The following is a 57322-nucleotide window of genomic DNA, read 5'->3' as shown; positions in this document are numbered from 1 at the left end:
TGAAGTTCTATTGGATAATAACAGTTTTAGTTTCCGTGAAATTATTGCTTTTTTAGAACGCAATAAAGCAGCAAAGTTCCGCTATAGAATCATCCCGGAAGGTAGTGTGTTCTGGATCGGAAGTGACAGTAGTAACGATCGGGGTGAGGTCGTAAAAATTAAATAATAATTGCGTTTTGTGAAATAATAAATCGAAATAAATACTAATTTTGCAAAGCAAATAAAGAAAAACAACTTTAGTTTAAAGATATGGCAAGGTTTGAATTAAAACTGCCCAAAATGGGAGAAAGTGTTGCTGAGGCAACGATAACCAACTGGTTGAAAAACGTAGGTGAGACTATCGAAGCAGATGAAGCGGTTTTGGAAATCGCTACGGATAAGGTAGATAGTGAAGTGCCATCGGAGGTTTCCGGGACATTAACGGAAATCCTTTTTAATGTAGACGATGTGGTAAAAGTTGGTCAGACAATAGCCATTATCGAAACAGAAGGTGGTGCGGTAGCAGCTCCAAAAGCGGAAGCAACTCCTGCTGTTGTGGCTGAAGTAGCGAAAACCGTGGAAGTAGCGGCTGCAGTTTCGGCTCCTGCTGATTTTTCCGGATCGGATAAGTTTTTCTCACCATTAGTGAAAAATATCGCTAAAGAAGAAGGCGTATCGGTTGCTGAATTGGAAGCAATCAACGGTACCGGAAAAGACGGACGCGTTACGAAAAACGATATCCTCGAGTATGTTAAAAACAGAGGTAGTCAACCAGTAGCGGCTCCTGTAGCGGTAGAAGCGCCTAAAGCAGCGGCTCCGCAACCGGTAGCAACGGCAACAAAAGCAGTTCCGGTTTCTGTAAATGGTGGCGACGAAATCGTTGAAATGGATAGAATGCGTAAACTGATCTCCGGTTATATGGTTCAGTCCAAACAAACTTCGGCTCACGTACAATCGTTTATCGAAGTGGATGTAACCAATATCGTAAAATGGAGAGATAAAGTTAAAAATGCTTTCGAAAAACGGGAAGGTGAAAAATTAACGTTTACACCAATCTTTATGGAAGCGGTAGCTAAAGCGTTACGTGACTTCCCCGGAATGAACATTTCGGTAGAAGGTGACTATATCATCAAAAAGAAAAATATTAACTTAGGTATGGCTGCAGCCTTGCCAAATGGAAATCTTATTGTTCCGGTGATCAAAAATGCCGATCAGTTAAATCTGGTTGGAATGGCGAAAGCGGTAAACGATTTAGGAAACCGTGCAAAAGCAGGTAAATTAAAACCAGACGATACACAAGGCGGAACCTATACGGTAACGAATGTGGGAACTTTTGGAAGTGTTTTCGGTACACCAATCATTAACCAGCCACAAGTAGGTATCTTGGCATTGGGTGCAATCCGAAAAGTACCGGCGGTTATTGAAACTCCGGCAGGTGATTTTATCGGAATCCGTCAGAAAATGTTCTTGTCACACAGTTATGACCACCGTGTAGTAGATGGTGCGTTAGGAGGTAGCTTCGTAAAACGCGTTGCCGATTACCTGGAAGCATGGGATATCAACAGAGATATTTAATAAAACCAATTATAGTAGAAGCCCCGAAATTTATTCGGGGCTTTTTTATTGTTTTTTGCTCGGATTTAGGGAATTGAGAACGATTCGGAGAGCAAAAAAGTGAGGTATAAAACAGGAATCGGTTTTGGTGTGAATTGGATAAAAAAAATGATATTAGAATGGTTTTAATATTATATTTGTGTCAGATATTTCAGTAGTTTTATCGGCCTAATTTTATTATTTATGAAAAAAATTTATTTGCTTTTTTTATTGAGTGTTACTACTGCCTTTTCTCAGAATGCTAAAAAGAACGAGTTGTTGGTGCCGTATCGGGATGGCAATCTTTGGGGGCTTTGCGATACGTTGGGTAAGGTGAAAGTAAAGCCCTTTACAACCGGTATGATGACGGATTTTGTAACAACACCACCGAGCTTTAAAGGGAGGTATGTTATTAAAAAAAACGGAAAAATTTCAATTATTGATCAGCATCAGAAAAAACTACTGGTTGAAACGAATTTGGATTCGGTACAAATGTATCTTTTTTCAAAGGTTGTTGTCATGTATAAAAATAATAAGAAAGGACTTCTCCGGAATTTTAAAATGCTAATACCTGTTCAATATGATGATGTGGAGTTTGCTGAAAATGAAAGTTTTACCGTTGAAAAGAAAGGTAAAAAAGGATTAGTTAACTCGAAGGGAAAGTTGATTATCCCTATTGCGTATACTACTATATATGAGTCCTGGTCAGAAAATAGCGATGAAAATAGCAGCAAATTTTACTGGATAGCTAAAAATGAAAATAGCGATGGCGAGGGTGAAGAGGTTAATTTTACCGACACTAAAGTTCTGGTTGAAGAGACACCGGAATGGTATAGTCCACCTGTTATTGGAATGAAAATACAGATAACAGAGGAAGAAGAAAACAGAAGTAAAAGAATAGGGGAAAAATACGGCGAAGTAGTTTCGTATTCGATCAATACTAATACGGCCGTTATCGATATGTATATTGTAAAAATGAGCACAGGGTATGGTGTATATAGTGTGGATCAGGATAAAATCATTTTGACCGGTGACGATATTATCGAAGCTTGCGGGTTGAACAATGGATATACGACCTTCCTGATGAAAAAGAATGGACAAATGGGGTTGGTAGACGAAACCGGCAAGGTGTTGCTGGATTACGAATATGATGCTATTGAAAGGGGATGGGGAAATGTTTGTATTCTTAAAAAGGGGGATAAAAAAGGACTATTTGTTTTGAATTCAATTTATAAACCCGTTAAACCAAAATATAAGGAAATCAAAATCTTAGAGGCCATTCCGGTGAGTGATAGTTGGCAGTTCGGTATGTTTGAAGTGACAACAATGAATGGTAAAAAAGGATTGCTGGGTGAAAATGGAGTAGAATATTTCAAAAATTAAGCGAAAAGTGACGTGACGAAGGTTAGTCAAAGCGTCCTGTTTCTATGGCGATAAAATATAAGATAAGAGCCCTGAAATTTAGTTTCGGGGCTTTTTTTATGGTTTTTAGCCCGGATTTGGGTAATTGGGAACTATTTGGATAGCAAAAATGGGTAATATGAAACAGGAATCGGTTCTTGAATGTATTGAATGAAAATTGCTGTTTGAGGGTTTTAAGAACATATTTGATATTTCAGTAATTTCGCGGACCTAATTTTATTATTTATGAAAATAATTTATCTGCTTTTTTTATTGAGTGTTACTGCTGTCTTTTCTCAGAATACGAAAAAGAACGAATTGTTGTTGCCGTATCGGGATGGCAATCTTTGGGGGCTTTGTGATACTTTGGGAGCGGTAAAGGTAAAACCCTTTACAGTCGGTATGGTGGATTTTGTGATAACGCCACCGGATTTTAAAGGTAAATATGTGATTAAAAAAAATGGAAAAATTTCAATTATTGATCAATGTAAAAAAAAGCTGCTTGCGGAAGCAAATCTGGATTCAGTAAGTATATCCCGGTTTTCAAATGATATTTTTGCGTATAAGAATAATAAGATGGGAGTTATCAGGGATTTTAATGTTTTTATTCCTGTTGAATATGATGAGGTCTCGTCTGTTTCCAATGAAAGTTATCAAGTGAGAAAAGGGACTAAAAAAGGATTGATCAACTCAAAAGGAAAATGGGTTATACCAATTGAATATAGCGTTATAGATTGGCCTTGGGAACAAAATAAAGATGAAAATAACGACAAATTTTACTGGATAGCCAAAGATGAAAAAAGTTATTGGGAGGGAAAAGGAGTCGATTTTACCGATGACAGGGTTGTTGCGAAGGAACTACCGGAGTGGTATAACGCACCTGTTATTCGTTCGATTCATACGACTGAAAGTGAGCGGGAGGCAAAGCAAAATAATTATAAAAGAATAGAAAATACTTATGGTGAAATAGTGAGTGTTTCAGATAATATGATCATTATAAAAATGAAGGAGGGATATGGGGTGTATGCTATGGATAAAGGTAAAATCATTTTTAAAAGTGACGATAAAATCGAAATGTTTCGATCGAATCATGGGTATGCTACATTTCTGATGAAAAAGAACGGTCAGATGGGGTAATAGATGAAACCGGCAAAGTGCTGTTGGACTATGAATATGATGCTATAAAAGAACGATGGGATGGTATTTGTATTCTTGAAAAGAATACTAAAAAGGGGCTATTCGTTTTAAATTCAATTTATAAGCCCATTAAACCAAAATATAAGGAAATCAAAATCTTAAATGCCATTCCGGTAAATAAGCATTGGCAATTTGGTTTGTTTGAAGTGACAACCGAAGCCGGTAAAAAAGGATTGCTGGGTGAAAATGGAGTGGAGTATTTTAAAAATTAATAAAGAAATAAGGCGATACAATTTATATCAAAACGACCAACTTGCGTAGGTTCGAAGCGTAAAATAAATGACCGGAAAAATTTATTTGGAGCCGGTCTTTTTTGTTATAATACTTTTGGTGTCATTCCAAAACCGTTATATTTGTAGCTATTCAAATCAATAAAATGGAACTTAAATTAAACAGACCTATTTGCTTTTTTGACCTTGAGACGACTGGAATTGATGTGGCAAAAGACCGAATAGTGGAAATATCGATATTTAAAGTATATCCGAACGGAAATAAAGAAAGTAAAACCTGGCTGGTAAATCCGGAAATGCCTATTCCGCCGCATTCGACTGCGATTCACGGAATTTCGGATGAAAAAGTAGCTAATGAACCTACGTTTAAACAGTTGTCGACACAGATTCACAATATGATCAAGGATTCTGATCTGGCCGGTTTTAATTCCGATCGTTTTGATATTCCATTGTTGGCAGAAGAATTGCTTCGCGCCGAAGTAGATTTTGATATGAAAAACAGAGTTTCAGTCGATGTACAAACGATTTTTCATAAAATGGAAGAGCGGACGTTAAGCGCAGCCTATAAATTCTATTGCGGTCAGACATTGGATAATGCGCATAGCGCAGAAGCCGATACGATGGCAACGTACGAGATTTTAAAAGCGCAATTGGATCGCTATCCGGAATTGGAAAACGATATGAAAACACTTTCGGAGTTTACAACCCGTAAAAAATCAGTTGATTTTGCCGGTTTTATCGCATTAAATGCAGAAGGACAGGAAATCTTTACCTTCGGAAAGCACAAAGGGGTGTTGGTCGATGAGGTATTCGATAAAGAACCGGGTTATTTTGGTTGGATTCAAAATGCCGATTTCCCGTTGTATACCAAAAAAGTACTGACCGGGATTAAGTTGAGAAAACTCAATAATAAATTAAGTTAAACCTACGCAGCGCTACTTATGAAGATTATCTGTATTGGCAGAAACTATACCGAGCATATCGCAGAATTGCAAAATGAACGCCCGGACGAACCGGTGATTTTCCTAAAACCGGATACCGCCATTTTACCAAAACAATTCCCGTTTGTAATCCCTGAATTTTCAAATGATGTACATCACGAAGTGGAGATTCTTGTAAAAATTAGTAAAGTCGGAAAGTATATCGAACCAAAATTCGCACATAAATATTATGACGAAATCGGACTTGGAATTGATTTTACGGCACGCGATGTGCAATCCCGGTTAAAAGAAAAGGGACTGCCGTGGGAAAAAGCAAAAGCATTCGATGGCTCGGCGGTTATCGGTGAATTTTTATCAAAAACTGAATTTAATTCACTGGAAAATATTACATTTGAATTAGCCAGTAACGGTCAGACGGTGCAAAAGGGAAATACAAGTCATATGCTTTGGAAAATCGATGAATTGATTGCGTATGTATCCCAATATTTTACACTTAAAACCGGGGATGTTATTTTTACAGGTACACCGGCCGGTGTGGCTAAGGTGAATCCGAATGATGTGCTGGAAGGATTTATAGAAGGAAAACAATTGTTTAGAATACAGGTAAAATAATGGCAATACATTATAACTTATCTAAAGTTTACGAGATTTCGGATAATGATGCCGAGTTTGCGCAACAAATTATCCAACTGTTTGTGTCGGAAATTCCTAATGAAATCCGACTCATAAAAGAAGGAATCGAAGAAAAAGACTTTGACAAAACCTACAGTGCTTCCCATAAGATAAAGCCAACGCTTGATCTGATGGGAATGGATCTGGCTTATGACGAAAACCTCCATATCATGGAGTGGACCAAATCACAAGGAAAAAAGAAAGAAATAAAAGAAGTATTCAAAAGTTTAAAAGAACATGTTGAGAATACTTTAAAAGAAATTAAAAAAGACTATAATCTATAGGCATCGTCCGGAAAAAGGCAAACCAGAACGAAATGGTTTGCCTTTGTTCTTTTACAGTTAAAAAAAATGAAAGCCAGTATTATTACCATCGGAGACGAAATCCTTATCGGTCAGATTGTGGATACCAATTCGTCCTTTATTGCCAAAACACTCGAAAAAATCGGAATTAAAGTGCATGAAATGCAATCCGTTTCTGACGATCGACAGCATATTCTGGATACGCTTTCGGAACAGGAAAGTAAAGTCGATGTGGTGATTATTACTGGTGGTTTAGGACCAACCAAAGACGATATTACCAAAAAGACACTTTGTGACTATTTCGAAGACGAATTGGTGGTCAATGAAGCAGTATTGGCTCATGTGGTGGAAATAATCGAAAAAGCGTTTAACCGACCGGCTTCACAGATCAATAAAGATCAGGCGTTGGTACCGTCCAAAAGTACTGTGCTTTTTAATAAAGTCGGAACCGCACCCGGAATGTGGATGGAACGTAACGGAACCGTTTTTATATCGCTACCGGGCGTTCCGTATGAAATGAAATACCTGATGGAAAACGAAGTGATTCCAAGGTTGATCACCCGTTTCGACAGGCCGTATATCGTTCATAAAACAATTCTTACCTACGGCGTTGGGGAGAGTCTTCTGGCGGAACGAATCGAAAGCTGGGAAAATGCACTTCCGGAATTTATTAAACTGGCCTATCTGCCAAGTCCGGGACGGGTTCGTCTGCGTCTTTCGGCTATGGGGATCGATGAGTTTGTATTGCATCGGGAAATTAAAATTCAGGTAGAAAAACTCGAATTGATCATCAAAAACGATATTGTCGGTTATGACGACGAGGAAACGTTGGAGGTTGTATTGGGACAATTGCTAACGGAAAAAGGACTAACTATCGGGACAGCCGAAAGTTGTACCGGGGGAAGTGTAGCGGCAACGATTACATCGGTTCCGGGTTCGTCGGCCTATTTTAAAGGCAGTATTGTAAGCTATGCAACCGAAACTAAAATAAACCTGCTGGGAATTCCACCGGAGATTATTGAAAAGCACTCGGTTGTAAGTACCGAAGTGGCCGAAGAAATGGCATCCCGTGTGCAAAAAATACTCGGTGTGGATTATGCGATTGCAACTACAGGAAATGCCGGTCCGGCCAAAGGAGATTCTGATGCCGGTGTCGGTACGGTTTTTATTGCGATTGCTACTCCTGAAGGGATTTGTAGTGAAGAATTTAACTTTGGTCAACCGCGCGAAAAGGTTATACACAGGGCGGTAAACAAAGCTCTGGAAAAAATTTATAAAGAAATTTTAAAAAACTAATCAAAATAGTTTGTGAAATAGGTTTCTTTTTTGTTACTTTGCACCCTGATTTTGAATAACGAATATAAAGATAAGTATAATGTCAAGAGTTTGTGAACTTACAGGTAAGAGAGCGATGGTAGGAAACAATGTTTCTCACGCTATGAATAAAACCAAAAGAAAATTTAGCGTTAACTTAGTTAAGAAACGTTTCTACATTCCTGAAGAAGACAGATGGGTTACTTTACGAGTATCTACTGCTGCTTTAAAAACAATTAATAAAAATGGTATTGCTGCGGTTTTGAAACAAGCCAAAGCTAACGGATTTGTAAAATAATCCCACCTAAATAATATAGATCAAGATGGCAAAGAAAGGTAATAGAATTCAGGTAATTTTAGAATGTACTGAGCATAAGACTTCTGGTGTTCCAGGAACTTCAAGATACATTACTACTAAAAACAAAAAAAATACTCCAGACAGATTAGAGATTAAAAAGTTCAATCCAATTTTGAAGAGAGTAACTGTTCATAAAGAAATTAAATAATCGTAAGTCATGGCAAAGAAAACCGTAGCAACTTTACAAACAGCTTCAAAAAGATTAACTAAGGCTATCAAGATGGTAAAATCACCTAAAACAGGTGCTTATACTTTCGTTGAGTCTGTAATGTCTCCTGAAGAAGTGGATGAATTCTTAAAAAAGAAATAATTCCAGTATACAATTTATAGAAAAGCTACTTTCGTATGGAAGTAGCTTTTTTATTTTTATATTTGTCGTAAGAATTGTAAGAAGGATCGTTTTTTCAGAACGATCTGATTTACGTTTCTGAATCGTAATTTAATTGTAAAATAACCGAATGAATTTCTTTAAAAAAATATTTTCATCAGAGAAAAAAGAAACCCTGGATAAAGGATTGGAAAAAACGAAAACATCGTTCTTTTCTAAACTGACCAAAGCCGTAGCCGGAAAATCAAAAGTAGATGATGAGGTTTTGGATAACCTGGAAGAAATCCTGGTTTCGTCTGATGTTGGGGTGAATACAACCCTGAAAATTATCGAAAGAATTGAAGCCCGTGTATCACGGGACAAATATCTTGGCACGGACGAATTAAATGGTATTCTACGCGAAGAAATCGCAGGACTGTTATCGGAAACCAATTCCGGTGAAGCCAGTGAATTTGAAATCCCGGTCAACAAAAAACCGTATGTCATCATGGTGGTGGGTGTGAATGGTGTTGGAAAAACAACAACTATCGGTAAACTGGCCTATCAGTTTAAAAAAGCCGGACATAAAGTGGTATTAGGTGCAGCGGATACATTTCGTGCAGCAGCTATTGACCAGCTTCAAATCTGGGCCGACCGTGTTGGGGTGCCTATCGTTAGACAACAAATGGGAAGCGATCCGGCATCGGTAGCTTTTGATACCTTACAATCGGCGGTTTCTCAAGGTGCTGACGTAGTGATCATCGATACAGCGGGCCGTTTACACAATAAAGTTGGTTTAATGAATGAGCTTACAAAAGTAAAACGCGTCATGCAAAAAGTACAGGAAGATGCGCCACACGACGTATTATTGGTGTTGGATGGTTCGACCGGACAAAATGCATTCGAGCAAGCCAAACAGTTTACAGCAGCTACAGAAGTTTCCTGTCTGGCAGTGACCAAACTTGACGGCACGGCTAAAGGTGGTGTGGTGATTGGAATTTCCGACCAGTTCCAGATTCCGGTAAAATATATCGGAGTAGGAGAAGGCATCGAAGATCTTCAGGTCTTCAATAAATTTGAATTTGTAGATTCCTTTTTTAAATAAAAGCTAATGAACTACCTAATCGCTTTTTTTAAAAACCTGTCACCGTTAAAAATGGTGATCATAAGTGTTGTTTTGGGAATTCTGGCTATCTTTTTAGAAAAACCGTTTCCCGGTATTTTTCTGGCATTGCGATTAACAAGTTTTGTATTGCTGATGGTAGCAATTATCAGGTACTTCAATAAAAATGAGTCGTCCTAAAATAGGTTGACATATTTTAGAATAAAAATATATTAACCAGTCAGGTTTTCTGGCTGGTTTTTTTGATGTATAAAGTTAGGTGTTTTCATTTTCAGACTCAAATGTGGTCTTTTATTATTATAGGTTTGTATTGCTGTTTTTATGAGTTTTTCTAATGTTTGTCCGTCTTTACATTTATAAATCAAAAATTCGTTTTTTAAAATTCCGTTTATTTTCTCAGCTAAGGCATTCTGATAACAATCATATCCGTCGGTCATAGAGGGCGTAATACCGTTTTTAGCTAATACTTCCTGATAAATTTTAGAACAATATTGTAATCCTCTATCGGAGTGATGTATCAGTGGTAATGTTGATTTTCTATTCTGTACAGCCATTTTTAATGCCTGTACCACATTTTCAGAACTCATATCATCACTGAGTTTGTATCCCATTATTTTTCTACTATAAGCATCAGTAACTAAAGATAGATAATGCGTTTTCTGATGTGATTTGATATAAGTAATATCACTAACGTATACCTGTTCGGGACGGTTAATTTCACATTCTTTCAAAAGATTTTCGTACTTGTGTAGCCAATGTTTAGAATAGGTGGTTTTAGTGTAACTCTTCATTGGTTTAACAAGTAACTTCTCCCTTCTTAGATAATCAAATAAAGCATCACGACCTATCTTTACACCCTGTTGATCAAATTGCTTCGAAAGTAGGTAATATAGTTTACGTGTTCCTATACGTGGCATTTCCAATCGCAAAGAAAGAACCAGATGCTTTACTTTGAGTAAGGTAGATTCCCGATGGAAGATTCTTTTTTGTTCCTGATATATAGCTTGTCTACTCATCCCAAACAATCGGCAACTTTTGGACAAACTTATTCCTGCTCCTTCCCGGAGTCGGAAGATGGTTTGGGAGAAAACTTTTTTCGGATCTGAGTCCCGTACTGACTATCAGAAATGTCGATCATCGTATTGAGAATCTTATTTCGAAGTTTCTCATCGGCCAGTTCTTTCTCTAATCGTTTAATAATTTGAGCCGGGGTTTCTTTAGATTTAGACATAAATAACAGATTTGGTTTACTCCAATCTAAGTTACCATATTTTCGAAGCCAAACCAAAACAGTACTTCTTCCCTGGATTCCATAAATAGATTGAGCCTGCCTATAAGTCATTTCACCTTGTTCAACTCGGGTAATTACAGCTAATTTAAAAGCCATGTTATAATCCTTTTGACTACGCTTAATAGCCTTGCTTTCTTTGTCTTTCATAATAAAGTCGATTTAGTGTCAACTTATTTCAGGACGAGACAAAAATAAAAATAAAGGCGTTATTCATATAACGCCTTTATTTTTTGCCAGAGTACTTCGTCAAAATCCGATAAAGCCATATTGCTGCTATCGGCGGCATCGCCCATACGAATGATCACCATTTTCTTACTCGGTATAATATAGATTTTCTGATCATTCTTACCCAATGCCATATACATATCCGATGGTGCCGAAGGGATTATACTACCGGAAAACTGATATTGACTTTGTGGTAAATGATAACTCGTTTTTCCGTTCAACCACCATAAATAACCATAGGCCAGATTGATATTCTGCGAGGTAGTTGTGGCTTCATTCCAGTAGCTTTCGTTTAGAATTTGCTGGTTATCCCATTTTCCTTTGTTTAGGATTAGCAACCCGAAACGCGCCATACTTCTGGAATTACTCGAATAAACGCTTAAACCGTCGGAGGTATTGGTCCATATACCATTCATTCCGATTTTATCCCGTAGCCGACTATTAAAATAATTAGAGAATGACGTTTGTGCTACAGTAGCGACTACATCCTGAAGTTTAACATAAACGTTATCGTATGCCCATCGGGAGCCGGCATCGGCCAGATAGGTCAAACAGGCTGGTGTGACACAATCGCCGTTACTGGCATCATCCAGCCCGGAAGTCATCGTCAATAGGTTTTTACACTTGATCAAATTTTCCTTCGCTAAAGGAGCGCTCGTCCATCCGTTACCAAGATAATCGGAAACTTTGTTGTTGATGTTGAGAAGGCCTTCCTGTTGCGCAATCCCGGTCATTGTCGAGGTTAAGGTTTTTCCGGCACTGGCCCAATACCAATAACTATTGGCGGTATGACCGTTAAAATAATTTTCCATAACAATCCTGCCATTTACAAGGATGATAAAGGACTTACTGTGTTTTTGCTCCAGATAATCCAGTAAAGGTTGTACGGCACTGTTGTTCCAGCCTAAATCGGAAATACTGCGGGTTTCCCAGGTGGTGGTCCCGGAACTAATCGGTGGAAAATACATGCTTTCCGTAGGTGTTACCGGAGTGGAACCGCTGGAAGTTTCGTTTTCGGAACTGCAACTGGCTATTGCTAAAAGGGTTATTAACGAGAGGAATATTCGTTTCATAAGGGATCGTATTTCTATTTGGACTATGCGTTTGTTAAATGGTTTAAAGCTACTGGTTTTTTTGTTCTAAAGTTTCGTTTGTCCCGTTTTAAAAGGTAAATTTGTAAAAATGTTTGTGCCATGAAAAAAATAATTGCGGTAGTACTGTTAAGCCTTACTTTTACGGCTTGTCATAAAAAAATCGATGATGCGGCGCTAGCCAAAATCAACGGATATTGGGAAATTGAAAAAGCCATTATGCCCGACGGAAGTAGTAAAGAGTATTCGATCAATCCGACTATCGATTATTTTGAAATCAAAGACAACAAAGGTTTTCGTAAAAAAGTAATGCCGCAACTGGATGGAACCTATCTGGTGAGCGAACTGGACGAAAAAGTGGCTGTGATCAAACAAGACGACCATGTTTACCTGAAGTATACTACGGCCTACGCCAAATGGAAGGAAGAATTGATCAAGATAACTGATGAAGAATTGGTGCTTAAAAACGAGCACGATATGGAATACCACTACAAAAAAGCGACTTCATTTTCTATAAAATAAAAGCATGGCAAAACGATTTAATGAAGAATCTCCGATATCCGATGTACTGAAGCAGTTTATTCAGGATCATAAATTACAAGCCGGAATGGACAAAATCGACGTTCGTGATGCCTGGAAAAACCTGATGGGTAACGGTGTGAATAATTATACGACGGAAATCATGCTAAAAGGTACTACGCTTTATGTGGCCTTGTCATCTGCTGTATTACGCGAAGAATTAAGCTATGGAAAAGAAAAGATCGTTAAGATGATCAACGAAGAATTGCGCCGGGATCTGGTTAAGGATATAGTGTTGCGGTAATGGTGTCGTTTAAATCTTGATTGTGTGTATGTTTAAACTTTTTGGACAATAATAAATAATGAAGGCACTTGCGAAAAAAATCTCATTGTTGAGTTTTGTATTACTTATGTTACCCTTTTTTCAAACCTGCTCCGATAAGAATATTATTCACAATAGACTTTTAAAAGGAGGACCTGCTTTGGAGACGGTTCCTTTATTGTCTGAACAAGGAATCAATATCAATGAAAACAAGGAACATCATTTGTCGTCCGATGAATTGTTTCTGCTAAAAGAACAAGCCATTGAAGCCTTTTTAAAAAAGAAAAGCGAATTGACCTACAATGGTTATGAAATGAGTTTTTTTAGTACTAATACTGTTACGAGTCGTTTTCGTCTTGAATACAGTTTCTTTACAATGGTGATATTGCTTTGCGGAATGCAAGCGTTTTCGTTGTTTAAAGAGCGATATTCACTATCGGTTATTTTCGGATTGATCAATATTGTTTTATCGGTAGGGTTATTTTTGCTACTATATTTTAGTGGAATTTTAGAAGATATCAATCAGATAAAATATGGTTATTATCTTTTTATGATACATCTTGTATTGTTACTATATATGTCTTTCGAGTTGAAAAAAAAGAAAATAGAATCAATAAAACATAAAAAAGCAGGATGAGAGTCCTGCTTTTCCATTTTTTAAAATTGTTATACCGTTTCGGGAACGACAATATCCGTGTTTTGATATACTTGTACGCCACCTTTCCAGGTTTCCAGAACCGGAACCTTACGCAGTTCTTTATAGTACGTTTTCATCGTTAGCGGATCCTGTTCCAGAATCACGAAATCGGCGAAATAACCATCCTGTAACGAACCGGTCCACTGCTCGGCATGACATTGCCATGCGGCATCATAGGTTACCGAAAGTAAAGCCTGTTCCGGAGTAAGGCATTCTTTTTCGTTTAATACTTTGTCCGGATAATCGTCTGGTGCGGCTTCCATCATACGCGTAATGGCTTGTTCCATCATACGTAACGGTCCGATCGGACTTACCGAATAATCGGTATGCAAGGAGATACGTAATCCGGCGTCAAGTGATGAACGACACAAATCCAGTTTTTCTACTTTTTCTTCAAAGATGGCCTCCTTAAATGGATAACCATAGTAACCTACATGTCCAATCAGGAAACTCGGAACGATACCAAGATCTTTCATTTGCTGGATCTGTGACTGTTCCAAAATAGAACAGTGCTCGATACGATGACGACGGTCTGCTACTTTTTTGGCTTTAAAAGCGGCATCGTACACTTCGATTGCAAATTTGACAGCCAAATCTCCATTAGCGTGGATCATTAAAGGCCATTCTTTTTCTGCTACAACCGTTTTTACAATGTCAAGATAGGTTTGCGTCGGCTCATCCGGATGCGGATGGTCTTTGTCTTCCGGGAAATTAAACACCCCAAGATTGTCGGCCGGATAGCAACAATACGGTTTCGACTGATAACCGGTTAATCCCTGATTCGAACCGTCGGAAATGATTTTAACACTACCCGAATATAGATCTTTATACTCTTTTATCGGCGTAAAAGTCGGTAGTTTTTTAGCATCATCCAATGTTAAACAGGTTTGGGCTACGCCAATACGGACTTTCTTTTGATGGAAATCCAGATATAATTTTAAGATAAGCTCTTGTACGGATGTCATTCCGGCATCATACATAAACGTAACGCCACGTTGAACAGCGGTGTCAAACAATTCTTCTAAATGTTTAAATGAACCGAGAGCAAATTCAGCTACCTGGCGAATCGGCATACATTTTAAAGCCGGTCCGATTTCTTCGGTTTCCTGTAATTGTCCGTTTGTGGTTTGCTGATAATTTTCGAAGGTCTTGTATTGATCGCGTATACTTTTATTAAGATCGAAAATAATACGGAGTGTCAACGAGTTTACATAGGCCGTATGCATCGAGGCACTCATGATAAATACCGGATAATCCGGTACGATGTTATCCAGAAATTGATAATCGAACGTAACCAATTTGTTTAAGGTTCCCGGCGTTTGACTTTTTTCAAAAGGCATAAAGGCCGGATCAAGATTGCAACCTAAAATCCAATAATTATTTTGATCCAGTTTTTCTTTGTTTTTAGGGTCTTTTTGATAGTCGTCCAGCTGCTTTTTTAACCATTGGATATTGTAGCCATCCTTTAAAAACTGACCGTTATAAGGGCTCAAATCCAACCAGCTTCCCAATATAGCAGAGGGTACCAAATGAACGTGTGGTTCGATTAGTCCCGGAAGTAAGGTGTGACCTTTGTCCAGTTTACGGGTTTTAAAAAGATGCCCCGTTTTGATCATAGCCTCTGTAACGTGTAGCAGGGAACCGGAAGCTACGACTTTCCCTTTGTGGAAACCGATAGCTTCTACTGTATGTGTTTTTCCGCCAATTAAAGGACGGATTATACCACCGTGAAACAATACCGATTCTTCCGTATGAGCGGTAAATGGGGTTTTATTCTCCGATAATTTTGTGATAATCTCCGAAGAAGAAAGTTCTTTTTCCAGAATCTTTAAAACCGGATTATTACAACCACAATGGGTGCATCCGTGGTGAATATGCTCGTGATCATGTATCATAGTATAGCGATTTAGGGATTACTATATGATTATTTATTAGCATTGATATTGCTCTGAATTGACCAGGCAAAATCTAATAATGTTTGATTGCGGAAACGACTCATGTCTTTCATATCGATATATTGATCAGCAGTGTAGACGCTTCCTGTAACCGATGCCAGAGCATGACAGCTCATACAGTTGGTTTGTACACCATATTGGTAATTTGGATTTAACTGGTTGTTGCTACCGGTAAATACGTTTGGACCAAAAGAACCTTCCAGATACGGGTTGAACGAGATGATGCTTCGTACGCCTTTGTTGGTTCCGCCGGTAATGGGCTGGTTGGGCCATACCATGGCATAGGAGGTTGATACAGCATAATTGGCCGCCGCACCTTTGATGATGCTCGGACGTAATTTAGCATTGAAAGCCGAACTTGGGAAAAATGGATTGTCGCGGTTATAGCTCCAGAAATAGGTTTGCCAGGTCCAGTTGCTGATTTCTTTGGTTCCAACGTGCATTGCTACCAATAGGATATAATCGCCGGCTTTGTATTTGCGTTTGTTGTTTTTCTGGTTGGCGTTCAGATAGGCAGCCATTCTCGCATCGACCTGATCGTTGATAAATTCGTTTAGATTACAACTCGCTGCTGCAATTTGAGCAGGTGTCGGATTGGAACCGGTAACCGGTACGATGGTTTTGTTTTTATCCTGTTTGTTGTTGGTGTCTACATAAACGTAGGTTTGCCAGTCTTTATAACCAAATGCTTTAGCTGGTTTTGGATCGCCTGGCCATACCGGTACGCGGATAAAACCGTTTGCATCAGCACCACCGGCAAAATAAGTAGGTTTGGTGGTAATACCGGCTGATGGAAATGGAGGAATGTTACCGATACCGTCTTTAACCTGGTATTTATTGAGTGTCGATTGGTTGAAAATAAGATTTTGTGTCGAATAACAGGCTGCCGCAGGATTGTAGGAAACTGTTTCGAAAACATTAGAAACCGTATCAAGTACCGCATTTCGTTTACCAAATAATTGCCCGTGGATTAACTGTTTGGGCACTTCCAGAGCACTGCGTTCTTTTTTGATTTGAAAGCATCCGCCTTCTTTGTTCCCGTCGGCGGCCATTTGCGCCAGTTCTTTTACGCTCATCCAGGTTTCAAATACCAATAGCGAATCACCGTTAAAAACCTGACCGGATTTGGAGGTTAAACCAGCCCAGATACCCCAGGCATGTTGGGCGATACTGGCCGAATCCTGTTTGTTAAGCCAACCGTAAATTGTGGTAGAGTCCTGTGGAAATTTAAAACCCGGCAAGTTTAAGTCGTCCGGGAATTCCTGCGGTTTAATAATGGGAGCGGCACCTAATAATCCGGCGTCCGGAGTGGTGTTTTTCTTGCAGGAAATGGCCAGACTGGTAGCCGTTAGTGCAACCAGAATACCAAATGAAATGGTCTTAAGGGGTAGTAGTCGTTTCATGTTTGTTTTAGATTTGGTTCGTATTTATATGCTGTTTTTGTTGAATTGCCTTATGTTAAATTAGAGTCAAATTGCAATTTTTTTCTGACGTTAAATTTGCAATTTGTGTCGAATTAGATTTGTGTTTAAGGCGTTTTGTAAAGTTAGTGGCTTGGTAAAACCTATAATAGCGTATAATTACGCGTTTTTAAAATCAGATAGAAATACCGAAAAAGGAAAGGTACAGGTACAAAAAAAGCCGCTCCAAACGGAACGGCTTTTCGAAAATAATATATATATTATTAGAATTCTTCTCTTCCTGCAAAGTGGAAAGCGCTTTCGATAGCAGCATTCTCATCACTGTCAGATCCGTGAACAGCATTCTCCCCGATAGAAGTTGCATATTTTTTACGGATAGTTCCTTCTGCAGCATCAGCAGGGTTTGTAGCTCCGATTAAAGTACGGAAAGCTTCTACTGCGTTGTCTTTTTCAAGGATTGCAGCTACAATAGGACCTCTTGACATGAATTCTACCAATTCTCCATAGAATGGTCTTTCACTGTGAACAGCGTAGAATTTTTGAGCATCCGCTACTGTTAATTGTGTTAATTTCATCGATACGATTCTGAAACCAGCTTCAGTAATCATGTTAATAATTCCTCCGATGTGTCCTTTTTCAACAGCATCAGGCTTAATCATAGTGAATGTTCTATTCGTTGCCATTTTGTTTTGTTTAAATTTTTCGCAAAAATAGCATTTTTAAGCTGAATAATACGCTATCTTTTTTAGTGAAATTTTATTGGTATCGCAGAATTGTGATTTTTTTATACAATCAATACCGAAAAATCCTGCGTTAGCGGCTTTAGCTCGCAGTATAATTCGGTGAGTAAATTCGAGCCGTGTTCGAGATAAAATTCCGAAAAATTTGCCGTTCGTTCCTGAAGGCTCAGGTTGGGAAACAATTCATTTTGTAGTGCTATAATACGGCTCAATTGTTCCTGATGGTTGCGTTTTTCGGCTTTTAACAATCGTTTTTCAAGGTTGTCCAATCCTTTTAGCTGTTTCTTTTCCTGAGCAGCTACCGCACCTATAAAAGAAGCATCGGTTTGGGCAGCCATTTCTCGCAATTTGGAAAATTGTTGTTCCAAATGGGTTTTCTGTTCCGAAAAGTCCAGCGTAAAGGCTGAAAGGGCTTTGGTTTTAGCATCGATCAGGTCGTGTTGCTTTTGAAACAAATCGGCCCAGGTTAGTCCTAATTGGTCTGCTTTGTGTGCCTGTTTAGGCGTCGCCAGAACGACAGAATTTCGCAATACCAACATCGGAAAAGGAACTTTCGAAGCTTCAAAAAAGGATTTTAATTCCAACCAGTAGGCTAATTCGCCTCCACCGCCAATATAGGCCAGATTGGGTAAAATTACTTCCTGATATAATGGACGCATGATCACATTGGGACTGAATTTTTCGGGGTAACGTTCCAGTTCATCCAGAATCTCTTCGGTGGTAAACCGACGTGAAGTTCCGTTGACGATGTAGCCACCGTTTTCGAAAACGATACGTTCCCGCAATCCGTCCTCAATATAAAAAAGGTTGATTTCTCTTGGATTAACCTGTATGTTGTAGGTTTTTAATAAAGCCGACGTTTCCGTTACTTTATGGAAAGCAACTTGTTCGAGCAATTCCCGTTTTACATACGGAATGAATTCCCGTTTTAACGCTTCAGAATCACCGTCGATGATCACTAATCCTTGTTCCCGAAACAATTCATTGGCCAGAAAACGCGTCGCATCAGCCAGATTCGAATGTTTCAGATAGGAATTTTTAAATAACTGACGTAAATATTCGGCGTTATTGCCAATGCCAAGTTCTTTCGAAAAAACATCAAAAACACTATCCAGTCCTTCGGTCGAAAGACGTCCGACCGGACCCGAACTGTTTCGGTTCCATTTTATTTTTTTATTTCTGAAATTAAAATAATTGATCTCTTCAAAATCGTGATCTTCTGTCGCCATCCAATATACCGGTACGAAATGATTTGTCGGATAAGCGGCTTTTAATTCGTTAGCCAGATTGATGGCTGATACAATTTTATATAAGAAATATAAAGGTCCTGTAAAAAGATTCAACTGGTGTCCGGTGGTTACGGTAAAAGTGTTCCCGTTTTTTAACAGGGCGATATTTTGAAGTGTCGCTTCTGAAGCAGCTGTCGAGGCATACTGTTTTTCCAAAACGGTTACCAGTGTATTTCTGTGAGTCGTACTAAAATGTGCCGCTTTTTCGTCAATTTGACTTCCGAAATTTTCCAGGGTGGGAAAACGATGGTATAAGGACTGTGTTTCTGTTTTTTTATCTAAATAATCGACAATTAAGCGGGAAAAATAATTGGATTCTTGATAGCTGATACAGTCAGTTGGCATAATAGGATATAATTATATATGTATGTTTTTTTTGAAAAATAAAGGTAGATATAATCGCTTTCGAATCTCCCAAGTTATTGTTAATTTTTTTTAATGTCAACCGATGGAGGCTTTGCTAATGGTTTGTTTCGGGTGATTTTTATCCAAAAAACTGAATTATCGTCTTGAAAATGAGTGTTTTTGAATTTTAAAATTAAAAATAGATTGAAATATTAGGAAATGTCAAAAACATTTTACAAAATTTGCAATGTGAAAAAATAATAACCTTTTAAAAACGAAGAAAAATGTTTGTATTACAATCATCTGCTATCAGTCTGACACCAAAATGTGGTGTAGCTGCTCTTCGTGGTTTTGTTCAGTCCTAGAAAATTACTTTCCAAGATAACAATGCCCGAAGACAACAAGTTTCGGGCTTTTTTGTATACTTTTTACTTTAAAGTTCCCGGTTTAGCCCTTTAATTTATCCGAATACGGATAAAATGTTTTGCAAAATAAATCAGTGACCCATTTGGATTACTGAGCACGTTGTTTTGCGTTCCAAAAAAAATCAAAGCATCAAACAATGGGAAATAAATTATCCGGGAAGGACCTGATCAAATTAGGCTTTCCTAAAAATAATAGCATCAATATTGCCTTGGGGCAAATTAACAGATATAGAAAAAGAGAGAAAAAAGAAGGTATTTTAACGGAAGCAAAAGAAGTATTGCTGTTTCCGGAAAAATTCAAAAATCACGGTACCTGGGGAAAAGTGGCCGAAGGATTGCTCAATCCGGTTCAGGTGCGAATGCAACAACTCAACACCACTCGTGCGCCGTTTTCAATTTTTGGTGAAAATGAAATTGATCAGCAGGCAAAGTTCCAGTTGTACGATGCGCTAAAGTTGCCCATTTCCGTAGCAGGCGCTTTGATGCCGGATGCGCATTCCGGTTATGGCTTGCCGATTGGTGGCGTACTGGCTACCGAAAATGCGGTGATTCCCTATGGTGTGGGTGTTGATATTGGTTGTCGGATGAGTTTGTCGATTTTCGATTTACCGGCTTCTTTTCTAAAAGGAAGGGACCAACAATTGGAAGCCATTTTGGCCGAGCATACCAAATTCGGAATGTATGAAACGCATCAGATCAAAGCCGATCATGAAATTTTTTACCGACCGGAGTTTAAGGATATCCCATTTGTAAAAGGCTTACTGGACAAGGCCTATAAGCAACTGGGAACGTCCGGTGGCGGAAACCATTTTGTGGAATTCGGAATTGTGAAAATCGATGCGCCGTTAGCAGAATGGAAATTGGTGCCCGGCGAATATTTTGCGGTGTTATCGCATAGCGGATCACGCGGATTGGGCGCCAATATCGCCAAGCAATATACCTATCTGGCGACAAAACAATGTCCGTTGCCTAAAAATGTGCAACAGTTGGCGTGGCTGGATCTGAATACGCATGACGGCCAGGAATACTGGATGGCGATGAATCTGGCCGGCGATTATGCTAAGGCGTGTCATGAGGATATTCACCGGCGTATTGCGAAGATATTGGGAAAAAGAGTGGTTGTGACCATTGAGAACCATCACAATTTTGCGTGGAAAGAGGTACATCACGGACGAGAATGCATTGTACATCGCAAAGGGGCGACTCCGGCAGCCGAAGGACAATTGGGGATTATTCCCGGTTCGATGACCGCTCCGGGGTATATCGTGATGGGGAAGGGAAATCCGGAAAGTCTAAATTCGGCGTCACATGGTGCCGGAAGAGTGTTTTCAAGAGCTAAATGTAAAACGATGTTTACGCAGAGTGACATCAAAAAAGAACTTAAAAAGCACGAAGTAAACCTGATTGGCGGTAATATCGATGAAGCACCAATGGCCTATAAGGATATTACTAAAGTGATGGCGAATCAACAGGAACTGGTTACCGTTTTAGGGACGTTTACGCCTAAAATTGTGCGAATGGATAAATAAGAATAATGATGAAACGATTTCAGGACGAAAATAAAAGAAGTCACCATTTTGCCAATGAATTTCAGGTAAAATGTCCGCAATGCGGGGCAAAAGCGACTATTAAAAGAGTGTTTTCCGAAAAGGATCAATACGAGCGTTATCCGATTGGGATTTTAAAATGCCCGGGTTGTTATCTCTATCTGGAAGAAAGTGCGATGATCAAATATAAAGCAACCGTAAATCAGTATTGTTGTAACAATGTTGAAAAAGTAAAATACGAGTCGCAGCTTTTGAATGAGAAACCGCAAAAAATAAAAGTAAAGTGCAAGAGTTGTAACCAGATAAAAGAATTTGTACCGAGAATTACCGAAGTACAGTTGTATTTTAAAACAGATGGGAATAATGCCAGAGAATGGTGTTTTAATACCGAATTATGGTATCAGAAAACTGTAAGGGGGAATGTGTTCTGGGCATATAATGAAGCACATATTGATTATTTGGAAGCGTATATCGCTGCAGGTTTGCGGGAGCGAAACAGTCAGTATAACGGTGGAAAAACACTGGTGGCGAGTCTTCCGAAGTTTGTAAAAGATGCCCGTAACCGGGATAAGCTATTAAAAGTGATTAAAGAATGGAAAAAATCATACAAATAACATCCGGAAGAGGTCCGGAAGAATGCACCTGGGTTGTAGCTCAGGTGCTTAAAAGAATAATGGAAGAGGCGCGATCGGAAGGACTCGAAGTACAGATACTACATAGGGAACCGGGACAGGAAAACGGAACGGTGGCTACAGCAACGCTTATTGTTAAAGGAAAGGATAGTGCAGTTTTTGTCGATTCCTGGATCGGAACGATACAATGGATTGGAACCAGTCAGTTTCGAAAAATGCACAAACGGAAAAACTGGTTTATCGGAATTTTTGAAATAGTACAATCTGCCGTACCGAAAATTTCGTATGTAGCTATAAAGTATCAGGCGATGCGAAGTTCCGGGGCCGGCGGACAAAATGTGAATAAAGTCAGCTCGGCTGTTCGGGCTACGCATATTCCAACGGGAATCAGCGTAGTGGCGATGGATAGCCGTTCGCAACATCAGAATAAAAAAACAGCAACCGAACGTCTTGTTCGAAAGCTGGAAGAAGCAACATTAGCATTACTAAAAAAGGAGGTCGATAAGAAATGGGAAAACCAACTGAATATTGTAAGAGGAAATCCCAAACGCGTGTTCAGTGGAACCGATTTTAAAAAACAAAACGTGGTGAAAAATTATAGTGCCACACGACAACAACTAAAGAATAACTTGAAAAACGACATCGAATGAAAACAGATAAATTAGATAAGTTTTTGTTTCAGGCTATGGATGCCTATCCGTCTTATCTGGAAGAAACCGTAGAATCATTGGGGTACGCTTTGTCGTATGACGCCAAAAATACCATGGCACTCTGCCTTTTAGGCAGGCTTCATGCCGAACAACTTTACGATTATGAAGGGGCGAAAACCTATTTCGAACAGGCATTGGCCGAAAATCTGCATGCTTTGGAAGTGTATCCGTATTTTATTGATACGCTCTTGCAAAACGAAGATTTTGATCAGGCTGAAAAATTAATCGATTTTGCACTAACCATTAAAGGTTGTAATAAAGCTGAAATCCTTTTAAAAAAAGTGAGCCTGTTGGAACGAAAAAGAGCTTTTACAGCTGCGAAAGAAGTGCTGAAAGAAGTAAAGTTTAACGCCTATAATTCGGATTTACATTATTATATTTCGGATACGGAAAAACGATTAAAAGAAAAAATCGAACTGTCTGAAGGTAAAAAAGAAAAGAAAGCGAAAGCAAAAAAGAAGAAAAAGTAATTGTAAAAAAGCTCCCTTTATGGGAGCTTTTTTTATGATTTTCGTCGGAAATTTATTTTAGCGTGCAGTCAAAGCTGACAGCTACATTTTTAGAAACTTTTTTGCTAACTACACTCGGAATGGCAATAGCAAAATCGTCTACTGTAACATTAAAATCAGCGTGGATGACAATGTCGTCGCCCACTTTTTTGATTTTAGCCGGAATAACAACATCTTTTGTTTTGCCATGTACTTCGAGTTTACCACGTAGGGTATAGTCTTTGGCCGCATCTGTTAGGGAACTCATTTTAAAATCATCTATTTTTCCTTTGAAGGTTGCTTTCGGATAACGATCACTCTCAATATAATTTTCATTGAAATGTTCTTCCATTAAAGCAATTTTAAAGCGAAAACTTTTAACCAGTACCAAACTGGCGATTTCACCCGTATCGGTGTTGAGTACAAATGTGGCATTACGGCTTTTGGCCTTTACTTCTTCAAAAGCGGGAACCGATGCTTCAAAGCTGATTTCTCCGGTTTTGGTGACCTTTTTATTTTGTGCCTGTAGCCCTGTAAAAGTACAGAGCATGGCGAGAAGGTATAGGATACGTTTCATGATTCAAGGGGTTATTATTCGACAAGACCGTTAGTGTTCCATTCGATTATTTTGTTGATTGTACTTTGCGGTAAACGCGTGCCACCCAATGGCATCATGCCATCTGCTCCCTGTGACCGGGATATTCTGTCAATCAGTCCTCGGTTTAAAACCGCGTTTTTTACATCGGCATACGTGGTTAACGACATTGGTGCTCCGTTGGACGGTACCGTTCCGTGACACGAGATACAGTTGTTGGTAATAATGCTTTTTACAGTGTTGGTATAGGTAACCGGTTCGGTAGTACTACTGTTATCGATAAGGTCGGAATCGGTATCGTTCGTACAACCGGTCAGTACTAATAAACCGAGTGAAAGGGTGAATAGGTAGCTTTTTTTCATTTTACTTTATTATATGGTTAAAGTTATGATTAAAATTTAATTTATAAAATGAATTATCGTTAATTTTACATTTATTAAATTGAAAATTTATGAAAAGAAAACGAATAGTGTTAATTTTGATTGTGGTGGTATTGCTGGGCTTTGCCGGTTATTCCTATCTGTACAAAGGGCATCGCGATATTGCCTCGGAAAAAGAGAGTTATCTCGTAACGGCCAATTCTATTTTTGATGAATTTAAAGTCGATGAGGCCAAAGCCAATCAGAAATATCTGGATAAAACAATAGAAGTCTATGGTAAAATCAGTAGTGTTGATCTGGAGGCCAATTCGGTTATCATTGATGAAAAACTATTTGCTGTGTTAAAAGATAAAATCAAAAACGGAGAGTTGATGGTTTTGTCCAACATCAAAGTGAAAGGCCGGTTTATTGGTTATGACGATTTACTGGGCGAACTTAAAATGGACCAATGTACCGTAGTGAAATAAGGGTAACCGATTTCCAATGACGATATTCAATTAAATAACGAATCCAATTAAACACCTTATATGAAAAAAAGTTTACTCTCTTTACTCTTGCTTCCTTTTTGCGCGTCGGCTCAAAATGACCTGTTGTCGGAAATCGACACGGTAAAAACAGATAACCGGGTGGAATCGGTATTTAAATCCTTAAAAATCGTGAACCTTGAATCGACAAAACTGGCCGCAAAAGGCGATTTCTATTTTATAGTGGCGCACCGTTTTGGATATGTCAAACATGGGTTTGAAGATTTTTTCGGAATGGATGATGCCAATACGCAAATCAAGTTTTCTTATGGAGTTACCAATTGGCTAACGGCTCATGTTTCCCGTAGTGGTTTTCAGAAAACCTACGAAATGGCGCTGAAATATCGGTTAATGGCACAGGAAAAAGAAGGATTCCCGGTAACGTTGGTCGGATTTAACAGTTTGGCAATCAATACTGAAATGAAAAAAGAAGATTTCCCAAACCTGAAATTTGATAACCGATTGAGTTATGTGACGCAATTATTGATTTCCAGAAAGTTTACCGAACGGCTTTCGCTGGAATTAGCACCAACCTATTTCCATGAAAATACGATCCGGGATATATTGGATGAAAATAATAATGTGATCACACCTAATCCGCAATCGAACGATCAGTTTGCTTTGGGGATGGGTGGACGTTATAAGCTAACCAAACGCTGGTCGGTTAATGTCGATTATGCCGCACATCTTAACCGGGCTAAAAATTCCGTGTTTACGAATCCGCTATCGGTTGGTGTCGATCTGGAAACCGGGGGACACGTTTTTCAAATGCATTTTACCAATTCCAGAGCAATGAATGAAGCAGGTTTTCTCGGACAAACTACAGGCGACTGGGGGAAAGGCGAGATATCTTTTGGATTTAACCTGGTTCGGGTATTTTAAAAGTAAAAACCTGTCGGTTATAATTTCCGACAGGCTTCCAATAAAGAAAAGGGCTGTTGTTGAACAGCCCTTATTTTTTAATTCTTGATGAATTTTGTACTGTGTTTTTCTCCGGTATTGCTTTCAATAGATAGGATATAGGTTCCTTTTGCTAAAGTACGAACATCAATCTGATTGGATTCGATAGCCGTTGTTAGGGCAATACGTCCTGTGATATCATAGAAAATCGCTTTGTCGGCAGTAGCACCTGTTGCGTCCAGCTGTATTTTGATAAAATCATGCGATGGATTTGGATAAACCACAAAAGAGTCTTTGCTGTGATCTCCGGTGCTAAGCAGTGTGTTTCCTTCTATAACTACAAGATGTTGGTTGGGATTGACATTGCTATAGGTGTCTACAATTCCTGAAGGCCATTTGATCACCACCTGAGTAATTTGTGTGGCCGTTCCCAGTCCGAAATGTACATTTAAAGAACTCATGTTTCTAAAACCGTCACCGCTACGAACATCGCGAATCTGTTTACCCCATGGTCCGCTGATTTCGACTCTGGCTCCGATTCCGTTTGCATTACTTTGGATTCCTTTTAAGGAAAGTTTTAACCACTTGTTGGAGTTGGCATTATTTAGGAAAACATTGTCTCCGTTTTGGATGTCAAGGAAACCGTCGTTGTTTAAATCTCCGATAGGTCCGTTGGTGATACCTCCTAACGGCTGACGCGTAAAGGTCATGTTGCCGTTGTTAAACAGGATTGTGTTACCGGGGCCGAAAATATCAATATAGCCATCGTTATTAAAATCGTGCGCTACATTTTCCTGTCCTAAATTGGTTAGTGACTGGATTCCGGAACCGGCCGTAACATCGGTGAAAGTTCCGTCACCATTATTGCGCATCAGTTTGTGCATACCGTTTGTATTGGAACTGGCACCTATAAAAACGTCCATATCGCCGTCATTGTCGAAATCGCCCCAGGCCGATGACCAGGTTTGAATTGGGTCGGATAAGCCGGCTTGTACACTTACATTGGTAAAAACACCATTTCCATCGTTGCGGTGTAATTCGTTAAGACTGGCAGAAATATTTCCGCCACGGCATTTGGCAATAAATAAATCCTGATCGCCATCATTATCATAATCAATCCAGATGGAACCGTAGTTTCCACCTTGTGGATGATCACCAAGTCCTCCCTGATGATAGGTCAGGTTGCTGTTGCCGTCGTTCATAAAATATACGTTTGGATTAACGTCATGACAAACAAAAATATCCAGATTTCCGTCGTTGTTGATGTCTACAAAATTGGTTCGCTGACAGAATATATATTGTGAAAAAGACTGAGCGGTATAAGCAGTACCATTGGTATTGGCCTTAATAAACGAAGCACCGCTTCCGCCTCCGAAAATCAGGTCGTTATACCCGTTTTTATCCAGGTCACCGGCTGCGATACTCCATGACGGTTGATTGTTCGCTCCGGTTAACGGAAAAGTGGTGCCGGTAAAACTTCCGTTTGAGGACTGATATAAAATGCGCATTTGGTTATTACCCACGCCTACAATATCGTCAAGATAGTCACCGTTCATGTCGACTACACAATTTTTATAGGTAAAACCGGTAAGCGGTTGGGGCATTTGTGAAAAACTGATTAAATTGGTTCCCGGTGTTGCTTGTGATAAGAGAAAATCAAAACCGATACTGTCCCATCTGTTATCAAAAACAATGAAATAAGTGTTGCCTTGTACCGCTTCGAAAACAACGGTTGAGGTATTCGCGCTACCGCTATCATCATCACTGGTTACACAAATCATCGAATTACAGGTGCCTTTATAAACGTTAATACGGGTGTCACGACCTACGCTGCCCGGTAAATCGGTGGTTACCGTTACCGAATAATTAGCGGTAGGAGTATAGGAATACCATTCACAGGCTGTACCAAAAATCGGATTTCCCGGTAAACATTGTATAGAAGGGAGGTTGGTACCGGAAATAAACGGTACGGAATATTGCCCGGGACCGATTGTCTGGGCATTATTACAAGTGGTTTGGGCATGTAGGTTTACATATCCCAACAATAAAAGCAATAAGGTAATTTTTTTCATGTCGTTTTGGTTTTTTGGTTATTATATTAGATTTAGAGGTTAAGGGCAGGTTGGATTGAGCGAACTAATCCATTGTTCGATCATCTGTACGGCTTCTTCGTGTGCCATGGTACGGCCTAGTAACGGCATACGATTGGCCTCGTCGGTCGATTGTAATCGGAAGTGTAGCATTGAACGCTGAAACTTACCGCGGCTTACAATATGTGTCAGATCATTGTCGATAAATTCCTGTGGCTCGACACAAATCCCCAGATTGACCGGATTCGAGGTTTCACTAAAGGCAAAACGCATCGGACGGTAATCGCAATGACTGTTTTCAGAATGACAGTGTGCACAATTGATATCGAGATAGGAACGTACACGTAGTTCCAGTGGTTTCGAAGTGTCTTGCCAGTTGATGGTACTGGTAATGTTGGCCGGATAACCGGATTGAAGCATTCCGCGTTCCATCCATTTTGTTAACTGATTTTTAGCACCATCGGTATAGTTGTAAACAATGTTGAGGTTTTGCGGTTTAGGTCCTATCGGAATCGCTTTTTCATCTTTTTTATGACAGGTAAGGCATTCTACTGATGAAGGAATTCGGTAATTGGTTGACTTGGTCTGACCGTTTTCCGTCCAGGTTAGCGAACGGTAACTGCCGTTCATGTCAAGGACGGCTTCTGTTTGTGAGTCGTTCCAGATATAATTGGCGAAAACCCACTGATCGACACCGTCACTATCGACACCTTTTTTGATCATTAATCGGGTTTCAATGATCTGTGTTTTATTTTCCGGTTGAACATTATCGTAATAAAAAGTTTTGATCAAAACTGTCCCAATCGGGAAGGTTACTACTTTTCCATCGCCGTTATATACAGCTTTGGTGTTTTCCGGCATCCATACAAAACGTTTTTTATGCGCATAATCGGTAAAAAGCCCGCTGGCAATTTCATAGGGTAATACCCGATCGTTTGGGGTGTTGTTTTTTAGAGTACCGGTAAAAAAATGGTAGTCCGAAAGTTTGGGATAGGGAATCTGAGCCAGATTAACCGAAACAGGTGTGCCGGTTGGAGTGGATGGGGTAACTTCTGTGTATTCACTGTTATCGGATTGACAGGAAAGTAGTGCAAAAGGTGCTAGTGCTAGTAGTAGTGTGCGTAAAAAGTAGTTTTTTTTCATGTGATTGTTACTCAAATGTTTATGTTTTGTATAACAAATATAATAGAATTAGCTAATTGATTTTTAATTAACAATAATTTTAAAGAATATTATTTTTTTTGTTAAAAATATTTATTATTAATCTGTTGTAGTGATTTGTTTATGGGATGTTTGTTTTTTGTCCGGTTTGCTCATATTGGCTCCAATAGTGTTATGGAATAATAATATGACTTAAAGAGGTATTCGCTTTTTGTCCACTATTTTGAGCAATGATAAAATAGAGTTATTTGTCTGTTTTGCATGTTGAATTGTCTTCGCCGTTGCTACTAAGTTTGTGTAATTTAGTTGATGAACGTATTAAATATTTTGAATATGAGAAGAAAAATAAAACTGAAAAAATGCCTGCCGGTGTTGTTTTATGGTTTAACGATGCTGTGTGGGTTGCCAAGTCTGGGACAAGAAGTGTTGTTTTCAACGTTGGATGAGGTTAGAAAACCTGTGCCTCTCGCACCAAACCTTTCAACAATTACGAATACAAAGGAATTGATTATAATGGATGATTTTAAATTGTCAAAAAAGAGTCAGATCACTCAATTTAATTTTGTTGGGCAACTCGGAAAAGCAACGCCCGAAAACATAGCATTAATTAAAGGAGTACGGTTGTATATTCTTAGAGCGTTTACTACTGGTCAGCCATTATCTGAAGCAAGCAGTTTGAATTATTTTGAGCTGATACGGGAGTATGCTCCGGGATTAAAAATAATACAGCAAGGAGATCAGGTTATAATTGGTATCGATATAAAATCGCTCGGATTTGATATGATACTTGAAGCGGGAACATATGGAATTGCCTTTGCGCCGATAATTGCTACAGAGGGAATGTCACCCGATAAAGTATGGAGCTGGTTTCCGGGAACCGATTTCGGCAACGAAGCAGTAGTATGGGACAATGGCGGTTGGTCATCAACAGGTTCCGGATCCGTAGCTTTTAGTATTGAAGGTAAAAAAGTAACGTTGGGAATTTCAAAATCGGATATACAAACCGTTACTGCAAAGGTGTATCCTAATCCTTCGTATGATGTTTTTAAAATTAGTACACCAAAAGAGATTGTTTCTGTTGTGGTGTATAATGGAAACGGACAATTGGTGTTGCAGAGCCAGTCGGAAACTGTTGATTTGTCGGCTTCTCCTAAAGGAATTTATTTTTTGACTATGACTTGTAATGATGGTACACAGGTTCGTGAAAAATTAATTAAAACATAAAATAAAATGAAAATAAAAAAAGTGAAAAATTGGGTAGCACTTTGTTGTAGTTTGTTTGTGGTTAATTTATTAAATGCTCAGGAAAAGGTAATATTTTCAACTTTAGATGATGTGAAAAAATTAGATGATTTTGCCGCAAGTATCTCAACAGTTAGTAATACTCAAAAAAGAGTACTGACGGATAATTATTTTTTGAGTAAAAGGAGTAAGATTAGCCGGTTTAATTTTGTGGGACAAATTGGTTTAATTGCGCCAGGGGATATGTCGCAGATTAAAGGAGTACATGTATTTATTTTTAAGGATATATTTGAGAAGGTCGATGGGAAACATGAAAAAATTCCGTTTTCAGGAACTTCTTTGGCGCATTTTTATTTGGATAATGCCAACGCAGGTTTATTAAAAAAAGTTGAGAAAGAGAAAATTATTATTTCGGTTGATTTGGATCTGGCTGGAAAAGAACTGATTTTGGAATCAGGTTCTTATTGGATAGCGTTTGCTCCGGTTATTACTACCGATGGTTTGCCTGCTGATAGCGTCTGGTATTGGTATGAAGGAGATGGTGCTAGTTATTATGTTAGAAAATGGAATAATGGTGATACAGAATGGGGCCCTGTTAGAGGGGGAAGTCCGAGGTCGATGGCTTTTAGTATCGAAGGTAAAGAAGTGGTATTAGGAATTTCTGAATTAGATATGCAAACAGCTGTAATAACGGTATATCCCAATCCGTCTTGCGATATCTTTAAAATTGCGACACCAAAAGAGAAAGAGATTGTTGGCGTTAGGGTTTATAATGGAAGTGGGGAGATAGTGTTGAAGGACTCATCGGAAATTATCGATTTGTCGTCTTCTCCTAAAGGGATTTATTTATTGACTGTGACTTGTAATGATGGTACACAGGTTTGTGAAAAATTAATTAAAATCTAAAATAAAATGAAAACAACAAGATGTCGGTTATTGTTTTTTTGCATGCTGTTTGCGATTACGCTTTTGAAGGCACAAGAAGGGGAAGTGCTGGTTTCGACGTTTTTAGACCGTCCTGCTACTAAGCCGTATCGTTTTGTTGATAATATTTCAACAGTTACGAATACCCAAAAGAAAATCCTGGCTGATAATTTTTATATTGGACATAACAGTAAAATCACCCGATTTAATTTTGTAGGACAAATGGGTAAAACGGCTCCCGGAGATATTTCCCTGATACAAGGAGTGCATGTGTTTGTTTTTGATAAAGGTCTTTATGACGATAGGTTTAAAATTCCGTTTTCGGGAACTTCTTTGGCTCATTTTTATCTGGATGATACCAATCCTGGATTGTTAAAAAGGATTGAGGATGAGAAAATTATTGTTTCAGTTGATTTGGCTCTAGCCGGTAAAGAATTAGTTCTGGAAGCAAAAAATAATTATTATTGGCTGGCTTTTGCTCCGGTGGTGGCTACCGATGGTTTGCCGGAAGATAAAATTTGGTATTGGTACGATGGTGATGGTGGCGGATTTGATACACTGGTATGGCAAAGCGGTGATGCGGAATGGGGTTATGGTGGTGTTTCTGCTACAGCGTATAGTATTGAAGGTGAGGAAGTGAAATTAGGGATGCCGGAATTGGATGCTTATACTGTTGGTACAACGTTTTTTCAAATCCATCAAATGGTATTTTTCGAATAAAGACCCCGAAAGAGATTGCTGTTGTTTTGGTTTATAATTTAAGTGGCCAATTGGTGTTGAAGAGTGCGACGGATATAATCGATCTGTCTGTTTTTCCTGAGGGAGTTTATTTTGGAACTGTAATACATAACGATGGAACGCAAACCTGTAAGAAATTAATTAAAACATAGAAAAAAGAAAAGCAAAACGCTTTTCTTTTTGTTATAAGGCCAGTGTTACACCATAATCGGATAATTTGTCTAAAGCTTCCTGCGAAGTATGATCAAATCGGCTGATGTGTTCCTGATGCTCTTTTTTAGATTGAATGCGTCGGATGGAGTCGTAAAAACGTCGAACTTCATCAAGGGTGTTTAAAATGGGTTTTGGTACACTTACAGTATTTCCTTGATCATCTTTGGCGACCATCGTAAAATAAGACGAATTGCTGTGTTTGATTTTTCCGGTTTGAATGTTTTGCGATACAACCCGGATGCCAACCACCATAGAACTCCGGCCTACATAATTGACGCAAGCTTTTAAAGTTACCAATTCGCCTACTTCTATAGGATTTAAAAAATCAACTGTATCAACCGATGCGGTTACGCAATAGCGACCCGAATATTTCGAAGCACAGGCAAAAGCAATCTGATCCATTAAGGATAGAATATAGCCACCGTGTATTTTTCCGCTAAAATTGGAATGCGATGGCAACATTAGTTCGGAAATGCTGATTCGCGAAGAGCTGATTTTTTTAGGTTCGGTACTCATTTTTATTCGGTTAAGTCGTTGTTGTTAGCACGGTTTAAGATGCTTTCGGGTAATGCCTTTTTGGCTTTGGCTCCCATCTTTTTTAATTTTTCAACACTGGTGATCAAATTCCCTTTTCCGTCTACAAGCTTGTTCATAGCGCCTTGGTATTCCGTTTTGGCTTCGTCCATTTTTTTACCAATCTTGATCAGATCGTTTACAAAGCCCTCGAATTTGTCGTATAAAGCACCAGCCTGACGTGCAATTTCATAAGCGTTTTCCTGTTGCTTCTGATTCGCCCACATACTGTCGATGGTACGCAAAGTCGCTAATAAGGTCGATGGCGTTACGATTACAATATTCTTTTCAAAAGCTTTATTGTATAAGGTAGCATCTTCATTTAAAGCGATCGCAAAAGCAGGTTCCATCGGGATAAATAGCAATACAAAATCCGGACTTTCCATCTGATACAGATCGTGATAGTTTTTACTACCCAGTTGCTCAACATGACGTTTTATTGAGTTAACGTGCTCTTTCAGATACTGAGTTTGGGTTGTTTCATCGTCTTCGTTTACATAACGTTCGTAAGCCGTAAGGGATACTTTGGAATCCACAATCATTTTTTTACCATCCGGTAGATTGATCACAACGTCTGGTTGTACGCGACTACCTTCTTCGGTTACAAAACTTTGCTGTACTTCATATTCGCGCCCTTTTTCCAATCCTGATTTTTCCAGTACTTTTTCCAAAATCAACTCGCCCCAGTTTCCTTGCATTTTGCTGTCGCCTTTCAATGCTTTGGTCAGGTTTAGCGTTTCTTTGCTCATCTGTTCGTTTGTTTCCCGCAGATTTAGAATTTGCTGGCGTAAAGCAGCGTGATAGTCGATACTCTCTTTATGGGTGTCTTCAACTTTCTTTTCAAATAAATGAATACGCTCCTGTAATGGCGATAGTATGTTTTTTAAGTTTTCTTTGTTTTGTTCGGTAAACTTATTGGTTTTTTCTTCCAGGATTTTATTAGCCAGATTTTCGAATTCTTTGGTGAATTTTTCCTGTAACTGGTTTACTTCCTCTTTCTGTTCTTTGTTGCGTTCCCAAAGGTTTTCAAAGTCGACTTCTTTTTTGGAAAGCTGTATGGCCAGTGCTTCTTTTTCGTTACGAATGTTTTCCTTTTCGGTCTGAACTGCTACCAGTTGTCGCTCAAACTGACCGCGTTCCTGTAAAAACTGTTGTTTGAGTTGCTCCTGTTGTGCTAACAGACCGTTAATGCGCTCTTCCAATCCCGATTTTTCCGATTGTGAACGCGCGCTGAATAAGGCTTTTCCAAGATAGATTCCGATAGCCAGTGCTAAAATAAATACGGCGAGTAAAACTAGTGTTTGTAACATCGTTTGTTTTGTTATGTAATGGTTCTGTAAAAGTAGCTATTTGTTTTTTAGAAATGCTAAAAAATACCGATTGATAGGAGCAGATCATCAGACAATCTGACGATAGGCCTTATAGAAATACCGGTTGTGGTTTCAAATATAATAAAGGAAATGAAGTATAAAAGTACGGAAATCCATAAGTGTTAAAAGAAGCTGCTATGCCGGAGTGATTTAGAGGTGATAATAAGACAATATAAGTCATAAAACAGACTTTGTTATTGATTAATAATATGATCAGAAATTTACTGTTTTATTATTATTATATTGTTCAGAAATTCTCCCAAACAGATGGATCATTTTGTATTCGATTTTCATAGGTATACAATGTCACTAAAAAAGGGGCTTTGTTTTAAATAAAAGCTGAGAAATATTGTGCTTTATACGATTGAATAAAAACAATTTTAAATAAATATATGATGAAAACAATTTTATTCTTGTTAGGAGTTTTTACAGCATTTTATGCCGATGCACAAACGGCAGGTTATAGTGTAAAGATTAATCGTGAAGAGTTTAGAGGCGATGAATCGATTGAGTTGACTTATGAAAATTTTCCGGTTTCAGATGATGTGAAAGATTACTATAGGATAGTGATTCTTAAAGATCCTCATGATATTCTATTGGTTGATGGAATAAACCAGGATCGATTAGTTCCTGTTCTGGATGCCGAATGGCGAAAATTTTCCAAACCGTTAAAAGGCAAAGGAAAGTGGGATATCAGAATACCGGAAGTGGGAAAATATAAGGCCTATCTTGTTAATGGAAAATACCCTTGTGATCCGACAGGAATTTCAGTAGAAGAACTAGGATCTTTTGTTGTTAAATCGTTGGGAACAGATGAGGTTCTGGAAAGGAAACAAGTTGTAGCTATTTTTCCAAGTCCGTCCAATGGCTTATTTTCGGTTAATGCCGAAAAAGAGTTGAAAACAGTGCAGATATATGATACCAATGGTGCTCTGATCGTAGAAACAGGTTCAAATCAGTTTAATCTGACAGGACAGCCGGACGGAGTGTATATGGTTGTTATCCAATATGCTGACGGAAGTATTGTCAGAGAAAAAATTATCAAACAGTAATTATGATGCGATAGTTGTCGTAGAAAAAAATCTTTTAGAATCCGCTTCCGATAAGGTTACACTTGTCGGAGGGGTATTCTATTGGAATTAAAAGGACGCTATCCCAAAAAGTGTGTAAGTTAAAAAATAACAGGGTTTGACTTTTTATTTAAAGTTGAACCCTTTTTTCAAATATAGTTAAGAACTGGTTGAGAATTAATCCCCAATTTTGGATTGGCATTGACCATTTTTTGGTTGCTTCCCTTAAAGCCAAATATACGGATTTTAAAACGGCGTCATCCGTAGGGAATGACAATTTGTTTTTGGTATATTTTCTAATTTTCCCATTAAGATTTTCAATTAGATTTGTGGTGTAAATGATTTTTCTGATTTCAATTGGGAAGTCAAAAAAGACGGTAAGTTCCTCCCAGTTTTCTTCCCAGGATTTAACCGCATAAGGATATTTATGATTCCATTTGCTGGCAAAATCTTCCAAAGCTCCTTTTGCAGCTTGTTTGGTTGGCGTATCATAAACCTGTTTCATATCTTTAGAAAACTCCTTTTTATCTTTCCAGACTACATAACGGGCTGAGTTTCTAATTTGATGAACAACACAGATTTGTGTTTGAGATTCCGGGAATACGTTTTTAATGGTTTGAGTAAATCCGTTTAAATTGTCGGTAGCTGTAATGAGGATGTCTTCAACGCCTCTGGCTTTTAGATCAGTCAATACACCTAACCAAAAGCTGGCGCTTTCATTCTTACCCAGCCACATTCCTAAAACTTCCTTTTTACCATCCTTGTTCAGGCCTACAGCTAAATAGATAGTCTTATTAATAACTTTGGAACTTTCTCGAACTTTAAACACAATCCCATCCATCCAAACAATTAAGTAAACGGGATCTAATGGACGGTTTTGCCAAGCAATAATATCATTGGATACCGATTCTGTAATCCTGGATATAGTAGAGGTAGATACATCAAAATTATAAACTTCTCTTATCTGCTCTTCAATATCGCTAACACTCATTCCTTTTGCATAAAGTGATATGATGACATTTTCCAATCCGTCAGCCATACTTTGCCTTTTAGGGATTATCATGGGATTGAAAGAAGCTTCTCTGTCTCTGGGAACCTGAAGTTCTGATTCTCCAAATGAGGTTTTAACCTTTTTGTTGGAATAACCGTTCCTAGAATTGGATGTCGTTGATTTTTCGTGTTTATCGTAACCTAAATGAGCATCTAACTCACCATTCAAGATGGCTTCTAAACCACGTTTTTGTAGTTGGGCAAGAAAACCATTTAAGTCTTCACCTGTTTTGAACTGTTTTAAAAACTCTTCTGATAATAAATCTTCTTTTTTCATAAGACTGTGTAACATTTAAAATTAAACATAAAAATGATGGGGTTTTAAAACCCCATTATTTTTATACTTACACAGTTAGTGAGATACTACCTATAAAGGCTTCCAGATAATCAATATTCTTTTTCGTTAAGGCTATAAATGGTCTTTTTCTCTTTTTAACAAGGTGATCAATTCATCTTTTTCCTGTAAACGTTTTTCGTATTGATCAATTAATTTTTGGTAGACTTCGTTCAATGCCAGAAGACTATCCCGAAACAGTAACTTGTCTTTCTGCTTTTTAGTTGATGGGCTTTCTTTTTGCTTGGACAAGAAACTTTTAGGCTTAACTTCAAAGATCGTACTTAGCTGTTCAATATGCGAAGCCCACGACTGACTTTCTCCGTTTTCGATACGGGCATAAGCCGATTGGGAGATATTAAGTTTTTCGGCAACTTCTTCTTGTGAATAACCACGTGTTTTTCTCAAATGGCGAATTTTTGCTCCTACAGTCCGATTCATTTAATTACTCTTTTTTTAGATCTTAAAAATATGAAAAATAAATATTATCCTATAAAAAACGGGTAAAATTACCCTTAAAACGAATAAGAACCTGTTTTTTAACTTCTTAAATTTGAAAAAAACAAGATTTTTAATAATATCAAATGCGATTTGTTAAAAATTTTTATGGTTCAAAATGCATTGTTTTTTAGGTTTTTACTAAACGGAAAATAACGTTTTTAAAAAGGTAAATACCATTTCATATACCGCAACCAATCAAATTTATTATATAATGAAACGATTAAATTTAAAAAAGAAAGTAGTTTCCGTTTTAACGGATAAGGAAAAAGCAAACATCCAGGGTGGTGGAACAAACGAAACATGTGCCAGCTTCGCAACGGAAGTGAAATGGACTGATCCGGAGCCTTGTGGGATTAAAGTAACAAGAATGGATTGTGTGAGTATACAAATCGAATGTGTCACACATCACTATTGCCCTACCTATACTTGGGAGGAGATGTAAAAAGAGCATCGTAGCATAAATAGCGATTGCACACCATCGCATTTATAATTGTATAAATGCATTGTAATATGCAATAGTGTAAAATTGTGCTATTTAAACCGTTGGAGAATACCGGTTCTTCAACGGTTTTGCATTTAAAAATGACCTTGAACCTACTTTTGTTTATGAATTTTGATAGTTATAAGGAACTGAATACAATAGCGGCGTATTTGCAAAACGAAACACTGCTTTTTCGTGATAATAAAGTCGCCCAAATCGCATTACATACCGGATTACCCGGGATCATTCTCACACTGACAGCTATCCGGAAACAATTTCCGGAACTTGTAGATCCTGTCATTCTCAGAAAATATATTGATAAAGTATATACCCTACTTTCGGAAAGTGAAGCTTTTTATCCGTCTTTTAGTGGCGGTTTGGCGGGATATGGGTTTCTCTTGTACCAATTGGCAAAAGAAAAGCATATCGATATAGCTGATTATAAAGATATCATCGAAGAAATTGACGAAATTATTGCAGAGCATCTGAATGACAATCTGGAAATGGATCATGTGGATATCCTGCATGGCGCGATGGGAATGGCGCTTTATTTTTTAGAAAAAGGAGCGTCAACATATGCCGAAAAAGTTATCGACCGCCTGAATATAACGGCCAAAAGAGAAGAAAATCGCTGTTATTGGAGTACGTTCGATTTTTTTAAAACAAAAGCCTATAAGATTGATTTTGGTCTGGCACACGGAAATGCCGGAATCCAATACTTTTTAGGCAAATGTCTCAAACATAATATCCAAACAGATACCTGTAAAGAATTGTTGGAAGAAAGTCTGAATTTTTACCGCCACAATACACAGGAATTAGGTGTGATAAAATCATATTATCCGACGATGTTGTTAGAAGATGATTATCGAAACGGGACGACAAAACCGGAAACATCAAGAGTGGCCTGGTGTTATGGTGATCTTGGGATTTTGCACACGCATTTATTATTAGCGGATGTCTTACAGGACGATGCTTTACAGGAAGAAACAATGACAAAATTAAAACAGGTAGCCGGTCGGAGGTTGGTCGCTGAAACAATGCACCACGACGCCGGATTGTGTCACGGAACGGCCGGATTGGCATTGTTGTTTAAAAACAGTTATGATCGTACCGGCGAAATAGCGTTCCGGGAAACCGCGGACTATTGGTTGCAAAAAACCTATGATTATAAAACCGGTGCCGATTCCGAAATAGGATATTGCCTTTATGATGGAGGCGAACGCAAAGAAAACGATAGTTCGTTGCTCGAAGGTCTTTCGGGAGTTGCAGCGGCCTATCTGGCAACGCTTTCTCCAATGGGAGCGCCTTTGGTAGACAAAGCGGTATTCCTTAGTTTGTAACGATTCAACACCATAAACATGGAACAAAAATTGCCCTATCTAAACTTTGATAACTACGTCTTAAGAATGCCTTTGCTACCGGTTGATCATTTTTTGAAACTGACAGCGGGAAAAGAGGTATCCGACGAAAACATAAAAAAACAATTTGAAAATCCGGTTGTAAAAGAAGCCGTTTTCCTGGCTTCGCCGGTTTTATATCGCGAAATAGAAAAATGGGTATCCGGAAACAGTAAGGATCCAAAAGAAATACAGAAAATCCGTCTCTCTTTTCTGAAATACCTAACCCGAATGGCTTCCCGATCGACTCCTTTTGGGCTTTTTGCCGGTTGTGGATTAGGAACTTTCGCTGAAGAAAATGCTATCCGGAATGCCGATTATACCCAAAATAAACGACATACCCGTTTGGATATGAATTTTGTTGGCGCATTAAATCAATCGTTTACAACCAATCCGTCGATCCGGGAACAACTGCGATATTATCCGAATTCCAGTCTTTATTTTATTGGTGATCATATCCGTTATGTGGAATGTCTGTATAAAAACGGAAATCGTATCCATCATCTGATCGAGATTGAAGGTTCGGATTATATTCGGGATTGTCTGAAACAGGCACAAACGGGTGTTTTAAAATCGGTGTTGGCAGAGGCATTGGTTTCCGATGAAATTACCGAAGCGGAAGCAACTGAATTTATTGACGAGCTAATCGATAATCAGATATTGGTGAGTGAAATGGAACTTTCCGTTTCCGGAACGGAATTTATAGGACAAACGCTTAACATTCTTAAAAAAATAAAAGGAGCGGAAACACTGGTGTCGCTATTGGAAGAAGTTGCTGCAAAAATAGACGCACTTGATCATACTTTAGGGAATGATCCGGAACGCTATCACGATCTGATCGAAACACTACGCCGGTTTGAAATCCCTTTTGATGAAAAGTTTATTTTTCAAACCGATATGTTCCTGAACGCCAGTCGGAATGTATTGGCGCAGGAAGTAACAGTTCCGCTAAAAAAGGCGATAACCGTATTAAATCGGATAACGCCCAAAAACGAAAATCAGCAGTTACAACAATTCATGGAAAAGTTCCGGCAACGTTACGAAGACCGGGAGGTTCCGTTATCGTTGGTATTGGATAATGAATTGGGTATTGGTTATCCGGTTAATAATTACAAAGGAGGAATCAACACGCTGTTGCATAATATCCGTGTGCCGAATGTTGGAACGCAAAAACGAAAAGAAGTGCGCTGGACGGCACTTGATAGTATTTTATACCGGAAAATGCAGGAAGCACGGGAAAATAAAAGTGCTGTGATCCGGATTGAGGAAGCCGATTTAAAAGGAACCGAAGCAGGTTGGGATGACCTTCCGGATACATTTTCGGTAGTGGCAGAGGTTGTAAAAGGCGAAAAAGAGGAGCAGTTGGTGATTCGATCCGTAGGCGGATCGGGCGCTGCCAATCTGATGGGGCGTTTTTGTTTGGGTGATCCGGAAATGGACAAACATGCGCGCACTATTATCCGGGCGGAAGAAGAACTCAATCCGGATAAATTGGTATCAGAAATCATTCATTTACCCGAAAACAGGGTGGGAAATGTATTGATGCGACCGGATTTCAGACAATTCGAGATTCCGTATCTGGCGACTTCGGGTAAACCCACGGAAAATCAGCTTCCGATAACCGATTTATACGTTTCGGTAAAAAGCGGTCGGATTGTAGTGCGCTCCCGAAAGCACAATAAAGAGGTTTTACCGCGACTCACCAATGCGCATAATTACAGTCACAATTCCTTGCCGGTCTATCATTTTTTATGCGATTTACAGGCACAGGGTAAAAGAGGCGGTTTGTATTTGAATTGGGGCGTTCACCGCGACGAATCGAATTTTCTGCCACGAGTGGAATACGAAAATGTTATCCTGTCGAAAGCCAAATGGAAAGTATTGGGCAACGAATTTGAAAAACTAAAGACTATCGATACGATCTCCGGTTTGGCGGACGTTACCCAATGGCGGGACGAACGAAAGATTCCGCAATATGTCTTTTTGGTTGAAGGGGATAATAAGTTATTATTAAATCTGGAAAACCTGACGTCCTTTCAGATGTTGGTTTCGGCTGTTGCGAAAAAAAGCGTGTTCGAGCTGGAAGAATTTCTGGGAACCGATGCGACGCTGGTAGGCGGAAACGAAACGGAGTATTTCGCTAATGAGTTTATTTTTTCTTTTTTTAAAACCCGATCTTAAAAAGGAACCAAATGGAAAACAATGTCAAAACGTCTTTTCTTATAGGGGAAGAATGGCTGTATTATAAGATTTATACCGGTTTTGCAACAACCGATTCGGTTTTGTACAACCATTTATACACGGTGGTAACCGGTTTGTTACGCGACGGATTAATTGATAAATGGTTTTTTATCCGTTATGCCGATCCGGAACATCACTTGCGACTGCGATTGCATCTGACGGAACCGGAACATATCGGAATGGTAATTCTCGCTTTTCAGGCTACCTTTCGCCGTTTATCGGAGCAGCATACGATCTGGAAAATCCAAACCGAGACCTACGAACGGGAATTGAATCGTTACGGAGAAATGGTAATGGAAGAAACCGAAACGCTCTTTTTTTACGATAGCGAATGTATTGTCAAACTACTTACCGTATTAGAGCTTACCGATAATGATAATGAAAGATGGATGGTTGGAATGGTGGCTATCGATTCGTTTCTGGACGTGTTCGGTTATGATAGGGAAGCACGAAAAAATCTGGTCGAACATCTTAGAGTAGGATTTTTTAAGGAATTTCAGGTAAATGCGGCGACCAAAAAAGACCTGAGTACCAAATACCGGAATCATAAAAATGAAATCGATCGTTTTATGAAAAGCGATCCCGATTCAAACGACCTAAAAGCATTGCTTCAGGAAAGAAATCGTGCTATTTTGACAGTGGCCAATACAATACGGGAACAGCTGGAACCGGAACGTTTGGACGATGTGTTGGGGAGTCATATTCATATGATGATGAATCGTTTGTTTGATTCCAATAATCGTCAGTGTGAAATGATATTATACGACCTGCTGTGCAGTTATTACACCTCGGTATTGGCGCGCGAAAAGAAAACGCAGTTAACGGTTTCCGGCTAATCGATACGATTAAAAAAGTGTATTTTTGCCGCAAATACCACTGTTATGGCACACTATCATTTTCTGATCCACAAACCGCATGGCTATCTGAGTCAGTTTATTTATGAAAAGAAACGACATAAAAAACTACTGGGTGAACTTTATGCTTTTCCGGAAGGAACGATGGCTATCGGCCGACTGGATGAAGATTCGGAAGGATTACTGTTCCTCACAACCGACGGTATGATGAGTGAACGGGTGCGTAGCAAAACCGTAGCCAAAGAATACTATGCTCAGGTAGACGGAATCATTACGTCTGAAGCTGTTGAAGCTATACAAAACGGTGTCGAAATCGGAGTAAAAGGAACACGCTATACCACAAAAAAATGCGAAGCCAGGCGTATTACCGAATTACCGGATTTTATAGGAGAGGGACGAAGAATCCGAGACGAACGACACGGACCAACCAGTTGGGTTTCGATAACGTTAACCGAAGGGAAATTCCGTCAGGTACGAAAAATGACAGCGGCTGTAGGCTTTCCAACGTTACGTCTCGTTCGCGTGCGAATTGGAACTATAACACTACAAAATCTCGAATCCGGAGCAGTACGCGAAGTAGACCATTTTGAACTTCCGGAAACACTATAATAGCGTGCTTTTTAGTGAAAAAAGTATAGCCTGATCACTTTGAAAAATAACAAACGGTTTACGTGTCGGATTCGGATATTGGCTACATTTGAGATTCCAAACAAAACAAACAAAAAACAGCAAAATTATGGCAAATGTAAATCCTTATTTAACATTCAACGGTACCTGTGAGGCGGCCTTTGATTTTTACCAATCGGTATTTGGCGGTGAATTCCAGTACAAAGGAAAGTTTAAAGATATGCCTTCCGAGCAGCCCATGCCGGAATCGGAACAAGAAAAAATCATGCACGTAAGCCTTCCAATTGGTGGAACAATTTTAATGGGAAGTGATTCTGCAGAAGGTTGCGGCGGACATGCTGTTACGGCCGGTGATAATATTTCGATCTCTATCAATGCTGATTCGGAAGCGGATGCAAAACGTATTTTCGAAGGTCTTTCAGCCGGAGGAAAAGTAACCATGCCTTTGGAAAAAACATTCTGGGGTGCTTTATTCGGAATGTTTACCGATAAATTCGGAATCCACTGGATGGTAAACTACGATTACGAACAAAAGGGATAATAAAACCTTGAGCATTCTATAAAAAAGACCTGTCCGGTTTCCAAAGCCTGACAGGTCTTCGTATTAATTATAACCAGTCAGTTTTCTAAAACCTGACTGTTTTTTTTATTTCTATACTTTATTTAAAAATCTCATCAAAAAAGTCAAGCATGGCTTTCCAGGAACGTTTGGCTGCTTTTTCGTTATAAGCGACACCTTTACTATTGTCGCTTCCGGCATCTTTATGCGTAAAACCATGAACGGAATTGGCGTAATACACCATCTGCCAGTCGGCTTTGGCATCGCGCATTTCCTGCTGGAAGTTTTTAATATCGCTTTCCGGTACATACGGATCGTCGGCGCCGTGAAGGATCAGTACTTTTGGTTGGATCAATCCGGTTTTTTCGTTCGGTTCTTTTGCTAATCCACCGTGAAAAGAGACAATACCTTTTACCGGAAAATTGGCCCGTGCGGCTTCAATGGCTCCGGTTCCGCCAAAACAATAGCCTATTACGGCCAGTTCTTTCGGATTGGCACCCTGTTTAACCAGTTCGTCTATGGCCAATCGGATACGTTTTTGATATTCCAAAGGATTCTTTTTGTAAAATCCGGCGCGTTCTCCAGCCTGTTTTGTATTTTCCGGTTTATTGCCCACGCCATAAATATCGGCTATAAAAGCGTGGTAACCCAGTTTTTCCAATTCCTGAGCACTTTCTTTTGCGTTGGCATCAATACCCATCCAGGCAGGTAAAATCAATACACCCGGCTTATTGGCTTTTGATTTTTTAGGAGTAGCCATCAAACCCTGAAGGGCTTGCTTACCATCGGAATAATCGACTGTTTTGAGCTGTGCCTGAGCAATGCTGCTGGTTAGCATTAATATCAGAGCAGTAGTTGGGGTTTTCCAGTTCATGTCACGTTTTTTAGTTCTGTTAAAATTACAAAACCAAATTGAATTTAGCGAATGATAAATTTTCCTTTTTCGCTGTCGAATACAATGTTTTCGTCTTTAAAAAGCTGATCAAATATCTGATTCGCAATCAGGTTACAAGGCGTATCCTGTAAAACGGTTCCCGGTAACATCACAATCATTTCATCGCTAAGTTGTATGGCCAGGTCGATATCGTGAGTGGAAAACAAAATGCATTTTCCGGTTTCGTGTGCCAGTCGCTTTAAAAGTTGAAACAAGGTCACTTTATGTAAAAGATCCAGATGTGTAGTCGGTTCATCCAGAATGATCAGTGGCGTATCCTGAGCCAGTGCGCGGGCTACGAGTACTTTTTGTAATTGTCCGTCGCTAATCTCATAATGTCTTTTATCGGACAGATGTGTGATCTGAGTGAGTTCCAAAGCTTTTTTAACCTGAGCGATGTCTTCGTCCGAAAGTGTCCCAAGCCAGTTGGTATACGGTTGCCGACCAAGGGCTACCAGTTCGAAAACACTAAGGTTACTCGGTGGTAATTTTTCGGTAAGTACCAGGCTTAAATGTTGCGCCAGTTCAAGTGGTTCGTAGGTACTAATATTTTTATCGTTTAGTAAAACGGTTCCTTCCAATGGTTTCTGAATCCCGGTAAGCGTACGTAATAAGGTCGATTTTCCAATACCATTACTACCGATTAGCGTGATGAGTTTACCCAAAGGTAATTCCAATTGCAGTTGTTCGGCGATGATAGTGGTCGCTTTTTTGGTTTTGTAACCAATGGTCAAACCCGAAGTTGTCAGGATATTGTTTTGTACGGTTTCCATTAGTTGATCATTTTGCGTTTTCGGAGTAATAACCAGATTATCACCGGAGCACCGATCAGTGAAGTGATGGCGTTTATCGGTAAGGTCATTTCACTACCCGGCATTTGCGAAAGCGTATCACATAAAAGCATAATCGCTGCGCCCAATGCCAAAGTCGCCCAGAATAATATCGCATGATTACTGGTTTGGAACAATAGTTTGGCCATATGCGGTACAGCTAATCCGACAAAGGCTATCGGTCCGGCAAAAGCGGTAATGCTTCCGGCCAGTAAACTCGTAGCGATGATAATGATAAAACGGATTCTTCCAAAGTTGATCCCAAGGCTACGGGCATAATTTTCGCCTAAAAGCAACGCATTTAAGGGTTTGATACTGATAAGGCTTAACAGCATACCGATAAACACGGTGGTAAAAAGTATCGTGATCGAAGTCCACGACAGGTTACCGAGGCTTCCCAACGACCAGAATGTGAATTTTTGTAATTGTTCGGCGGTGCTGAAATAGGTTAATACGCCTACAATGGCTGAGGCAAAGTTTCCAAACATCAAACCGACGATCAGTATTGCCATCGTATCCCGTAATTGGCGCGATACAAACAGAACGGCCATTAAAACCAAAAAGCTACCCAATGTAGAAGCAATTACGATTCCGTAGGAGGAAATCAGCAGATCGCGTAAAAATACCGGTAAGACCCCGGCGCCCAAAATTACAAAAGCAACACCCAGACTCGCTCCGGAACTTAATCCGAGAACATAAGGTCCGGCCAGCGGATTGCGGAATAAGGTCTGCATTAGTAAACCGCTAATCGATAAGCCCATTCCGGCCAATATAGCGGTAAAGGCTTTAGGCAGACGGTAATTCAGGATAATGTATTCCCACGATTTTTTGCTGACTTCATTACCGGTCAGGCTGTTCAGGATTTCCTTTAAAGGTACGGAAACAGAACCCGTTCCGATATTGATCAGAAAAAGTGCGATCAGGGTAATTCCCAGTAATCCGAATAGCAGTTTATGGCGGTTGGTCGCGGTCAAATTAGTTTAATTTTTGGAAAAAATACAATTGATAATCCGGTAGTAATTCCGGATGTACAATACGGATCATGTCTTTTAAAACCAGATCCGGACGGGTTGGTGCCAGTTCAAAGTACATAAAACCACCTTTTGGACCTCTTTTTAAAGCAAACGAATAGACTTGTTTGTTTTTTAGTGCGTTGAATTGTGCATAATGTGGATTGGCATCCAATAATTCTTTAATCGATGAATAATCGCCCGGCGCAATCCAGAAATCGGCATTCTGTGCCTTGTCAAAAACGGCTTCAAAGGAAACGGAAGCACTTCCGGTTCCTTTGGAATCTTTCCATAAATAATTGGCATTGGCATCTTTTAGGAAAACGGCCGCCCAACTGTCGCCTTGCGGTAAATACCAGGTATCCTGATACATCGCACCGCTAAATACGCTGGGTTGTTTTGTGGCGTTTTTGGCAATGGCCTGTGCTTCGGTATAGTCTTTTTTGATCTTATTAAACAGGGTTTCGGCTTCTTCGTTTTTTCCGAATAAAGCACCGATTAGTTTAATCCATTCGGCTTTTCCCAATGGAGTTTGTTCGGTCCAGTCGCCGTTATAAACGACTTTTAAACCGGCTTTTTCCAGTGCGGAATAGGTTTTGTTATTACTGTCGATACTAAATCCAACGACAACACCCGGATCGAGGTCGATCATCACTTCGGTATTCAGACTTTCGTTTTTACCGACTTCTTTTACTTTTTTTGCATCGATACGCGCCCGGGTTTTTTCGGAAGAAATATAATCCGTATTCGGGAAACCAACCAGTTTGTCTTCCACTCCTAATAATTCCAATGCCGGGATATGGGTGGTTGAGGTTACTACAACCGATTGTACCGGGACTGATATAGTGGTGTATTTTAGAAGACTGTCCGGAATAATTCCGCCTTTTTCCTGTAAAATATAGGTAAAGCCTTCTTTTGCATCCGGCCACGGATTCGTCACTTTTACCACGCTGTATCCATCGTAATGTTGAAGAGAAAGTCCTTTGGCATATTGAATGCTGTTGGTTCCGGTAACAACTGCTTTTTCGGAAGTTTGTGTGTCTTTTTTACAACTGGTAGCGGTTAGTAATCCCAAAGAAAGCAAAGCTAAAAGCGCTGTTTTTTTCATAATGATGACGGTTGCGGTTTCTGCAAAAATAAATTTATTTTCGATGTATTTTTGTGAGATGTGCAAAAAAAAGGTTTAAGGATTAGATAATTTCAATCTTACGACTATCTTTGCAATGTATTATGGTTATACTTAAGCCTTTCGCTGAGTATATTAAAAGGGAATCAAGTGTCGTCCGAATATAAAAGATGTAATCTTGAGCTGTACCCGCAACTGTGAGCTTTGTTCTTCCGTAAAAACGGAGAATGCCTGTTGTTATGCTTCGACCACTGTAACGTATCGTTATGGGAAGGTGAACCACAGGACGCAAGCCAGGAGACCTGCCATAGTAAATAATAATTAAAAGCTTTCGGGAAAAAAGGCTTGTTAAGACTATGAGATTAAAACTACTTTTCGCATTGCTGTTTTTGAGCCAGTTGCTATTGGCCCAGAATGATACTATTAACCTGAACGAAGTGATCGTGTCGGACGTTCAGCTACGCGATAATAACGTGTCGCAAACGGTTTTAAAACTAAACGATTCGATTATTCAGCAAAATCAGCCGGCTTTAACCTCGCTTTTAAATTATAATTCCGTGATCTATTTTAAAGAAAACGGATACGGAATGGTGTCGTCGGCTTCATTTAGAGGAACTACTGCGCAACAAACGGCCGTGTTGTGGAACGGAATCAATATCAATTCCCAGCTATTGGGTCAGACGGATTTTAATACGGTTACTACGCGCGATTTTAATTCCATTTCGGTAAAATCGGGTGGGGGAAGTGTGGTCTACGGAAGTGGTGCCATCGGAGGAACGGTTCACTTAAATACCGATTTCCGCTTCCGTGAAGCCTTTCAGAATGAATTGTATCTGGGTTATGGTAGTTTTAATACGATCAATACACAGTACCGTCTGAATGCCGGAACTAAAAAGTGGAATACGCAAATCAGTTTTAGTCGGAACAGTTCGGATAACGATTATCCTTTTGTCGGATCGGATGAAAAAAATACCAATGGGGAATACTATAATGCGACGGTCAATGCCAATATCGGTTATAAGATCAACGATAAAAACAGCCTGAAATTATACAGTCAGTTTTACGAAGATGAACGGCATTTTTCGATTACTTCCGAAAATGCGATCCGAACCAAATACCGCAATACCAACAGTCGGAATTTGTTGGTGTGGACCAATAGCGCAGGGCAATTTACATCGAATGTAAAAGCGGCTTTTCTAAAAGAACGCTATCAATATTACGACAATATTCAAAGTGATAACTTTTCGTTTGGGGAAGTGCAGACCTTTATCGCGAAATACGATGTGGTATATGCCATCACCGAAAACATAAAACTGAACGCCATTATCGATTATACGATCAACGATGGAGAAGGTGAAGGGATTGGTGAAGCCAAACGCAAAATAGGTTCCGGAGTAGTACTGTTTAAACATAAGGTATCCGATGCGTTTACCTACGAAGTAAGCGGACGAAAAGAAATTACCGATGCCTATCAAAGTCCGTTTTTGTTTTCGGCCGGAGCGACCTGTGCCGTTACCAACTGGTATAAAGTAAAACTAAACGGTTCCCATAATTTCCGTATACCGACCTTTAATGACCTCTATTGGAAACCGGGCGGAAACCTGAATCTTCGACCGGAAAGTGCCTATCAGGCCGACTTAGGACAGGAGTTTAGCTTTGGCGGATTGCGTCTGACGGCTACCGCTTATTATATGAAAATAAAAGACATGTTGCGTTGGCTTCCTACGAGTGAAGGCTATTGGGCGCCGGTAAACACCGACAGAGTACAATCGTACGGAGCGGAAGTTTTATTGGATTACACTCATAAAATCGGATCGCATGAGTTGGGCGTAAAAGGAACCTATGCCTATACGGTGTCGGAAGATGAAAATACGAATAAACAGCTTATTTATGTACCCTATCATAAACTGACCGGAGCGGTATCGTATGCCTTTAAAAATTTTGGTGCCTATTATCAGGCATTATATAATGGCGAGGTATTTACCTTATCAGACAACGATCCAAAATATATGGTAAAAGACTATCTGGTGTCCAATTTTGGAATCGATTATCGTATCGGAAAGAAAAACACCTACCGTCTTGGCGCGCAGGTTCGAAACCTTACTAACGAAAAATATGAAAGTGTGGCCAGTCGTTTAATGCCTGGCAGAAACTATAATGTAACCCTAACTTTAATTTTTTAAAACAAATGAAAATCAACAAATTACTTGGTTTAGGCCTTTTAACAGCTGTATTTTTTGCCTCTTGTACCGATGAGGAAATCGTTTACAAAGAAGCACCGGCTGCCGTATCTAAAGGAGCCTACGAAAAAGGTGTCCTGGTAGTGAACGAAGGAAATTTCGGTTCCCCGAATGCAGAAATAAGTTATATCTCATCTGAATTCCCAACCTTATTCCAAAATAGTATTTTCAATACCGTTAACCCAACAAAAGTTTTGGGGAATACAGCACAAAGCATTGGATTTAACGGTGATCTGGCTTATATCGTTTTAAACGGAAGTAACAAAGTTGAGGTGGTGAACCGTTATACTTTCGAAAGTGTGGCAACCATCCAAACCGGATTACAAAACCCAAGATATATTGCTTTTGCTAATGGAAAAGGATATATAACCAACTGGGGTGATGCCGGAGTAGCTACCGATGATTATGTGGCAATCCTAAACCTTACAACCAATCAGATTACAGGGAATATCGCTGTAGCGGAAGGGCCGGAGCAAATCGTAGCCTATAATAACGCTTTATATGTAGCACATAAAGGAGGCTATAGTTTTAATGATAAAATTTCGTTGATCAATAGTTCTGATGTAGTGCAGACTACGATTACTGTAGGTGATGTGCCGTCTGTTATCGAAATCAACAACAATGAATTATATGTACTATGTTCCGGAAAACCGGCTTGGTCGGGTACCGAAACAAGTGCTAAATTGGTAAAAGTAGACTTAGGAAGCAATGCAATAGCACAGTCGTTTACTTTTGCTGCGGGTGAACACCCAAGCTTGATGGATATCGAAGCAGGAAGCATTTACTTTATGAAAGGTAAAGGCGTGTATAAAAAAGACCTTGGCGCTGCGGCTTTACCAACAACACCGGTTTTCACTGCAACAGCAACTACTGTTTATGCCTTTGCTGCTCAAAACAGTAAATTCTATGTAGGTGACGCGATCGATTATGTGGCAAACGGAAAAGTAACTGTTTATGACGTAGCCGGAACACTTCAGAGAACGTACACTGTAGGAGTAATGCCAAACGGTTTCTATTTCAATAATTAATAGTAACTCGTATGAAATGGAATAGCATAAAATGGAGCAGCATACTAACACTGCTCCTTTTATATTTCGCTTTTGCTTCTTGTAGTAAAAGTGAAGATATTGTTATAGAGACACCTTTAGAAGCTTATGATAATGGTGTTTTTATGCTGAACGAAGGAAATTTTATGACACCGAATGCTTCGGTATCGTTCCTGTCGAACGATTTTCAGGATTTCCAGGAGAGTATTTTTCCAGCGGTTAATCCGGGTAAAATTTTAGGCGATGTAGCGCAGAGCATGACACTTTATGACGATAAGGCTTTTATTTTGATCAATAATTCTAATAAAATTGAAATAGTCAACCGTCATACGTTCGTTTCTTTGGGATCCATTACCGACGGATTGAGTCAGCCGCGATATGCAGCTGCATTAAATGGTAAACTCTATGTGACCAATGCCGTTTCAAAAAATGTTACGGTATACGATACGGAAACGTTTGCAAAATTAGCTACGATTCCGGTAAATAAAACGGTTGAAAAAGTAGTGGCTGTTAACGGAAAAGTTTACCTTCAGAATGCGGCCTACGGAAGCGGAAATGAAATCACGGTGATTGATGCCGCAACGAATACCATTAGTACCACGTTAACAGTAGTAGAAGGGCTAAATTCTATCGAAGCCAAAGGAACGCAATTGTATGCGTTATGCGGAAATACAACCGAAACGAAATTGTATGCAATTAATACGACGAATAATCAGATTGTCGGAACGACTACGTTTCCGGTTTCTCTGGCAAACGCCCGTAATATGGATATCGATGGAGAAGTGGTTTATTTTACCAAAGGTAATGGGGTATACCGCGTAGGATTGAATGCGTCGATAGTAAGTGAAACGCCAATTTTTACAGTAGCGGATAACGACTTTTCGACATTCTATGGCTTTGCGGCAATCAACGGACGAATTTATGTTTCGGATGCCAAAGGTTTTGTAGCCAGAAGTCAGGTTACCGTTTTTAGTGCTACCGGAACTGTATTGGTACAAAAAGAGACAGGAATAGGGACAAATGGGTTCTATCTCAATAATTAAATGTGAAAATTAAAAGTAGGCTACCTCTATTAGGTAGCTTATTTTTTAGGTGCATTGCATCGAAAATTAAAAATAAATACAAAACAATGAAAAAAATACTACTTATCGCCTCGCTGGGGTTAACAACAATTAGTAATGCACAATCCTATGCGCCACCGGCGGGACAGGAAGGATCAACGGCAATTGCGGCCGGAAGTTCTCAGTTTGTGGCATGGGCTACTGCGGCTACAGTGGTTCGCGGACCTCAGGATATCATTAATCCAAACGGACCATTGGCAACTATTGGTTCCGCAGAATTGGCTACAGGCGCTGCTGACGGTAGTGGAATTGTAAGTTTGGGTGATGGCGGTAATGCTATATTGACATTTGCAACACCAATTGCCAACGGACCGGGATTTGATTTTGCCGTTTTTGAAAATAGTTTTTCCGATACGTTTTTAGAATTGGCTTTTGTGGAAGTGAGTTCGGATGGGGTTAATTTCTTCCGTTTCCCGGCGCATAGCGAAACACCAACCAGTACACAGGTAAATGGATTCGGAAATATTGATTGTCGTTATATCAATAATCTGGCAGGAAAATACAGAGCTAATTTTGGTACGCCATTCGATTTGTCGGATATCCCGGATAATCCGTTGTTAAATAAAGAGCGAATTACACATGTTAAAGTAATTGACGTGGTAGGAACAATAGATCCACAGTATGCCACCCGTGACAGTTTCGGAAATATAGTGAACGATCCGTATCCAACACCGTTTGGTTCCGGTGGTTTTGACCTTGATGCAGTAGGTGTAATCAATCAGGCTACATTGAGAACAAAAGATTTTACCTCAGAATTCTTTTCTGTTTATCCGAATCCGACCAGCGGAATCGTAAACATTCGTTCTGAAAAAGAAACAACAATTGTGATTTACGATCTATACGGACGTAGGGTAAAACAACTAAATAAAGGAGATCATAAACAAATCTCCGTATCCGATTTAATATCAGGAACCTATTTAATTTCGTTAGAATCGGAGTCGTATAAAGAAGTTAAAAAGCTGATTGTACGCTAGTAATACTATTTTTTTTTGATAACAAAAGCAGGTTGAAATATTCGATTTCTTCCTGCTTTTTTTATTTTTTTTATAAATTTAAAAAACGGATGTAACAAAGTGTGTAACCGTTCGTCTTGATTGTATAAACCAAAACTAACCAACCCCAAATTATGAATCAACAGGAGTTCATCAAAGTAATTTCTCCTTTTAAAGACAAACTGTTCCGGATGGCGAAACGTTTGCTTGTGAGTACTGAAGAAGCGGAAGATGCGACTCAGGAAGTTTTGGTGAAATTATGGAAAAATAACCACGTACTGTCGAATTATAATAGTGTAGAGGCTTTTGCAATGACGATGACTAAAAATTATTGTCTGGATCAGCTAAAATCGAAAAGAGCAACCAATTTGCAAATTGTTCACAATAACTATTCCGATGGTACGGCAAGTGCTCAAAGGCAACTGGAAGATAAAGATAGCTGGAATTGGGTCGAAAAAATAATGGAAGACCTTCCGGAACAACAACGGTTAATTCTCCAGTTACGAGATGTGGAAGAATATGAATTCTCGGAAATCGCTAAAATTATGGACATGAATGAAACAGCAGTCCGGGTAGCATTATCGAGAGCAAGAAAAATAATAAGAGAACAATTGGTTAAAAAACACAATTATGGAATTCAATTCAATGGATAGGTTAATCGAAAAATACTTTTCAGGTGAAACCAGTATTGCCGAAGAAAAAGAGTTGAAAAACTACTTTATGCAGCCCGATGTGGCGCCACATCACGAGCAGTATCGCGCAATGTTTGGCTATTTCGCCCAGGCAAAAGACGAACAGTTTACAAAAACAGTTCCACTAAAACCCAGAAAACGTAACTATGTAGCGTGGATTTCTGTAGCTGCGAGCGTCGCGCTTTTGTTTGGACTTTTCACCTTCCTGAACCAAAAACCTCAGGAACAGGACCTCGGATCATTTGAAAACCCGGAAGTGGCTTATAAAGAAACGCAAAAAGCACTCGAAATGGTGTCGCAAAATGTTAATCTCGGCGTAAAAGGTATGGGGTACATGAAAGAATACGAAAAAACCACCAAAACAATTTTTAAATAAAAACAACAAGTAACAAAAAACAGTATGAAAACAATAGTTAAAAAAATAGTAGTAGCGATCGCTTTAATTATCATGCCAAGTATGGTATTTGCACAATCGCCTTTTGAAAAATTTGCCGATCAGGACGATGTCACGTCTGTAGTGGTCAATAAGAAAATGTTCGAAATGATGAGTAAAGTGAAAATGGATGCCTCCGACAAACAAACGCAGGTGTACATTAACTTACTAAAAAAACTGGACAACCTGAAAGTCTATACAACCAGTAGTGCCAAACCCGCTTCGGAAATGAAAAGCAGTGTGACGGCCTATTTAAAAGCGAATCCGTTGGAAGAGCTGATGCGGGTTAATGATAACGGTAAAAACGTAAAAATCTACGTAAAATCAGGAGCAACCAGCAGTCAGATTAAAGAGCTGTTAATGTATATCGAAGGCGGAAGCGGAAAAGGAAATGAAACCGTATTGATGTCGTTAACCGGTAACTTCGATTTGGATGAAATTTCAGCCTTAACCGAAAAAATGAAACTTCCGGGCGGTGAATCCTTAAAAAAAGCATCACAGAAATAATATAAATCAGAATTCCTGTTCATCTTTGGTGAACAGGTTTTTTTAACATTAATACGGATAGTATGAAAAGAATAGGAGCCTTATTGGTCGTACTTTCATTAGCACTGACCGGTTGTGAAACCAAACCGAGTTTACAGAAATATTTTGTAGAAAATTCGGATAATAAAGAATTTTTAGCGGTTGATATTTCTCCGAGCATTATCAATGTGGATAAAGTGGCACTTTCGACAGAAGAGAAAAAAGCGTTGGAATCCTTTAAAAAAATGAATGTTCTGGCCTTTAAAGCCGATGGTAAAAACCAACAGGAATTTGATGTGGAACGCAGTAAAGTAAAGGAAATTTTGAAAGATCCGACGTATCAGGAATTGGTAAAAGCCGGAAATGGAAAAGATGGTGCTGCGATTTATTTTGTGGGCGATACCGATCATATCAGTGAGTTTGTATTGTACGGATGTAAGAGCGAAAACGGATTTGCCGTAGCGCGCATCATCGGTGACAATATGAATCCAAACGATGTAATGGCCTTATTCGGATTGATGAAAAAAGGAAACATCGATATGGAACAGTTAAAACCATTACAACAGTTAATGGGGAAACCTTAAAAATATAAAAAGCCCGTTATGAACATGCCCCAAAAAGTTAGACACTATTTGGGGCATTTTTTATTTCTTTTTAAAATTTCGTCCATACCAGATTAAAAATCCGGTTACCGGGAGCATACCGCAAATAAAGCAGGCTATAAAAGCCAGTATTTTTCCGGGAATTCCCAGAATTGCCCCTACGTGAATATCATAGTTGGCGGTGATCAGTTTCTCTCCAAAATTTTTAGCACTGTGATCCCGTTGTGATAACAGTTTACCGGTATACTGATCAACTTGTAAATTGTGATTGATATAATACGCACCGTCTACTTGTTGTACATATACGTTGATCACATCTGTTGCACCGGCTGGTTTTCCATAATTATAGGCGCTTGCCGAGGGGTATTTTTCCCGACAGATTTGCAGTGTCGTATCCAATGCTGAAATTGTTCCCGGTTTTGTTACGATCGATTTTTCGGTTTTAACATCAGGAGGCGTGGTCGTTCCCGAACCGGCAACATAAACGATCGCCTGAAACCAGGTAAAAGCCCATACCATTCCGGTAAAGGCAATGATAATCGCGATTGAAGCAATATAAAAACCCAGAATATTGTGCAGATCGTAATTTTTACGTTTCCATTGTGTGGTGGCTTTCCACTGAAACCAAACCCGCTGTTTGCGAGCAGCTTTGTTTTTGGGCCACCATAAAATGATACCGGTAATCAGCATGATTACAAAAGTAAAAGTACCCCAACCGATAATGGGTTGTCCGATTTCTGTTTCCAACAGCAAGCTCCAGTGGAGCATTTTTACAATATTGAAAAAGTCGGTGGTTTCATCATAAACACCCAAAACCTTCCCGGTATACGGATTCACATAAACCGTCTGGTAATATTCGATATTCCCGAAATGAAAAATCGAATCGGGCTTGTCTTTTCGTTTATAACTGCGAAAGGTCCAGGCTTTATCCGGATTGTTATAGACAACAATGGAGGCATCTTTAATACGTTCTCCAAGTTGCTGTTGAGTCGTTTCCCATAGCTGACTAACCGGAAGTGTTTTTTCGGCTTTTTCGGTTACATATAGTACATCTTTCCGAAGCCAATTGGAAATTTCTTCGTTAAATACAAAAATGCAGCCGGTTACGGAAAGAAAAAGTACAATGATGCCAGAAGCCAGTCCCAGCCACAAATGCATTTTTCCAATCCAATATTTAAAGTCTCTTTTCTTCTTCTTTTTAGTCATCCCGGAAAACGTTTTTAGCAATTAGTTTGGTAAGGTATAAACAGCACTATGCCAGATAAACTGATAGTCTTTTCCATCATAATTTCCGGGAGTTTCTTCTTTTTGAGTAGCTTCCACTACATATTGCGTTTTAAACGGCGTTTTAAACGTTAGCGTTCCGTTTTTGTCGGTTTTGATTTTTCGGGACCATTGATCCGGGATAAACAAATCGATTTCCTTTTCCGCAAACGGTTCATTTTTATAGGTGATTTTTAGCGTTACTTCACCTGCTTTTTTAGAAATGTCGGCTATCGATAAACCCGATGGATTTTGAGAAACACTATCCGCTAAACCATTTCCAACGGTTGTTTTGGCTGTAGCATGATAATGGGTTTTAAAAATTCCGAAATTGTATTTGGTAAAATCAATAACCTCGATTTTATCGTTATCCAGAATAAACGTATAAGTTCCGTTGGTTTTTGGCGTAAAGGAAGCCTTGTAGAAAAGATCCGACGGTGTTACGTCCAGTTTTGTTTTTTCACCGTTTGGCGCGATTGCCCAAAGTGTGAAATGTTTCATCTTATTAAAAGTATCACTGCCTACTTTTTCGCGAACATCATGTCCGTATTCGCCAAAATAAACCCGAACTTCCTGCGGCGTGTTGATTTTTCCTTTTGCATTGGTTTCGATCCACATAAAATGGGCAAAGCTTTTGGTAGCACCCAGAATAAAAAGTGTAAAAATTAAAAACAGATTTCTCATAACATACGAGTTTAACGGTTAAAATAGAAAGGAGCCGACTCAAGAGTAGCTCTGTTTATGGGAAACCTGCCAAATCAAAAATCTGGCAGGTTATAGGGTATGGCATTTTAAAAATACCCTGTATAACTAACTAAAATCAATTAAAATTTATAGGTTAATCCAGCCGTAATCGAACGCAATGTTTGCGGACTAACGGTTGACCATCCGGAATAATATTTTTCATTCGAAATATTATTCATTTTCAAAATGATATTGAATCGGTCGGCAGTATAGGATAAAGCCGTATTAATTACCGTATAGCTAGGAAGGACAAAAGTTCCGATATTCGAACGGTTTAATGTTTTTTGATCACTGGCATAATTTCCACCAAAACCAAAACCAAATCCTTTAATACTACCTTCGGTAAACGTATAATTAGCCCAAAGATTTACCAGTGTTTCCGGACCGGCACTTTCCGGGCGCAATCCTAAATATCCTGATGTTTCAAGGTCTTTTGTTACTTCGGCATTGTTGGTGCTAAAACCGGCAATAATGTTTAATCCTTCTGCCGGATTGGCTACTACGCTCACTTCAAGACCTTTACTTTTGATTTCGCCTCCTTGTGTATAGGTTGCCGGACCATTACCCACATTCATGACGATATTGCTTACCGTAATGTTGTAATAACTTACCGTAGCACTTAGTTTGTTGTTGAAAAAGCTGGATTTAACACCAAACTCATACTGGTTTGCTTTTTCCGGATCAAAAGTACGGTAGCCTTCGCGCTCATTCGTTACTGAGTTAGTGATAGCTTGCGGTAATACGTTTTTAAATCCGTTCATATAATTGGCAAAAACGGATAATTTGTCCTGAATCGGTTGGTATACTAAACCGAATTTCGGTGAAA

63 protein-coding genes and 1 riboswitch (2 of these 64 cut by a window edge) are annotated in these 57322 nt (G+C 39.2%); of the genes, 42 read left to right on the top strand and 21 right to left on the bottom strand.

What is annotated here, in order from left to right; translation table 11 throughout:
- The 14 genes from E6C50_RS11115 to E6C50_RS11050 all read left to right on the top strand — a co-directional run.
- Positions 1-166, top strand: the 3' end of a protein-coding gene (locus E6C50_RS11115) for a glycosyltransferase family 2 protein (protein WP_136403303.1). It extends 998 nt beyond the left edge of the window; 166 of the gene's 1164 nt are visible here — the last part of the coding sequence; the start codon falls outside the window, past its left edge; its stop codon occupies positions 164-166.
- 83 nt (positions 167-249) lie between these two features.
- The gene (locus E6C50_RS11110) at positions 250-1554 is read left to right on the top strand and encodes a dihydrolipoamide acetyltransferase family protein (RefSeq protein ID WP_136403302.1); all 1305 of its coding nucleotides are present in this window, start codon (positions 250-252) and stop codon (positions 1552-1554) included.
- A 222-nt stretch (positions 1555-1776) separates the two neighbouring features.
- On the top strand, positions 1777-2955 hold the full coding sequence (locus tag E6C50_RS11105) for a WG repeat-containing protein (protein ID WP_136403301.1): 1179 nt from the start codon (positions 1777-1779) through the stop codon (positions 2953-2955).
- Positions 2956-3219: 264 nt separating this feature from the next.
- On the top strand, positions 3220-4110 hold the full coding sequence (locus E6C50_RS11100) for a WG repeat-containing protein (RefSeq protein ID WP_136403300.1): 891 nt from the start codon (positions 3220-3222) through the stop codon (positions 4108-4110).
- Positions 4111-4127: 17 nt separating this feature from the next.
- On the top strand, positions 4128-4382 hold the full coding sequence (locus tag E6C50_RS11095; protein WP_136403299.1) for a hypothetical protein: 255 nt from the start codon (positions 4128-4130) through the stop codon (positions 4380-4382).
- Between the two features lie 164 nt (positions 4383-4546).
- On the top strand, positions 4547-5323 hold the full coding sequence (locus tag E6C50_RS11090) for a 3'-5' exonuclease (protein ID WP_136403298.1): 777 nt from the start codon (positions 4547-4549) through the stop codon (positions 5321-5323).
- An 18-nt stretch (positions 5324-5341) separates the two neighbouring features.
- Positions 5342-5953: a fumarylacetoacetate hydrolase family protein gene (locus tag E6C50_RS11085; RefSeq protein ID WP_136403297.1), complete on the top strand. Its 612-nt coding sequence runs from the start codon at positions 5342-5344 to the stop codon at positions 5951-5953.
- The gene (locus E6C50_RS11080; protein WP_136403296.1) at positions 5953-6297 is read left to right on the top strand and encodes an Hpt domain-containing protein; all 345 of its coding nucleotides are present in this window, start codon (positions 5953-5955) and stop codon (positions 6295-6297) included. Before E6C50_RS11085 ends, E6C50_RS11080 begins: the two co-directional genes overlap by 1 nt.
- 66 nt (positions 6298-6363) lie before the next feature.
- The gene (locus E6C50_RS11075) at positions 6364-7611 is read left to right on the top strand and encodes a competence/damage-inducible protein A (protein WP_136403295.1); all 1248 of its coding nucleotides are present in this window, start codon (positions 6364-6366) and stop codon (positions 7609-7611) included.
- A gap of 79 nt (positions 7612-7690) precedes the next feature.
- Complete coding sequence (gene rpmB / locus E6C50_RS11070; protein ID WP_136403294.1) at positions 7691-7927, top strand: 50S ribosomal protein L28; 237 nt, start codon at positions 7691-7693, stop codon at positions 7925-7927.
- Positions 7928-7952: 25 nt separating this feature from the next.
- Complete coding sequence (rpmG, locus tag E6C50_RS11065) at positions 7953-8135, top strand: 50S ribosomal protein L33 (protein WP_008253902.1); 183 nt, start codon at positions 7953-7955, stop codon at positions 8133-8135.
- Positions 8136-8144: 9 nt separating this feature from the next.
- Positions 8145-8297 carry a DUF4295 domain-containing protein gene (locus tag E6C50_RS11060; RefSeq protein WP_091308981.1) on the top strand — a complete coding sequence of 51 codons (153 nt, stop codon included), beginning with the start codon at positions 8145-8147 and terminating at the stop codon, positions 8295-8297.
- Positions 8298-8445: 148 nt separating this feature from the next.
- Positions 8446-9399: a signal recognition particle-docking protein FtsY gene (ftsY, locus tag E6C50_RS11055; RefSeq protein WP_136403293.1), complete on the top strand. Its 954-nt coding sequence runs from the start codon at positions 8446-8448 to the stop codon at positions 9397-9399.
- 6 nt (positions 9400-9405) lie between these two features.
- Positions 9406-9597 (top strand): hypothetical protein, encoded by a 192-nt coding sequence (locus tag E6C50_RS11050; protein WP_136403292.1) that lies wholly within the window; start codon positions 9406-9408, stop codon positions 9595-9597.
- Positions 9598-9629: 32 nt separating this feature from the next.
- Here the strand turns inward: E6C50_RS11050 and E6C50_RS11045 are convergent.
- Positions 9630-10855, bottom strand: a protein-coding gene (locus E6C50_RS11045; RefSeq protein ID WP_211089538.1) for an IS3 family transposase whose coding sequence is annotated in 2 segments (ribosomal slippage) — positions 9630-10516 and positions 10516-10855 — 1227 coding nt in all. Because the reading frame shifts where the segments join, the coding sequence is not laid out codon by codon here.
- A 59-nt stretch (positions 10856-10914) separates the two neighbouring features.
- Positions 10915-12006: a serine hydrolase domain-containing protein gene (locus E6C50_RS11040; protein WP_136403291.1), complete on the bottom strand. Its 1092-nt coding sequence runs from the start codon at positions 12004-12006 to the stop codon at positions 10915-10917.
- Positions 12007-12126: 120 nt separating this feature from the next.
- Between E6C50_RS11040 and E6C50_RS11035 the strand changes: the two genes are divergently transcribed.
- The 3 genes from E6C50_RS11035 to E6C50_RS11025 are packed head-to-tail and all read left to right on the top strand — an operon-like array spanning position 12127 to position 13502.
- Complete coding sequence (locus tag E6C50_RS11035; protein ID WP_136403290.1) at positions 12127-12546, top strand: lipocalin-like domain-containing protein; 420 nt, start codon at positions 12127-12129, stop codon at positions 12544-12546.
- A 4-nt stretch (positions 12547-12550) separates the two neighbouring features.
- A complete protein-coding gene (locus tag E6C50_RS11030) occupies positions 12551-12847 on the top strand; it encodes a DUF721 domain-containing protein (protein ID WP_136403289.1) in 297 nt (98 codons plus the stop codon).
- 58 nt (positions 12848-12905) lie between these two features.
- Complete coding sequence (locus tag E6C50_RS11025; RefSeq protein WP_136403288.1) at positions 12906-13502, top strand: hypothetical protein; 597 nt, start codon at positions 12906-12908, stop codon at positions 13500-13502.
- A gap of 29 nt (positions 13503-13531) precedes the next feature.
- Here the strand turns inward: E6C50_RS11025 and E6C50_RS11020 are convergent, their stop codons facing one another.
- From E6C50_RS11020 to bshC, 4 genes are all read right to left on the bottom strand, one after another.
- Complete coding sequence (locus E6C50_RS11020) at positions 13532-15457, bottom strand: amidohydrolase (RefSeq protein WP_136403287.1); 1926 nt, start codon at positions 15455-15457, stop codon at positions 13532-13534.
- Positions 15458-15486: 29 nt separating this feature from the next.
- Entirely contained in the window at positions 15487-16920 is a 1434-nt protein-coding gene (locus E6C50_RS11015; RefSeq protein WP_136403286.1) for a hypothetical protein, read from the bottom strand.
- A 281-nt stretch (positions 16921-17201) separates the two neighbouring features.
- Positions 17202-17621, bottom strand: coding sequence for a nucleoside-diphosphate kinase (locus E6C50_RS11010; protein ID WP_136403285.1), 420 nt, complete (start codon positions 17619-17621; stop codon positions 17202-17204).
- A gap of 101 nt (positions 17622-17722) precedes the next feature.
- Positions 17723-19312 carry a bacillithiol biosynthesis cysteine-adding enzyme BshC gene (gene bshC / locus E6C50_RS11005; RefSeq protein WP_136403284.1) on the bottom strand — a complete coding sequence of 530 codons (1590 nt, stop codon included), beginning with the start codon at positions 19310-19312 and terminating at the stop codon, positions 17723-17725.
- 562 nt (positions 19313-19874) lie between these two features.
- Between bshC and E6C50_RS11000 the strand changes: the two genes are divergently transcribed.
- The 4 genes from E6C50_RS11000 to E6C50_RS10985 are packed head-to-tail and all read left to right on the top strand — an operon-like array spanning position 19875 to position 23096.
- Positions 19875-21266, top strand: a complete 1392-nt coding sequence (locus E6C50_RS11000; RefSeq protein WP_136403283.1) for an RtcB family protein — start codon at positions 19875-19877, stop codon at positions 21264-21266.
- 5 nt (positions 21267-21271) lie between these two features.
- A complete protein-coding gene (locus tag E6C50_RS10995) occupies positions 21272-21898 on the top strand; it encodes a hypothetical protein (RefSeq protein WP_136403282.1) in 627 nt (208 codons plus the stop codon).
- Positions 21877-22566, top strand: a complete 690-nt coding sequence (gene prfH / locus E6C50_RS10990; RefSeq protein WP_136403281.1) for a peptide chain release factor H — start codon at positions 21877-21879, stop codon at positions 22564-22566. The genes E6C50_RS10995 and prfH overlap by 22 nt, the downstream gene beginning before the upstream one ends.
- Positions 22563-23096, top strand: a complete 534-nt coding sequence (locus tag E6C50_RS10985; RefSeq protein WP_136403280.1) for a hypothetical protein — start codon at positions 22563-22565, stop codon at positions 23094-23096. The genes prfH and E6C50_RS10985 overlap by 4 nt, the downstream gene beginning before the upstream one ends.
- Positions 23097-23148: 52 nt before the next feature.
- On the opposite strand, the gene E6C50_RS10980 is transcribed toward E6C50_RS10985, so the two are convergent.
- Together E6C50_RS10980 and E6C50_RS10975 are read right to left on the bottom strand one after the other, a co-directional pair.
- Positions 23149-23691 carry a YceI family protein gene (locus E6C50_RS10980; protein ID WP_136403279.1) on the bottom strand — a complete coding sequence of 181 codons (543 nt, stop codon included), beginning with the start codon at positions 23689-23691 and terminating at the stop codon, positions 23149-23151.
- A 14-nt stretch (positions 23692-23705) separates the two neighbouring features.
- Positions 23706-24071: a hypothetical protein gene (locus E6C50_RS10975; protein ID WP_136403278.1), complete on the bottom strand. Its 366-nt coding sequence runs from the start codon at positions 24069-24071 to the stop codon at positions 23706-23708.
- An 89-nt stretch (positions 24072-24160) separates the two neighbouring features.
- Here E6C50_RS10975 and E6C50_RS10970 point away from each other — a divergent pair, with 89 nt between their 5' ends.
- Together E6C50_RS10970 and E6C50_RS10965 are read left to right on the top strand one after the other, a co-directional pair.
- Positions 24161-24556: an OB-fold protein gene (locus E6C50_RS10970; RefSeq protein WP_136403277.1), complete on the top strand. Its 396-nt coding sequence runs from the start codon at positions 24161-24163 to the stop codon at positions 24554-24556.
- Positions 24557-24616: 60 nt separating this feature from the next.
- Positions 24617-25495 (top strand): DUF5777 family beta-barrel protein, encoded by an 879-nt coding sequence (locus E6C50_RS10965; protein WP_136403276.1) that lies wholly within the window; start codon positions 24617-24619, stop codon positions 25493-25495.
- Positions 25496-25572: 77 nt separating this feature from the next.
- Here the strand turns inward: E6C50_RS10965 and E6C50_RS10960 are convergent, their stop codons facing one another.
- Complete coding sequence (locus tag E6C50_RS10960) at positions 25573-27585, bottom strand: FG-GAP-like repeat-containing protein (RefSeq protein WP_136403275.1); 2013 nt, start codon at positions 27583-27585, stop codon at positions 25573-25575.
- Positions 27586-27624: 39 nt separating this feature from the next.
- A complete protein-coding gene (locus E6C50_RS10955) occupies positions 27625-28746 on the bottom strand; it encodes a hypothetical protein (protein ID WP_136403274.1) in 1122 nt (373 codons plus the stop codon).
- A 351-nt stretch (positions 28747-29097) separates the two neighbouring features.
- Between E6C50_RS10955 and E6C50_RS10950 the strand changes: the two genes are divergently transcribed.
- From E6C50_RS10950 to E6C50_RS18090, 4 genes are read left to right on the top strand one after another with little or no spacing between them, the layout of a single operon-like run.
- On the top strand, positions 29098-29988 hold the full coding sequence (locus E6C50_RS10950) for a T9SS type A sorting domain-containing protein (protein ID WP_168732788.1): 891 nt from the start codon (positions 29098-29100) through the stop codon (positions 29986-29988).
- Between the two features lie 6 nt (positions 29989-29994).
- Positions 29995-30912 (top strand): T9SS type A sorting domain-containing protein, encoded by a 918-nt coding sequence (locus E6C50_RS10945; RefSeq protein WP_136403272.1) that lies wholly within the window; start codon positions 29995-29997, stop codon positions 30910-30912.
- A 6-nt stretch (positions 30913-30918) separates the two neighbouring features.
- A complete protein-coding gene (locus E6C50_RS10940) occupies positions 30919-31650 on the top strand; it encodes a hypothetical protein (RefSeq protein WP_136403271.1) in 732 nt (243 codons plus the stop codon).
- Positions 31572-31820 (top strand): T9SS type A sorting domain-containing protein, encoded by a 249-nt coding sequence (locus E6C50_RS18090; RefSeq protein ID WP_136403395.1) that lies wholly within the window; start codon positions 31572-31574, stop codon positions 31818-31820. Before E6C50_RS10940 ends, E6C50_RS18090 begins: the two co-directional genes overlap by 79 nt.
- Positions 31821-31851: 31 nt before the next feature.
- On the opposite strand, the gene E6C50_RS10930 is transcribed toward E6C50_RS18090, so the two are convergent.
- A complete protein-coding gene (locus tag E6C50_RS10930; RefSeq protein ID WP_136403270.1) occupies positions 31852-32397 on the bottom strand; it encodes an acyl-CoA thioesterase in 546 nt (181 codons plus the stop codon).
- A 2-nt stretch (positions 32398-32399) separates the two neighbouring features.
- Positions 32400-33764 (bottom strand): DNA recombination protein RmuC, encoded by a 1365-nt coding sequence (rmuC, locus tag E6C50_RS10925; protein ID WP_136403269.1) that lies wholly within the window; start codon positions 33762-33764, stop codon positions 32400-32402.
- A 455-nt stretch (positions 33765-34219) separates the two neighbouring features.
- Here rmuC and E6C50_RS10920 point away from each other — a divergent pair, with 455 nt between their 5' ends.
- The gene (locus tag E6C50_RS10920) at positions 34220-34876 is read left to right on the top strand and encodes a T9SS type A sorting domain-containing protein (protein ID WP_211089537.1); all 657 of its coding nucleotides are present in this window, start codon (positions 34220-34222) and stop codon (positions 34874-34876) included.
- A gap of 148 nt (positions 34877-35024) precedes the next feature.
- On the opposite strand, the gene E6C50_RS10915 is transcribed toward E6C50_RS10920, so the two are convergent.
- Together E6C50_RS10915 and E6C50_RS10910 are read right to left on the bottom strand one after the other, a co-directional pair.
- Positions 35025-36221, bottom strand: a complete 1197-nt coding sequence (locus tag E6C50_RS10915; protein ID WP_136403267.1) for an IS256 family transposase — start codon at positions 36219-36221, stop codon at positions 35025-35027.
- A 132-nt stretch (positions 36222-36353) separates the two neighbouring features.
- A complete protein-coding gene (locus tag E6C50_RS10910; RefSeq protein ID WP_136403266.1) occupies positions 36354-36719 on the bottom strand; it encodes a helix-turn-helix domain-containing protein in 366 nt (121 codons plus the stop codon).
- 271 nt (positions 36720-36990) lie between these two features.
- On the opposite strand from E6C50_RS10910, the gene E6C50_RS10905 reads away from it, so the two are divergent.
- The 6 genes from E6C50_RS10905 to E6C50_RS10880 all read left to right on the top strand — a co-directional run bounded on the left by E6C50_RS10905 (position 36991) and on the right by E6C50_RS10880 (position 42920).
- Positions 36991-37221 (top strand): hypothetical protein, encoded by a 231-nt coding sequence (locus E6C50_RS10905; RefSeq protein ID WP_136403265.1) that lies wholly within the window; start codon positions 36991-36993, stop codon positions 37219-37221.
- Between the two features lie 140 nt (positions 37222-37361).
- The gene (locus E6C50_RS10900) at positions 37362-38600 is read left to right on the top strand and encodes a lanthionine synthetase LanC family protein (RefSeq protein WP_136403264.1); all 1239 of its coding nucleotides are present in this window, start codon (positions 37362-37364) and stop codon (positions 38598-38600) included.
- Between the two features lie 18 nt (positions 38601-38618).
- Positions 38619-40838, top strand: a complete 2220-nt coding sequence (locus E6C50_RS10895) for a lantibiotic dehydratase family protein (RefSeq protein WP_136403263.1) — start codon at positions 38619-38621, stop codon at positions 40836-40838.
- Positions 40839-40849: 11 nt separating this feature from the next.
- On the top strand, positions 40850-41734 hold the full coding sequence (locus tag E6C50_RS10890; protein WP_136403262.1) for a thiopeptide-type bacteriocin biosynthesis protein: 885 nt from the start codon (positions 40850-40852) through the stop codon (positions 41732-41734).
- A 45-nt stretch (positions 41735-41779) separates the two neighbouring features.
- Entirely contained in the window at positions 41780-42361 is a 582-nt protein-coding gene (locus E6C50_RS10885; protein WP_136403261.1) for a pseudouridine synthase, read from the top strand.
- A 127-nt stretch (positions 42362-42488) separates the two neighbouring features.
- Positions 42489-42920, top strand: coding sequence for a VOC family protein (locus tag E6C50_RS10880; protein WP_136403260.1), 432 nt, complete (start codon positions 42489-42491; stop codon positions 42918-42920).
- A 118-nt stretch (positions 42921-43038) separates the two neighbouring features.
- Here the strand turns inward: E6C50_RS10880 and E6C50_RS10875 are convergent, their stop codons facing one another.
- From E6C50_RS10875 to E6C50_RS10860, 4 genes are read right to left on the bottom strand one after another with little or no spacing between them, the layout of a single operon-like run.
- Positions 43039-43812: a dienelactone hydrolase family protein gene (locus E6C50_RS10875; RefSeq protein ID WP_230978999.1), complete on the bottom strand. Its 774-nt coding sequence runs from the start codon at positions 43810-43812 to the stop codon at positions 43039-43041.
- A gap of 44 nt (positions 43813-43856) precedes the next feature.
- Positions 43857-44645 (bottom strand): ABC transporter ATP-binding protein, encoded by a 789-nt coding sequence (locus E6C50_RS10870; RefSeq protein ID WP_136403259.1) that lies wholly within the window; start codon positions 44643-44645, stop codon positions 43857-43859.
- On the bottom strand, positions 44645-45676 hold the full coding sequence (locus E6C50_RS10865; RefSeq protein ID WP_136403258.1) for an iron ABC transporter permease: 1032 nt from the start codon (positions 45674-45676) through the stop codon (positions 44645-44647). Before E6C50_RS10865 ends, E6C50_RS10870 begins: the two co-directional genes overlap by 1 nt.
- A gap of 1 nt (position 45677) precedes the next feature.
- Positions 45678-46820, bottom strand: coding sequence for an ABC transporter substrate-binding protein (locus E6C50_RS10860; protein WP_136403257.1), 1143 nt, complete (start codon positions 46818-46820; stop codon positions 45678-45680).
- A gap of 106 nt (positions 46821-46926) precedes the next feature.
- Positions 46927-47162, top strand: a riboswitch (cobalamin riboswitch).
- Positions 47163-47194: 32 nt separating this feature from the next.
- Here E6C50_RS10860 and E6C50_RS10855 point away from each other — a divergent pair.
- From E6C50_RS10855 to E6C50_RS10820, 8 genes are all read left to right on the top strand, one after another.
- A complete protein-coding gene (locus E6C50_RS10855) occupies positions 47195-49021 on the top strand; it encodes a TonB-dependent receptor plug domain-containing protein (RefSeq protein ID WP_136403256.1) in 1827 nt (608 codons plus the stop codon).
- Positions 49022-49026: 5 nt separating this feature from the next.
- Positions 49027-50106: a YncE family protein gene (locus tag E6C50_RS10850; protein ID WP_136403255.1), complete on the top strand. Its 1080-nt coding sequence runs from the start codon at positions 49027-49029 to the stop codon at positions 50104-50106.
- Positions 50107-50117: 11 nt separating this feature from the next.
- Positions 50118-51167, top strand: a complete 1050-nt coding sequence (locus E6C50_RS10845) for a YncE family protein (protein ID WP_136403254.1) — start codon at positions 50118-50120, stop codon at positions 51165-51167.
- 86 nt (positions 51168-51253) lie between these two features.
- On the top strand, positions 51254-52219 hold the full coding sequence (locus E6C50_RS10840; protein WP_136403253.1) for a T9SS type A sorting domain-containing protein: 966 nt from the start codon (positions 51254-51256) through the stop codon (positions 52217-52219).
- Between the two features lie 152 nt (positions 52220-52371).
- On the top strand, positions 52372-52890 hold the full coding sequence (locus E6C50_RS10835; protein WP_136403252.1) for an RNA polymerase sigma factor: 519 nt from the start codon (positions 52372-52374) through the stop codon (positions 52888-52890).
- The gene (locus E6C50_RS10830; protein ID WP_136403251.1) at positions 52868-53305 is read left to right on the top strand and encodes a DUF3379 domain-containing protein; all 438 of its coding nucleotides are present in this window, start codon (positions 52868-52870) and stop codon (positions 53303-53305) included. Before E6C50_RS10835 ends, E6C50_RS10830 begins: the two co-directional genes overlap by 23 nt.
- Positions 53306-53329: 24 nt before the next feature.
- A complete protein-coding gene (locus tag E6C50_RS10825; protein ID WP_136403250.1) occupies positions 53330-53869 on the top strand; it encodes a DUF4252 domain-containing protein in 540 nt (179 codons plus the stop codon).
- A gap of 62 nt (positions 53870-53931) precedes the next feature.
- Positions 53932-54471, top strand: a complete 540-nt coding sequence (locus E6C50_RS10820; RefSeq protein ID WP_136403249.1) for a DUF4252 domain-containing protein — start codon at positions 53932-53934, stop codon at positions 54469-54471.
- Positions 54472-54531: 60 nt separating this feature from the next.
- Here E6C50_RS10820 and E6C50_RS10815 read toward each other — a convergent pair whose 3' ends face one another.
- The 3 genes from E6C50_RS10815 to E6C50_RS10805 form a co-directional block, all read right to left on the bottom strand.
- Positions 54532-55695 (bottom strand): PepSY-associated TM helix domain-containing protein, encoded by a 1164-nt coding sequence (locus E6C50_RS10815; protein WP_136403248.1) that lies wholly within the window; start codon positions 55693-55695, stop codon positions 54532-54534.
- Between the two features lie 21 nt (positions 55696-55716).
- Positions 55717-56436 carry a DUF4198 domain-containing protein gene (locus tag E6C50_RS10810; RefSeq protein ID WP_136403247.1) on the bottom strand — a complete coding sequence of 240 codons (720 nt, stop codon included), beginning with the start codon at positions 56434-56436 and terminating at the stop codon, positions 55717-55719.
- A 140-nt stretch (positions 56437-56576) separates the two neighbouring features.
- Positions 56577-57322, bottom strand: partial view of a TonB-dependent receptor gene (locus E6C50_RS10805; RefSeq protein WP_136403246.1) — the 3' end only. The gene runs 1630 nt beyond the window's last position; the window shows 746 of its 2376 coding nt (coding positions 1631-2376); its start codon lies off the right edge, out of view; it ends in the stop codon at positions 56577-56579.

The organism is Flavobacterium supellecticarium (assembly GCF_004801375.1).
GTDB classification, from domain to species: domain Bacteria; phylum Bacteroidota; class Bacteroidia; order Flavobacteriales; family Flavobacteriaceae; genus Flavobacterium; species Flavobacterium supellecticarium.
The sequence above is the reverse complement of the archived record's forward strand: the minus strand, read 5'-3'. Positions and strand labels throughout refer to the sequence as shown.

Bases quoted from the DNA above. Each gene is read 5' to 3' on its own strand.
- E6C50_RS11110 (WP_136403302.1), top strand. From the start codon at position 250: ATGGCAAGGTTTGAATTAAAACTGCCCAAAATGGGAGAAAGTGTTGCT.
- E6C50_RS10835 (WP_136403252.1), top strand. From the start codon at position 52,372: ATGAATCAACAGGAGTTCATCAAAGTAATTTCTCCTTTTAAAGACAAA.
- E6C50_RS10895 (WP_136403263.1), top strand. From the start codon at position 38,619: ATGGAACAAAAATTGCCCTATCTAAACTTTGATAACTACGTCTTAAGA.
- E6C50_RS10900 (WP_136403264.1), top strand. From the start codon at position 37,362: ATGACCTTGAACCTACTTTTGTTTATGAATTTTGATAGTTATAAGGAA.
- ftsY (WP_136403293.1), top strand. From the start codon at position 8,446: ATGAATTTCTTTAAAAAAATATTTTCATCAGAGAAAAAAGAAACCCTG.
- E6C50_RS10910 (WP_136403266.1), bottom strand. From the start codon at position 36,719: ATGAATCGGACTGTAGGAGCAAAAATTCGCCATTTGAGAAAAACACGT.
- E6C50_RS10885 (WP_136403261.1), top strand. From the start codon at position 41,780: ATGGCACACTATCATTTTCTGATCCACAAACCGCATGGCTATCTGAGT.
- E6C50_RS10975 (WP_136403278.1), bottom strand. From the start codon at position 24,071: ATGAAAAAAAGCTACCTATTCACCCTTTCACTCGGTTTATTAGTACTG.
- E6C50_RS10860 (WP_136403257.1), bottom strand. From the start codon at position 46,820: ATGAAAAAAACAGCGCTTTTAGCTTTGCTTTCTTTGGGATTACTAACC.
- E6C50_RS11020 (WP_136403287.1), bottom strand. From the start codon at position 15,457: ATGATACATGATCACGAGCATATTCACCACGGATGCACCCATTGTGGT.
- E6C50_RS11035 (WP_136403290.1), top strand. From the start codon at position 12,127: ATGAAAAAAATAATTGCGGTAGTACTGTTAAGCCTTACTTTTACGGCT.
- E6C50_RS10830 (WP_136403251.1), top strand. From the start codon at position 52,868: ATGGAATTCAATTCAATGGATAGGTTAATCGAAAAATACTTTTCAGGT.
- E6C50_RS11040 (WP_136403291.1), bottom strand. From the start codon at position 12,006: ATGAAACGAATATTCCTCTCGTTAATAACCCTTTTAGCAATAGCCAGT.
- E6C50_RS10905 (WP_136403265.1), top strand. From the start codon at position 36,991: ATGAAACGATTAAATTTAAAAAAGAAAGTAGTTTCCGTTTTAACGGAT.
- E6C50_RS10815 (WP_136403248.1), bottom strand. From the start codon at position 55,695: ATGACTAAAAAGAAGAAGAAAAGAGACTTTAAATATTGGATTGGAAAA.
- rpmB (WP_136403294.1), top strand. From the start codon at position 7,691: ATGTCAAGAGTTTGTGAACTTACAGGTAAGAGAGCGATGGTAGGAAAC.
- E6C50_RS10890 (WP_136403262.1), top strand. From the start codon at position 40,850: ATGGAAAACAATGTCAAAACGTCTTTTCTTATAGGGGAAGAATGGCTG.
- E6C50_RS10955 (WP_136403274.1), bottom strand. From the start codon at position 28,746: ATGAAAAAAAACTACTTTTTACGCACACTACTACTAGCACTAGCACCT.
- E6C50_RS11030 (WP_136403289.1), top strand. From the start codon at position 12,551: ATGGCAAAACGATTTAATGAAGAATCTCCGATATCCGATGTACTGAAG.
- rmuC (WP_136403269.1), bottom strand. From the start codon at position 33,764: ATGTTACAAACACTAGTTTTACTCGCCGTATTTATTTTAGCACTGGCT.
- E6C50_RS10945 (WP_136403272.1), top strand. From the start codon at position 29,995: ATGAAAATAAAAAAAGTGAAAAATTGGGTAGCACTTTGTTGTAGTTTG.
- E6C50_RS11000 (WP_136403283.1), top strand. From the start codon at position 19,875: ATGGGAAATAAATTATCCGGGAAGGACCTGATCAAATTAGGCTTTCCT.
- rpmG (WP_008253902.1), top strand. From the start codon at position 7,953: ATGGCAAAGAAAGGTAATAGAATTCAGGTAATTTTAGAATGTACTGAG.
- E6C50_RS11085 (WP_136403297.1), top strand. From the start codon at position 5,342: ATGAAGATTATCTGTATTGGCAGAAACTATACCGAGCATATCGCAGAA.
- E6C50_RS10855 (WP_136403256.1), top strand. From the start codon at position 47,195: ATGAGATTAAAACTACTTTTCGCATTGCTGTTTTTGAGCCAGTTGCTA.
- E6C50_RS10920 (WP_211089537.1), top strand. From the start codon at position 34,220: ATGAAAACAATTTTATTCTTGTTAGGAGTTTTTACAGCATTTTATGCC.
- E6C50_RS11050 (WP_136403292.1), top strand. From the start codon at position 9,406: ATGAACTACCTAATCGCTTTTTTTAAAAACCTGTCACCGTTAAAAATG.
- prfH (WP_136403281.1), top strand. From the start codon at position 21,877: ATGGAAAAAATCATACAAATAACATCCGGAAGAGGTCCGGAAGAATGC.
- E6C50_RS11090 (WP_136403298.1), top strand. From the start codon at position 4,547: ATGGAACTTAAATTAAACAGACCTATTTGCTTTTTTGACCTTGAGACG.
- E6C50_RS10810 (WP_136403247.1), bottom strand. From the start codon at position 56,436: ATGAGAAATCTGTTTTTAATTTTTACACTTTTTATTCTGGGTGCTACC.
- E6C50_RS10960 (WP_136403275.1), bottom strand. From the start codon at position 27,585: ATGAAAAAAATTACCTTATTGCTTTTATTGTTGGGATATGTAAACCTA.
- E6C50_RS10965 (WP_136403276.1), top strand. From the start codon at position 24,617: ATGAAAAAAAGTTTACTCTCTTTACTCTTGCTTCCTTTTTGCGCGTCG.
- E6C50_RS10940 (WP_136403271.1), top strand. From the start codon at position 30,919: ATGAAAACAACAAGATGTCGGTTATTGTTTTTTTGCATGCTGTTTGCG.
- E6C50_RS11080 (WP_136403296.1), top strand. From the start codon at position 5,953: ATGGCAATACATTATAACTTATCTAAAGTTTACGAGATTTCGGATAAT.
- bshC (WP_136403284.1), bottom strand. From the start codon at position 19,312: ATGCCAACTGACTGTATCAGCTATCAAGAATCCAATTATTTTTCCCGC.
- E6C50_RS10880 (WP_136403260.1), top strand. From the start codon at position 42,489: ATGGCAAATGTAAATCCTTATTTAACATTCAACGGTACCTGTGAGGCG.
- E6C50_RS10820 (WP_136403249.1), top strand. From the start codon at position 53,932: ATGAAAAGAATAGGAGCCTTATTGGTCGTACTTTCATTAGCACTGACC.
- E6C50_RS10825 (WP_136403250.1), top strand. From the start codon at position 53,330: ATGAAAACAATAGTTAAAAAAATAGTAGTAGCGATCGCTTTAATTATC.
- E6C50_RS10950 (WP_168732788.1), top strand. From the start codon at position 29,098: ATGAGAAGAAAAATAAAACTGAAAAAATGCCTGCCGGTGTTGTTTTAT.
- E6C50_RS10995 (WP_136403282.1), top strand. From the start codon at position 21,272: ATGATGAAACGATTTCAGGACGAAAATAAAAGAAGTCACCATTTTGCC.
- E6C50_RS10875 (WP_230978999.1), bottom strand. From the start codon at position 43,812: ATGAACTGGAAAACCCCAACTACTGCTCTGATATTAATGCTAACCAGC.
- E6C50_RS10970 (WP_136403277.1), top strand. From the start codon at position 24,161: ATGAAAAGAAAACGAATAGTGTTAATTTTGATTGTGGTGGTATTGCTG.
- E6C50_RS10980 (WP_136403279.1), bottom strand. From the start codon at position 23,691: ATGAAACGTATCCTATACCTTCTCGCCATGCTCTGTACTTTTACAGGG.
- E6C50_RS10840 (WP_136403253.1), top strand. From the start codon at position 51,254: ATGAAAAAAATACTACTTATCGCCTCGCTGGGGTTAACAACAATTAGT.
- E6C50_RS11060 (WP_091308981.1), top strand. From the start codon at position 8,145: ATGGCAAAGAAAACCGTAGCAACTTTACAAACAGCTTCAAAAAGATTA.
- E6C50_RS10930 (WP_136403270.1), bottom strand. From the start codon at position 32,397: ATGAGTACCGAACCTAAAAAAATCAGCTCTTCGCGAATCAGCATTTCC.
- E6C50_RS11010 (WP_136403285.1), bottom strand. From the start codon at position 17,621: ATGGCAACGAATAGAACATTCACTATGATTAAGCCTGATGCTGTTGAA.
- E6C50_RS10985 (WP_136403280.1), top strand. From the start codon at position 22,563: ATGAAAACAGATAAATTAGATAAGTTTTTGTTTCAGGCTATGGATGCC.
- E6C50_RS10915 (WP_136403267.1), bottom strand. From the start codon at position 36,221: ATGAAAAAAGAAGATTTATTATCAGAAGAGTTTTTAAAACAGTTCAAA.
- E6C50_RS11100 (WP_136403300.1), top strand. From the start codon at position 3,220: ATGAAAATAATTTATCTGCTTTTTTTATTGAGTGTTACTGCTGTCTTT.
- E6C50_RS10870 (WP_136403259.1), bottom strand. From the start codon at position 44,645: ATGGAAACCGTACAAAACAATATCCTGACAACTTCGGGTTTGACCATT.
- E6C50_RS11075 (WP_136403295.1), top strand. From the start codon at position 6,364: ATGAAAGCCAGTATTATTACCATCGGAGACGAAATCCTTATCGGTCAG.
- E6C50_RS11105 (WP_136403301.1), top strand. From the start codon at position 1,777: ATGAAAAAAATTTATTTGCTTTTTTTATTGAGTGTTACTACTGCCTTT.
- E6C50_RS10845 (WP_136403254.1), top strand. From the start codon at position 50,118: ATGAAATGGAATAGCATAAAATGGAGCAGCATACTAACACTGCTCCTT.
- E6C50_RS11015 (WP_136403286.1), bottom strand. From the start codon at position 16,920: ATGAAACGACTACTACCCCTTAAGACCATTTCATTTGGTATTCTGGTT.
- E6C50_RS10850 (WP_136403255.1), top strand. From the start codon at position 49,027: ATGAAAATCAACAAATTACTTGGTTTAGGCCTTTTAACAGCTGTATTT.
- E6C50_RS11025 (WP_136403288.1), top strand. From the start codon at position 12,906: ATGAAGGCACTTGCGAAAAAAATCTCATTGTTGAGTTTTGTATTACTT.